Origin of the sequence: Streptomyces sp. NPDC051677 (genome assembly GCF_044453465.1) — a bacterium.
Taxonomy (GTDB): domain Bacteria; phylum Actinomycetota; class Actinomycetes; order Streptomycetales; family Streptomycetaceae; genus Streptomyces.
The window spans coordinates 110790-167910 of record NZ_JBITCT010000010.1; the positions used below are offsets into that span (position 1 = coordinate 110790).

Sequence of the window (57121 nt, forward strand, 5' to 3'; positions counted from 1 at the left end):
CGCGGTCCACCAGGCCGGCCTTGACGGTCGTGCGCAGGCCGGTGAGGCCGATGTTGCGCTCGATGGACATGTCCATCACCAGGCCCTGGGCGCGCCGGTCCTCGGGGACCAGGGCGAGGCCCGCGGCCATCGCGGTGGAGGGGGCTCCGTTGGTGAGCGGACGGCCGTCCACGGAGACCTCGCCGCCGTCCCAGCGGTCGATGCCGAACACCGCCCGGGCGACCTCCGTGCGCCCGGCGCCGACGAGTCCGGCCAGGCCGACGATCTCGCCGCGCCGGACCTCGAAGGAGACGTCGGTGAAGACGCCCTCGCGGGTGAGGCGGCGGACGCTGAGGGCGATGTCGCCCGGCGTGACGTCCTGCTTCGGGTAGAGCTCGTCGAGGTCGCGGCCGACCATGCGGCGGACCAGGTCGTCCTCGGTCATGCCCTCGATCGGCTCGCTGGCGATCCAGGCGCCGTCGCGCAGGGTGGTCACCCGCTGGCAGATCTCGAAGATCTCCTCGAGGCGGTGGGAGATGAAGAGGACGGCCGCGCCCTGTTCGCGCAGGGTGCGCACGACTCCGAAGAGGCGGGCGACCTCGCTGCCGGTGAGGGCGGCGGTCGGCTCGTCCATGATCAGGACGCGCGCGTCGAACGAGAGCGCCTTGGCGATCTCGACGATCTGCTGGTCCGCGATGGACAGGCCGCGCGCCGGGCGGTCCGGGTCGAGGTCGACGCCGAGGCGCTTCATCAGCGCGGCGGTGGCCGCTTGGGTGGCCTTGTGGTCGATCCGGCCCAGGGCCCGCCGAGGCTGGCGGCCCATGAAGATGTTCTCGGCGATCGACAGGTCGGGGAAGAGCGTGGGCTCCTGGTAGATCACGGCGATGCCGGCGTCGCGGGCGTCGCCGGGACCGTGGAAGACGACGGGCTCACCGTCGAGCAGCACCCGACCGGCGTCGGGTCGGTGCACCCCCGCGAGGGTCTTGATGAGGGTCGACTTGCCCGCGCCGTTCTCGCCGGCGAGTGCGTGTACCTCGCCGGGGAACAGCTCCAGGGAGACGCCCCGCAGGGCGCGTACGGCGCCGAAGGACTTGGCTACGTCCCTCAGCGCGAGCACCGGGGCCGGTCCCGTGTCGGACGGGTGGGTCATGGGTGGCTCCTCGACGACGTCCGCGAACCGTTCCCACCGAGAGCCGGGGGGCCGTCACGACGTCGTGAAAGGTTTCAACTGGATGGCCGGGACGTTAGGCATGACGGGCATGTCACGTCAATGGGTACGTCTCGAAAAGTTTTCGATAGTCGAAGGTCACGCGGCGGTCACGGACAACAGGCCTGGACGGAGGGGTTGACACTCCACCCGCTGGCTCATAGCTTCCCGTTCTGAATCGTTTCATCCGGGAGTCGTTCCGGACCGATGTCACAGGAGCCCGAAGTGACCGACCTCGCCGCGGTGAAGGCCGCGTTGAAGACCCAGGCCGTCGAGACGCCGTCGTGGGCGTACGGGAACTCGGGGACCCGCTTCAAGGTGTTCGCCCAGCAGGGCGTTCCGCGCACCCCGCAGGAGAAGCTGGACGACGCGGCGCAGGTGCACGCGTTCACCGGCGTCGCCCCGACCGTCGCGCTGCACATTCCGTGGGACAAGGTGGAGGACTACTCCGCACTTGCGAAACATGCCGAGAACCGGGGCGTGAAGCTCGGGGCGATCAACTCCAACACCTTCCAGGACGACGCCTACAAGCTCGGCAGCATCTGCCACCCGGACGCGGCCGTGCGGCGCAAGGCGCTCGATCACCTGCTGGAGTGCGTCGACATCATGGACGCGACGGGCTCCGCCGATCTGAAGCTGTGGTTCGCCGACGGGACCAACTATCCCGGGCAGGACGACCTCCGCGGCCGGCAGGACCGGCTGGCCGAGGGCCTGGCCGAGGTCTACGCGCGGCTGGGGGACGGGCAGCGGATGCTGCTCGAGTACAAGTTCTTCGAGCCCGCGTTCTACTCGACGGACGTGCCGGACTGGGGGACGGCGTACGCACACTGTCTGAAGCTCGGCCCGAAGGCCCAGGTCGTCGTCGACACCGGGCACCACGCGCCCGGGACCAACATCGAGTTCATCGTCGCCACGCTGCTGCGGGAGGGGAAGCTCGGCGGGTTCGACTTCAACTCGCGGTTCTACGCCGACGACGACCTGATGGTCGGCGCCGCCGACCCGTTCCAGCTGTTCCGGATCATGTACGAGGTGGTGCGCGGGGGCGGCTTCACGGCCGACGTGGCGTTCATGCTCGACCAGTGCCACAACATCGAGGCGAAGATCCCGGCGATCATCCGTTCCGTGATGAACGTGCAGGAAGCGACGGCGAAGGCACTGCTCGTCGACCGGTCGGCGTTGGCTGCGGCGCAGGCCTCCGGGGATGTGCTGGAGGCGAACGCGGTGGTGATGGACGCGTACAACACCGACGTGCGGCCGCTTCTTCGCGAGGTGCGGGAGGAAATGGGGCTGGACCCCGAGCCGATGACGGCCTACCGGCGGTCGGGATGGGCCGAGAAGATCGTTGCCGAGCGGGTCGGCGGGGAGCAGGCGGGGTGGGGCGCGTAAGCGTCCGCCGCCGTCCGTCCGTCGCCGGCCGCGGGCCCGTTCGTGGCTGGCCGCGCCCACGCGGCGGAGCCGCAAATCGATAACAGCCCCGCGCCCCTCTGGGGCGCTCCCCTCACTCGTGTTCAAGAAGTTAGGAAAAGACAGTCATGGCACCGCACCCCGAAGCCGCTGCTCTCCTCGCCCGGTCGCATCGACTGGGCGCTGATCCTCGTAACACCAACTACGCCGGCGGGAACGCGTCCGCCAAGGGCGCCGAGACCGATCCTGTGACCGGTGGGGATGTCGAGCTGATGTGGGTGAAGGGGTCCGGTGGGGACCTCGGGACGCTCACCGAGGCCGGGCTGGCCGTGCTGCGGCTGGACCGGCTGCGGGGGCTCGTCGACGTCTACCCCGGTGTCGAGCGCGAGGACGAGATGGTCGCCGCGTTCGACTACTGCCTGCACGGCAAGGGCGGTGCGGCGCCGTCGATCGACACCGCCATGCACGGGCTCGTCGACGCCGCCCACGTGGACCATCTGCACCCCGACTCCGGGATCGCGCTCGCCTGCGCGGCCGACGGGGAGAAGCTCACCGCCGAGTGCTTCGGCGACACGGTGGCCTGGGTGCCGTGGCGGCGGCCCGGGTTCCAGCTGGGGCTGGACATCGCCGCGATCAAGGAAGCCAATCCGCAGGCGATCGGCGTGGTCCTCGGCGGACACGGGATCACCGCCTGGGGGGCTGCCTCCGAGGAGTGCGAGCGCAACTCGCTGCACATCATCCGCACCGCCGAGGCCTTCCTCGCGGAGAAGGGGAAGGCCGAGCCCTTCGGTCCCCTCATCGACGGCTACGAGGCCCTGCCCGAGGACGAGCGGCGGGAGCGGGCCGCCGCCCTCGCGCCGTACGTGCGGGCCATCGCCTCCCAGGACAAGCCGCAGGTCGGGCACTTCACCGACTCCGACGCCGTCCTGGACTTCACGGCGCGGGCCGAGCACCCGCGGCTCGCCGCGCTCGGCACCTCCTGCCCGGACCACTTCCTGCGCACCAAGGTGCGGCCGCTGGTCCTCGACCTGCCGCCGAGCGCTCCGCTGGAGGAGGCGATCGCGCGGCTGAAGGAGCTGCACGCCGGCTACCGCGAGGAGTACGCCGCCTACTACCAGCGGCACGCCGAGCCCGACTCCCCCGCCATGCGCGGCGCCGACCCCGCGATCGTGCTCGTGCCGGGTGTGGGCATGTTCTCCTTCGGCAAGGACAAGCAGACGGCCCGGGTGGCCGGCGAGTTCTACGTCAACGCGATCAACGTGATGCGCGGGGCCGAGGCGGTGTCCTCCTACGCGCCGATCGAGGAGTCGGAGAAGTTCCGCATCGAGTACTGGGCGCTGGAGGAGGCCAAGCTCCAGCGGATGCCGAAGCCGAAGCCGCTCGCCACCCGGGTGGCGCTGGTGACGGGCGCCGGAAGCGGGATCGGCAAGGCGATCGCGCACCGGCTGGTCGCCGAGGGCGCGTGCGTCGTCGTCGCCGATCTCAACGCCGAGAACGCCGCCGCGGTCGCTCAGGAGCTGGGCGGGCCGGACAAGGCCGTCGCCGTCACCGTCGACGTGACGTCCGAGGAGCAGATCGCCGGCGCCTTCAAGGCCGCCGCACTCGCCTTCGGCGGGGTCGACCTCGTCGTCAACAACGCCGGGACCTCCATCTCCAAGCCGCTGCTGGAGACCTCCGCGAAGGACTGGGACCTCCAGCACGACATCATGGCCCGCGGTTCGTTCCTCGTCTCGCGTGAGGCGGCCCGGGTGATGATCGCGCAGGGACTGGGCGGCGACATCGTCTACATCGCGTCGAAGAACGCCGTGTTCGCCGGGCCCAACAACATCGCCTACTCCGCCACCAAGGCCGACCAGGCCCACCAGGTGCGGCTGCTGGCCGCCGAGCTGGGCGAGCACGGCATCCGCGTCAACGGCGTCAACCCGGACGGCGTGGTGCGCGGCTCCGGCATCTTCGCCGGCGGCTGGGGCGCCCAGCGCGCGGCCGTGTACGGGGTCCAGGAGGAGAAGCTGGGCGAGTTCTACGCGCAGCGGACCATCCTCAAGCGTGAGGTGCTGCCCGAGCATGTCGCGAACGCCGTGTTCGCGTTGACGGGCGGGGAACTCACCCACACCACCGGACTGCACGTCCCCGTCGACGCGGGTGTGGCGGCCGCGTTCCTCCGGTGACGGCCGTGAAGTCGTACGCCGCGGTCGACCTCGGCGCGTCCAGCGGGCGGGTCATGGTCGGCCGGGTGAGCCCGGACTCGCTTCAGCTGGCGGAGGCGCACCGCTTCCCCAACCGGCCGGTCCGGGTTCCGGAGGGGCTGCGCTGGGACGTGCTGTCCCTGTACGCGGGGGTGCTGGACGGGCTGCGGGCGGCCGGTCAGGTGGACTCAGTCGGCATCGACAGCTGGGCCGTGGACTACGGCCTGCTCGACGCCGACGGGGCGCTGCTCGGCAACCCCGTGCACTACCGCGACGCCCGGACCGAGGGCGTCGCGGAGAAGGTGTGGGCAACCGTCCCGGCCGCCGAGCTGTATGCGGCGACCGGCCTGCAGTACGCGCCGTTCAACACCCTCTACCAGCTGACGGCCGCCGCCTCGTCGGCCCAACTGGCGCAAGCCCGGCGGCTGTTGCTCATTCCCGATCTGCTGACGTACTGGCTGACCGACGAGCAGGGCACGGAGCTCACCAACGCCTCCACCACCCAGCTCATCGATCCCCGCACGGGCGACTGGTCCTACGACGTGGCCGCCCGGCTGGGCATCGACCTGGAGCTGTTCGCGCCGCTGCGCCGGCCCGGCGATCCGGCCGGGCTGCTGCGGGCCGAGGTGCTTCAGGAGACCGGGCTGACCGGGCCGGTGCCGGTGACGGCCGTCGGCTCGCACGACACGGCCTCGGCCGTGGCCGCCGTCCCCGCGGTCGGCGAACGGTTCGCCTACATCTGCACCGGCACCTGGTCCCTGGTCGGGCTGGAGCTGGACGCGCCCGTGCTCACCGAGGCGAGCCGGGCCGCCAACTTCACCAACGAGCTGGGTCTCGACGGCACGGTCCGCTACCTGCGCAACATCATGGGTCTGTGGCTGCTCCAGGAGTGCGTACGGGCCTGGGGCGACCCGGAGTTGGGCGGGCTGCTGCGGGAGGCGGCGGCCGTGCCGGCGCTGCGGTCGGTCGTGGACGCGGGGGACGCGGCGTTCCTGGCCCCCGGGCGGATGCCGGAGCGGATCGCCGAGGCGTGCCGTGCCTCCGGGCAGCCGGCGCCCGTCTCTCCCGCCGAGATCACGCGCTGCATCCTCGACTCGCTCGCCCTCGCCCACCGGCGGGCCGTCGCCGAGGCCCAGCGGCTCGCCGACCACCCGGTCGACGTCGTCCACATCGTCGGGGGCGGCACCCGTAACGCGCTGCTGTGCCAGCTCACCGCCGATGCCTGCGGGCTGCCGGTGGTGGCCGGTCCGACGGAGGCGGCCGCGCTCGGCAACGTGCTCGTCCAGGCCCGGGCGCACGGGCTGGTCGGCGATCGCGCCGAGATGCGCCGGCTGCTCTCCCGTACCCAGCCCCTGACCCGTTACGAGCCGCAGGGCGGCGCCGAGCGGTGGCGCGAGGCGGAGGCCCGGCTCGCCACTCGGTGAGCCCGGGTCTCGCCCACGCCGCTGTGCCGGGCTACCCTGCACTCATCCGATGACTAACCCCTAGGAGCCGCGATGCGTGTCGCACTGTTCCTGACCTGTGTCAACGACACGCTCTATCCGGAAACCGGCCGCGCCGTGGTGAAACTGCTGACCAGGCTGGGTGTCGAGGTCGACTTCCCGATGGCCCAGACCTGCTGCGGCCAGGCCCACTACAACACCGGCTACCGTCATGAGGCCGAGCCGCTCGCCCGGCATTTCTCCGATGTCTTCGGGGAGTACGAGGCGATCGTCACGCCGTCGGGGTCCTGCGGGGCGATGGTGCGGGAGCTGTATCCGCGGATGGGCGAGCGGGCCCGGGCCGAGGGGCGCGGGGACACCCTCGCGGCCACGCTGGCGCCGGTGGTCCCGAAGACGTACGAGCTCACCGAGTTCCTGGTGGACGTGCTCGGGGTGACGGACGTCGGCGCGTACTACCCGCACACGGTGACCTACCATCCGACGTGTCACGGGCTGCGCGGTCTCGGCCTCGGGGAGCGGCCCCGACGGCTGCTCCAGGCGGTCAAGGGGCTGGAGCTGGTGGAGCTGCCCGGCGCCGACGAGTGCTGCGGTTTCGGCGGGACGTTCGCGCTGAAGAACGCGGACGTCTCGGCGGCGATGGGCGCCGACAAGGTGCGCAACGCCGAGTCGACGGGCGCCGAGGTGCTGTGCGCGGCCGACAACTCCTGTCTGATGCACATCGGGGGGACCATGACCCGGCTGAAGACGGGCATGCGGCCGGTGCACATCGCGGAGATCCTGGCGAGCACGGAAGGAGAACCGGCCCTGTGAGCGGGACGTTCGTCGGGATGCCGGCGTTTCCGAAGGCCGCGCGCGAGGCGGTCGGCAACCCGACCCTGCGCGGCAACCTGCGGCATGCCACGCACACCATCCGCGCCAAGCGCGCGAAGGCGGTCGCCGAGGTGTCCGACTGGGCGGAGCTGCGAGAGGCCGGCAAGCGGATCAAGGACCACACCCTGCGTCATCTCGACCGGTATCTGGTCCAGTTGGAGGAGTCGGTCACGGCGGCCGGCGGCACGGTCCACTGGGCCGCCGACGCGGACGAGGCGAACCGGATCGTGGCCGAACTGGTCAGGGAGACCGGCGAGCCGGAGGTCGTCAAGGTCAAGTCCATGGCCACGCAGGAGATCGGGCTCAACGAGGCGCTCGAGGCCGAGGGCATCCGTGCCTACGAGACCGATCTCGCCGAGTTGATCGTGCAGTTGGGCAAGGACCGTCCCTCGCACATCCTCGTCCCCGCGATCCACCGCAACCGGGGTGAGATCCGGGACATCTTCCGCGCGGAGATGAGCGAGTGGGGGCGCCCGGCTCCCGAGGGCCTCACCGACACGCCCGCCGAGCTCGCCGAGGCCGCCCGCCTCCACCTGCGTGAGAAGTTCCTGCGGGCCAAGGTCGGGATCTCCGGCGCGAACTTCATGGTCGCGGAGACCGGCACCCTGGTCGTCGTCGAGTCGGAGGGCAACGGGCGGATGTGCCTGACGCTCCCCGAGACGCTGATCTCCGTCGTCGGCATCGAGAAGATCGTGCCGACCTGGCGGGACCTGGAGGTGTTCCTGCAGACACTGCCCCGCTCCTCCACGGCCGAGCGCATGAACCCGTACACGACGACCTGGACCGGCACGACGGACGGCGACGGGCCGCAGACCTTCCACCTCGTGCTGCTCGACAACGGCCGCACCGACACCCTCGCCGACGAGGTCGGCCGCCAGGCCCTGCGCTGCATCCGCTGCTCGGCCTGTCTCAACGTCTGCCCGGTGTACGAGCGGGCCGGCGGCCACGCCTACGGCTCCGTCTACCCGGGCCCGATCGGCGCGATCCTCAGCCCCCAGCTCCGGGGCACGCAGAGCGAGATCGACGCCTCGCTGCCGTACGCGTCGTCGTTGTGCGGCGCCTGCTACGAGGTGTGCCCGGTCGCCATCGACATCCCGGAGGTGCTGGTGCATCTGCGGGAGCGGGTCGTCCAGGGCGGGCCGGTGATCCGCGAGGGCAACAAGGTGGTCCTGAAACCGGCCAAGGGGCATGCCGCCGAACGCGCCGCGATGCGGGCGGCCCGCTGGGCGTTCGGCCGCCCCGGCGCCCTGCGCACCGGACAGCGGCTCGCCTCCCGCACGCGCCGTCTGCACCCGCGTGCCCTGCCCGGACCGGGCAAGGCGTGGAGCGGTACGCGGGATCTGCCGGCCGTGCCCGCGGAGCCGTTCCGCGACTGGTGGCAGCGTACGAACGGCGGCACCACCGGCAAGGGAGCGGCGAAGTGAACAGCAGGGAGCGGATCCTGGGCCGGGTGCGGCGCGCGCTCGCCGACGTGCCACAGGACGACACGCCGTACGAGCAGGCCGTCGCGCGCGACTATCTGCGGGAGCACGGCGGCCTGGGCGTCGAGGAGACGGTGGAGCTGCTGGCGGAGAACCTGGCGGACTACCGGGCGCTCGTGCACCGGTGCGGGGCGGGTGAACTGCCGTCCGTGATCGCCCGGTTGCTCGCGGAGCGGAAGTCGGCGACCGTCCTCGTGCCGCCCGGGCTGGATCAGTCCTGGCTGGCCGGGACGGACGTCGTGCGCGTGGCGGACCGGGGTGAGAGCACCGCCCAGGAGCTCGACGGGGTCGCCAGCGTGATCACGGCGTGCGCGGTGGCAGTCGCCGAGACCGGCACGATCGTGCTGGATGGCTCCCCCGACCAGGGCCGCCGCCGGATCACCCTCGTCCCCGACCACCACATCTGTGTCGTACGGGTCCCGGAGCAGGTGGTCTCCTCAGTGCCCCAAGCCCTCGAACGCCTCGATCCGGCCCGCCCGTTGACCTGGATCTCGGGCCCCTCCGCGACCAGCGACATCGAGCTGGACCGGGTGGAGGGGGTGCACGGCCCCCGCACGCTCGAGGTGATCCTGGTGGACTGACGGGGCCTGCTCAGGAGTAGGTCAGCGCGCATCCGTGCCGCAGGGAGTACTGGGCGGCCCGTAGGTACACCGCCGTGTAGAACGCGGCGGCCAGGTCGTCGGCCCACGGGCCAGGCCGGTGCGCCGCGGTCTGCTCCGCCTCGCCCTCCAGGAACCACAGGGTCAGTTCGAGGTTGCCGAAGGTCGCCGGTATCAGGTCCAGCGGCAGACCGAGGGCCGCGGCGAGCCGCTCGGCGAGGGCGAGGACGTACGGCGCTCCGACGACCAGCGTCTCGTCGGCGTACGCGGAGCCGACGGGCAGCTCGATGCCCTCCTCCAGCGCGAACGGCACCAGGAGCGACCAATCGAGGAGGGTGTGCCCCTCCTCCGGGGACAGCTGCGCCCGGCACAGCTCGACGAAGCCGTCCATCGACGGACTCATCTTCTCCTCGAACCAGCCCTGGGCGCCGGGGACCTCCGGTGCGTACGGCGGCAGTCCGCGCCGCTCCAGCTCGGCGTCGAGGGCCGAGGCGACGTCTCCGTAGCCGTCCTCGCCCGGAACCGACCAGTCCTGTGGACTCACACTCACGAGATAGACACCCATGCTCGCAACGTACCTGCCGCCACTGACAACATCGACAAGCGAGGTGAACAAGCGCTTAGATATGTGACCGGACCTGTTCCGCCGCGATCGACTCCAGGAGGCCCCGTTGTTCACGTCCGTCGACGATGTCTCGGCCCGGCTCGCCGAGACCGGCTATCTCGCCTCCCCCGCCGTCGCCACGACCGTCTTCCTCGCCGACCGGCTCGGCAAGCCGCTGCTCGTGGAGGGCCCGGCCGGGGTCGGCAAGACGGAACTCGCCAAGGCGGTGGCCCAGGCCGCGGGGGCCCGGCTGGTGCGGCTGCAGTGCTACGAGGGCGTGGACGAGTCCCGGGCGCTGTACGAGTGGAACCACGCCAAGCAGTTGCTGCGCATCAGCGCGGGCCGCGACGAGGCCTGGGACGAGACCCGCACCGATGTCTTCAGCGAGGAGTTCCTCCTCCCGCGCCCGCTGCTGACCGCCATCCGGGGCGAGGAACCGACGGTCCTGCTGATCGACGAGACCGACAAGGCCGACGTCGAGATGGAGGGGCTGCTCCTCGAAGTGCTCAGCGACTTCCAGGTCACCGTCCCGGAGCTGGGCACGATCACCGCGACCCGCCGCCCCTTCGTCGTCCTCACCTCGAACGCCGGCCGTGAGCTGTCGGAGGCGTTGCGCCGCCGTTGTCTGTTCCTCCACATCGGCTTCCCCGAGGAGGAGCTGGAGCGGCGGATCGTCCGGCTGAAGGTCCCCGGCATCGACGCGGCGCTCACCGAGTCGGTGGTCCGGGTGGTCGGTGCGCTGCGCGCGATGGACCTGCGCAAGGCGCCCTCCGTCGCCGAGACCGTCGACTGGGCGCGCACGCTGCTCGCGCTCGGCGCCACCGCCCTCGACGAGAGCGTCGTACGCGACAGTCTGGGCGTGATCCTCAAGCACCAGGACGACGTCCTCAAGGCCGGTGCGAAGCTCGACCTGGACGCCGTGTGAGCGCCGATGTCGCCGACCGCCTGGTCGGCTTCGTCGCCGCGCTGCGCGCGCACGGCGTCCGCGTCGGCACCGGCGAGACGGTGGACGCCGCCGAGGCGACGGCGGCGCTGGGGTTCGCCGACCGTGCACTGCTGCGCGAGGGACTGGCCGCGACGCTGTTGCACTCCGCGGACCAACGGCGGTTGTTCGACACCGTCTTCGACCTGTACTTCCCGCGCGGCGTCGGCGCGCCCCAGGACGAGCCCGGCGACCGGGACGACCTGCGCGACCGGCTCGCCGCCGCGCTCGCCGCGGACGACGAGGCGATGCTGGCCCGGTTGGCGATCGAGGCGGTCGACGGGCTGGGCGGGTACGGGAGTTCACCGGGCGCGGACGGCTGGTCGTCGCACCAGACCCTGGAACGGCTGCGCCCGCAGACGCTGTTGGCGCGGGTGCGGGACGACATCCGGGCCCGGGCCGGCGGTTCCGGCTTCGCCGACCGGCTGTTGGAGGACGAGATCCGGCGGCGCATCGACGCCTTCCGTGCTCTGGTGGCCGGGGAGGCACGGCGACGCGTGGCGGAGCGGCGCGGGCGGGACGAGATCGCCCGGCGGGCGGTCGCGCCGACCGCCGACCGGGTCGACTTCCTGTACGCCGGCAAGGACCGGCTGGCCGAACTGCGGCGGACGGTACAGCCGTTGGCCCGCCGGCTGGCCACCCGTATGGCGGCGCGCCGCCGCCGCGCGTCCCGGGGCACGATCGACCTGCGGCGCACCCTGCGCGGCTCCCTGTCGACGGGCGGGGTACCGATGCGGCCCGTGCTGCGCCGTCGGCGTCCGGCCCGTCCCGAACTGGTGTTGTTGTGCGATGTGTCGGGCTCGGTGTCCGGCTTCTCCGACTTCACGATGCTGCTGGTGCAGGCGCTGCACGACCAGTTCAGCAAGGTACGCGTGTTCGCCTTCGTCAACCGGATCGACGAGGTGACGGGGTTGCTCCAGCACGGCGCCGCCGACCCGGAGGGCCTCGGCGCCCGGATCCAGGGCGAGGCGCGGGTCACCGGGTACCACGGCAGCAGCGACTACGGCGTCGCCCTGGGCGAGTTCGTGCAGCGTTACGACGCCGCGGTCGGCCCGCGCACCACGGTCTTCGTGCTCGGCGACGCCCGCACGAACATGAGCGACTCCAACCTGGCCGCGCTGCGGCAGATCGCCGAACAGGCCCGGCACGTGCACTGGTTGAACCCCGAGCCGCGCACACAGTGGGGCACGGGCGACTCGGCAGCACCCGAGTACGCCGAGCTGGTCGCGATGCACGAGTGCCGCAACGCCCACCAACTCGGCGTCCTGGTGGGCCGGTTGCTCCCGGTCTAGCCGTACCTCACTGCCCTCCGGGCAGCCGGCGCTCCTTTGCGACCTAGCCCTCCTTGGCCTTCGCGAACTCCTTGGCCGTCTGGCCCTCGAAGTCGTACACGACGGCCTGCTCGTCGCCCACGACCCATGCGTCGTGTCCAGGCGTGCACACGAACACGTCTCCGGGGCCTACTTCCTGCTCACCGCCGTCGTCCATCTGGATGTGCATGCGGCCTTGGACCACGTAGCCGTTGTGGTTCATCTGGCACGTCTTCGTGCCCGCGATCGGCGCCACGGACTCTGTCCAGCGCCAGCCCGGTTCGAAGGTCCCCACGGCGAAGTCGCACCCGGACAGGTGGACGGCTTCGAGGTGACCGCGGGGGAAGTCGCGCCGCTCATCCGGCTTGTCGAGCGTCTTGATCTCCAGCATGACGCTCCTCCCTTCCGGCCGCTCTGCACTGCGGCCGGGGCCCGTCTCCCCGGTGGCACGGGCGTCACCAGTGGGTTCGAGCCCCACACCTTCATGGTCCGCCTGTCCATCGGGGGCCGCCAATCGGAGCAGCCGCCCCCTCAGACGGGGCCGCCGCACAGCTCGGCGAAGCGACCGGCGTCGATGTTGCCGCCGGAGACGATCACGCCGACGCGCCGGGGCAGGCCGTCGACCCGTCCGGCGAGCAGGGCGGCGAGCGGGGTGGCGCCGCTGGGCTCCACGACGATCTTCAGGCGTTCGAAGGCGAACCGCATGGCCGCGCGGATCTCGTCGTCGGAGACCAGCACGATCGCGTCCACGAGCCGCTGGTTCACCGAGAACGTGAGCTCCCCGGGCGTGTGCAGGGCCTGGCCGTCGGCGATGGTGCGCGGTACCGGGATCTCGACCCGCCGGCCAGCCTCCAGCGACCGCTTGGTGTCGTCGCCGGCCTCCGGTTCGACGCCGACGACGCGGATGCCGGGCCGCAGCCCCTTGAGTGCGGTCGCGCTGCCGGCGATGAGTCCGCCGCCCCCGACCGGCGCCAGGAGGGCATCCAACTCCCCGGCCTCCTCCAGGAGTTCGAGCGCGGCGGTGCCCTGGCCGGCCATGACGTGCGGGTGCTCGTAGGGCGGGATCAGCGCCAGGCCCCGCTCGGCGGCCAGCGCCTCGCCGATGGCCACCCGATCACCGGCGTAGCGGTCGTACGTCACGATCTCCGCGCCGTAGCCTGCCGTCGCCGCCCGCTTGGAGCGGGGCGCGTCCTCGGGCATGACGATCACGGCGGTGGTCCCCAGTTCCCGCGCGGCGAGGGCGACGGCCTGGGCGTGGTTGCCGGAGGAGTACGCGGCGATGCCTCGCGCGAGCTGTTCGGGGGCCAGCCGGGAGGCCGCGTTGTAGGCGCCGCGGAACTTGAAGGCGCCGACGCGTTGGAAGTTCTCGCACTTCAGGAGGACCTCGGCGCCGACGATCCGGTCGAGGGTGCGCGAGCGCAGCACGGGGGTGCGGTGCGCGACGCCTTTGAGGCGGGCGGCCGCGTCGCGCACGTCGTCGAGGGTGATGGGCGGGGGTGTGGTCGTCACGAGCGGGCTCCCTCGGAGGTGTCGTCGGCGCCCTTCGCCCCGGTTGCGCGGGGGGCTCTGGCCTGGGAGAGGTAGCTGTAGGCGGAGGCCCGGGAGATGCCGAGGCGGGCGGCGACCTGCTCGATCGCGCGGCGCACGGCGAACACACCGCGTTCGTCCAGACTGCGGAAGAGAACCAGGCGGCGCGACCGGTCGAGGCCGGCCCAGGTCTGGTCCTGGCGCGTCAACTGGGCGTCGAGGAGGGCGTCGACGACGGAGTCGATGTCGTCGCCGAAGGTGGTCACGGGCGCGTCGGCCGGCCCTCCGGACGTCCCGGCGAGCGCGGCCAGCAGTCCCTGCACCCGGTCCACCTCGGTGACGTCCACATTGACGCACAGCGCGCCGAACACCGCGCCCGTGGAGTCGCGCAGCACCATCGTGGATGACTTCACGAGCTTTCCGGCGCCGGTGCGGGTGACGTAGTTCAGCTCGTCGACGGCGTCGTCGCCGCGGGCGAGGACCCGCATGCCGATCTCGCTCATCGCGCCGCCGACCGTCCGCCCGGTCACCGCCCCGGCGACGGCGACCACGGACTTCTCCGGCCGCCGGTAGTCGTGCAGCACCACCTCGCACACCGGCCCGAAGGTGGCCGCGATCCCGTCGACGACGGGGGTGAGCGCACGCAGTATCGAGTCCCGCTCGGTTTCCCGGTGATCCATACTTCTATTAGACCACGAGTCCAGACACTGGACCAGCAGTCCAACACTTCTCCCGGATGGACACCTTCAGGGGAAGTGTCGATCAAGGGGTGGTGTCGCCAATTGCCGTTTCCCTAGGATGTGTTGTCGGCCGCGCCGATTCGGGGCACGGCGGGAACTGGGGGAAGAGATGCAGCCTGGCAAACAGCTGTCCACGTCGATCGATGCCACGGTTCCGACGGCCGCGCGCATGTACGACCACTACCTGGGCGGCAAGGACAACTACGCGGCCGACCGCGCCGCCTGCGAGGAACTCGACAAGGTCGTCCCCAGCACCCGCGTCCTCGCACTGAACAACCGGCGCTTCCTGCAGCGGGTCGTGAAGACCCTGACCCAGGAGTACGGGATCCGGCAGTTCCTCGACCACGGCTCAGGCCTGCCCACCCAGGACAACGTCCACCAGGTCGCCCAGCGCATCGACCCGACCGCGCACGTCGTCTACGTCGACAACGACCCCATGGTGCTCGTGCACGGCCGGGCCCTGCTGGAGCAGGACGAGCGGACCACCGTCATCCACGCCGACATGCGGGAGACGGAGGCCATCTTCAACCACGAGGACACCAAGCGCCTGATCGACTTCTCGCAGCCGGTGGCCGTGCTGTTCAACTCGGTCTTCCACTGCATCCCCGACAGCGACACCGACGGACCGCAGGCGGTCGTCCGCCGGGTGGCCGAACGCCTCGCCCCCGGCAGCTATCTGGTGATGTGTCAGCTGGTCAGCGAGGACGCGGCGGTCAGGGAGTTCGTCACCGACTTCATGGACAAGGCCACCCAGGGCCACTGGGGCCGGGTCCGCCAGGAGAAGGACGTGGCCGCACTGTTCGAGGGCCTGGACCTGCTCGACCCGGGACTGGTCGAGGTGTCCACCTGGCGTCCCGACACCGAGGTCGCACCACGTCAACTCACCCAGGAGTGGATCGAGTTCGGCGGCGTGGGCCGCCTGGGCTAGGACTGCGGCTGGCGGCTGGCGGCTGGCGGCTGGCGGCTGGCGGCTGGCGGCTGGCGGCTGGCGGTCAGGAGTAGCGCTGCTTCGCGATCGCCGCCAACAGGGCCTGTGACTCACGGGGGTTGAGTGCTTCGTCGGCCAGCCGGTCCAGCGCGACGCGGTACTCCTCCGTCTCGTCCTGGTCCTCCAGGAAAGTGGCGCTCCTGATCTGCTCGAGGTAGACGACATCGGGCAGATCGGCGCCGCCGAAGCGCAGATAGGTGACCGGTATGGCCGGCGCGGAGGCGTGGGTGACGTCCAACGGCACGACCTGGACGGTGACATGGGGCAGCCGGGCCAGCTCCACGAGATGGGCGAGCTGCTCGCGCATGACCTCGCGGCTGCCCAGCACCCGCAGCAGCACCGACTCGTCGAGGATCGCCCACACCCGCGGGGCGTCCGGTCGCCGCAGCAGTTCGGTACGCTGCGTCCGCAGCTCCACCCGGCGCTCGACCTCCCGAGGCGTCGCCGACGGCAGCCCACGCTCCACGACGGCACGCGCGTACGCGGGAGTCTGCAACAGGCCCGGCACGTACTGGATCTCGAAGGTACGGATCGCGATGGCCGCCTCCTGCAAACCGACCAGACGGTCGAACCACTCGGGCATCAGCCGCTTGTCGTAGCGCTGCCACCAGCCCGGTTCGCCCGCCTGCCGCAGCAACCGCAGCAGCACCGAGGCCTCGTGGTCGTCGGTGTCGTACAGCGACAGGAGCGCACGGACATCCGCCTCAACGGGCGGCCTGCGCCCCTTGCCCGCCTCGATGCGCGACAGCTTCGCCGGGCTGAATCCGATGGCGCGCGCGGCCTGGTCCTGGGACAGGCCGGTGTCCTCCCGGATGCCCGCCAACTGCACACCGACCAGCATTTTCAGCAAGGTCGGGGCGGGCTCGGCACGGTTCAGATACGGTTCGAGACGGGAGACGCGAGACGACTCGGCAGACATCCTGACTCCCCGTGGACCGGCAGACGACAGACCGAAGTATCGCACCCGAAGCCCTCCGGCCGCACGCGGCAAGGGAATTGACTCCGTCGGGTCACCACGAGTCGCCCCATGGAGCCCGCCCGCCGAGTCCGCCCCGGACCCCCACGCGATCCTTACGCGGCCCTCACCCGGCGTTCACACCAGATGGTCGAACTCCCCGTCCTTCGCTCCGGCCACGAACGCGGCCAGCTCGGCCGGCGTGTACACCAGGGCCGGCCCCTCGGGATCACGGGAGTTGCGCATCGCGACGCCTCCCCCGTCCAGGGCCGCGACCTCCACACAGTTGCCCTCGGCATTGCTGTGGCTGCTCTTGATCCAGCGGACGCCCAACGAGCTCGCCCGTACTCCGTTCGGCACTGACGGCACTGCACTCTCCTCGCTCGTACGCGCAATTTCCCGTGAAATTGCACGAGGACATCGTCAGCGTGGATAATAACCATGCCGTCAACCACAGTTCTGGCACCCCGTCCTGACGTCGCTTCAGGGAGATGCACCGTGTCATCACCTGCGCAGATCCGGAGCCATGAGTCCGTCTCCGTGCGTGACTCGCCCAGAACCGCCGCCCTGCACCTCACGGGCAGCCGGGAAGGATTCGCCCAGGCACGGGACTTCACCCACCGCACCCTCGACTGCTGGTCCCTGGGCCACTGCAGAGACGACGCGGTGATGATCGTCACGGAGCTGGCCGCCAACGCGGTCCTGCACGGACTCCCCCACCCCTCGGCCGGCGAGTTCGACGTACGGCTCAGACTCACCCTGCGCCGCTCCCACCTGGTGTGCGCCGTCACCGACCCGAGCGACAGCGTGCCCGTCTACCCGCACGCCGACGACACCCTCCTGGAACACGGGCGCGGACTGCACATCGTCGAGGCCCTCTCGCAGCACTGGGGCTGGACGCGTCGCTCCCCCGTGGGCAAGACCGTCTGGGCGATGCTGCCGACCCGCTTACAGCCCTGATCCCCGACCGACGGCTGACACCTGACATGACTGCCACGAAGAGAACCGCACAGCTGAAGGACCTCGGACACGTCCCCTGGCCCGAGATCAAGGACTCCACCGGGTCCGCCGCGGACATTCCGGACCTGCTCACCACCCTCGCCCGGGGCGACGCCGACAGCGCCGACCACGCACTCGGTCAACTACGCCGCAGAATCTGCCAGTTCGGCTTCGTCGTCGACGAGGCCACGGCGGCGACAGTGCCGTTCCTCTGGGAACTCGTCCGGCTCCCCCAGGTCACCTGCCGCGCGGAGATCCTGCGCCTGCTGAAGAGCATCGCCGACACCCGGCAGTGGGAGACCACGGCCGCCGCGTACCCCAAGCTGCTCCACCACCCCGACGACTACGTGGGCTGGGAACGCGCGGCCCGCCACGCCGTGCACGCCCAGCGAGACGTCCTGCGCCAGCTGCTCACCGAGCCGGACACCGAGATCGTGCGCGCCACCATGGAACTCGCCGAGACCCTGACCGGCTGACGAGCGGACGCACGGCGAATCCAGGGCCTGCCCGGGTCCTTCTGCGGAACTCCACACCCGACCGCTAAGTTGTGCCGCATGAGCAACCTTGACCGCGAGCCCGTACCGAGTGTGTGCGGCGGCCGCGGATTCGTCGTCGCCGAACCAGTCCGCGAGCTGCTGAGCCCCCGGCAGGTGAAGCTCGGCGAGTCGACCGAGGTACGCCGGCTGCTGCCGAACCTCGGTCGGCGCATGATCGGCGCCTGGGCCTTCGTCGACCACTACGGCCCCGACGACATCGCCGACGAGCCGGGCATGCAGGTCCCGCCGCATCCGCACATGGGTCTGCAGACCGTCAGCTGGCTGCACGAGGGCGAGGTGCTGCACCGCGACTCGACCGGCAGCCTGCAGACCATCCGACCCAAGGAACTCGGGCTGATGACCTCGGGGCGCGCGATCAGCCACTCCGAGGAGAGCCCCCGGACGCACGCCCGCTACCTGCACGGCGCCCAGCTCTGGGTCGCGCTGCCGGACGCCCACCGGCACACCGACCCGCGCTTCGAGCACCACGCCGACCTGCCCACCGTCACCGCCCCCGGCCTCACGGCCACCGTGCTCCTCGGCGACCTAGACGGCTCCACCTCACCCGGCACGGCGTACACCCCCATCGTGGGCGCCGATCTCACGCTCGCCCGCGGCGCCGACGTACGCCTGCCGCTCCTGCCCGACTTCGAGTACGGCGTGCTGTCGATGTCGGGCGAGGTACAGGTGGACGGGGTGCCCGTCCTGCCGGGCTCGATGCTCTACCTCGGCTGCGGACGCACCGAACTGCCCCTACGGGCCGAATCCGACGCAGGCCTGATGCTGCTCGGCGGCGAGCCGTTCGAGGAGGAGCTGGTCATGTGGTGGAACTTCGTCGGCCGGTCCCAGGAAGAGATCGTGCAGGCTCGCGAGGACTGGATGCAGGGGTCCCGTTTCGGCGAGGTGAAGGGCTACGACGGAGCCCCGCTACGCGCCCCCACCCTGCCCGACACCCCCCTCAAGCCACGCGGAAGGGTGCGCTGACCTGGGAAAATCCAAGCCTCCGCCCCCTGGTGCCCGGGACCGTCTGTCCGCCTGCTCCGCTACGACGATCCCGGGCAGTGTGACCCCTCGGATGCCGCCGCACGGCAGCCTCCGAGGCGGTCTGCGTTTCCAAGGTGTGGGCATCTGTGGGCTTGATCCGCTTTTGACGGACATCCGAGATCAGGGGTTCTGCCCCGGAAGGATGTCCATCATGGAGAGCATGGGGAAGAAGAAGCCTCGGCCTTGCCGTTCGTTCACGCCGGAGTTCAAGGCCGAGATCGTCGAGCTGTGCCGGCGTGGTGACCGCTCGGTGGGCCAGGTCGCCAAGGACTTTGATCTGACGGAGACGGCGGTGCGGCTGTGGGTCAGCCAGGCCGAGGTCGACGCGGGCGAGCGGGACGGCCTGACCAGCGAGCGCGAGGAACTGGCCGCGCTGCGGCGGGAGAACCGCCGTCTGCGTGAGGACGTGGAGATCCTCAAGCGGGCCACGGCTTTCTTCGTGAAGGAGACCCGGTGACGGTGCACCCGTTCATCGAGCTCGACGGGATCGTACGGGTGGACACCGTGCCGGGCGAGTTCGCCGAACACGCCGTTGACCTATGGTCCACCGGCTACGTCTTCCGCGCCGGCCATCGACTGCGGGTTCATGTCACCTCCAGCAGCTTCCCCCAGTGGGACCGCAACCTGAACACCGGCGAACCGGGCGACCGCGGCACGGACTTCCGGTCGTCAGCGACTGCCCCGATCACCACATACGCGGGAGCGCCCGTCGCCTCCTCGGATCCGTGCCGGGGGTCGGCGGGGGTGATCCGTCCCGGGTCGACCGCGATGCCGCATGGCATGCCCTGGCTCGCCGATTCATCCAGGAGGCAGCGGCGAAAGGCGTCACGTAGAGGTCGGTGACCGCGAGCAAGCTCATGGCCGCTTCAAACCGGCCGGGCTGGGGCAACACGGCTGTCGCCCGCCCGCACACTCTGCGTGCCTACCAGCCGCACCGATGCGGCTGGTGGCACCGGCTACGGCAATCTCCTGGTGACCCAGAACACCTCAGACGTGCCCGTCGTCGGCCAGGACGAGCCCGTCGATGTAGCGCCGCTTGAGGATCCGCAGCCGCCCCTCCGGCCCCGGCCGGCTCGCCGGACGTCGTCCAGAGCGGGATGCCATGGCCCTCGACCGGGCACGGCCGGGCGGCAAGGGCCTCACGCCTCCACGATCTGCCACTCCTGATTCGAACCGCCGTCGGTCGACCATTGGATGATCCGGGTGCCGTCCGCGGTCCCGCCGCTCTCCGCGTCCGCGCACAGACCGCTGTTGACGTTGACGATGCGGTAGTAGCCGGTGCTGGACGGGACGAGCTTCCACCACTGGTGGGCCGCTGAGCCGTCCGTCCACTGATCGAGCGCCTGCCCCTTGGTCGTCGACGCTCCCGGGCACTCCAGGACCTTGCCGCTCTTGACACTCATCAGGCGGAAGGAGCCGTCGTGGTTCGGCTGGAACGTCCACTGCTGGTTGGTGCCGCCGTTCCAGGGCCACAGAATCGCCGTGGCGCCGTTGGCGGTGGAGCCTCCGCTGACGTCCAGCACCTTGCCGCTGCGGCGGTTGACCAACCGGAACGCGCCGGTGAGCAGACCGACGGTGATGGTCGTGCCGGTGCCGGCGGTGAGTGAGACGACTCGGGCGTGGCTGCCGAGGGAGGACGGGGCGACCGTCGCCGTGGTGGTCACCGAGGTCATGCCGCGGCGGGAGATCAGAGTGATGTCCTGGGTGACGGCCGAGGTCAGCACGACGGTGGCGGTGCGGGCCGCTAGGTCCCAGGTCAGGCTCTGGACGGTGATCCGGTTGCGGCCCCGTACGCCCTTGATGGCGCCCTTGGAGAGCTGGTCGGGAAGGGCGGGAAGCAGCTCGAGGATGCCGGGCCGGCTGTAGAGCATCGCTTCGGCGAGCATCGCGGGCATGGCGTTCGCGGCGTCGGCGTTGTAGATGGTCAGGTTGGGATTGTGCGCGGTCATCAGCGACTTGAAGACCATGTTGTTGCCGAGGATCTTCTTGATGTTGGTGTAGACGCCGGCACCGTCCTTGAGGCGGGCGCGGGCCAGGGTGCGGTGGATGGCGCCGTGGGCGGCCTTCGTCTCGTCGCCGCGCAGATCGAGCGCCTTGCGGGCACGCAGCACCAGGTCGGGCTTGTCCTCGGGGTTGAACTCGTGCAGCGGCCACGCGCCGTACATGTGCTGGGCGTGGTTGTTGTTGTAGTGGTCGGTGAGGCTGGGCCAGGCCCATTCGGCGAGCGCTCCGTCGCTGTTGACCCGGTAGTCGGGCAGTTTGGCGAGCAGCGCGGTCCAGCGCGCCACGCCCTGCCCGCTGCCCTGCTCCACGCCCAGGGTGTTCGCGGCGTCGATGGCTGTCTGCAGGGCGTGCCGGCCGGCAGCGATCTCCCCGGTCGCGTTGATGGAGAGGTACTGGCTGGTGTTGCCGGGCTTGTTCTCCACGGAGAAGCACGGCACGAAGACGACCTTGCCGTTCGAGTCGGTACGGGTGAGGAAGTCCTCGTAGAAGAGGGCCAGTTCCATCAGGGCAGGCGCCAGCTTGTTCTTGTAGAAGGCGCTGTCGCCGGTGACCTGGTAGTACTCCAGCAGCGGGTAGAGCAGCCAGTCGGCGCCGCCGATCCACGTCTGGCCGGGGAAGCTGCTGTTGAAGTGGTGCATGTGGCCGTGCTCGCCGTCCGTCTTGATGGGCGCGAGGATGCCGCGGGTGCCGTACAGGTTGGCGGCGTTGGTGCGCCAGTCGTCGAGCTGGCCCAGGATCAGGTCGAAATAGCCCTGCATGGCGTCGGTGAGATCGAGGATGTTGCCACCGGCGACCTGGAAGTTGACGTTGGCGTCCGTGGTGAAGTCGTCGGACCAGGAGCCGTTCCAGGTGCCGGTCCAGATGCCGCTGAGACGGGGCGGCAGGATGCCGCTGGCGCTCACGAAGAAGTAACGGCCGGAGTCGTAGAGCCGCTCCAGCAGGGCGAGGTCGATGACGGAGGTGTTGCTGTTCTGGCGGGTGATCAGCTCGGTGGTGGAGAGCTGCCGGTCGGCTGCGGACACCGCGAGGTCCAGGCTGGAGCGATCGTACATGGCCGCGTGCAGGGTGCTGTGGCGGGAGAGCAGGGTGGCGTAGTCGGCGCCGAGCGCGGCCAGCGCGGTCTGCAGGGGCTTGGCGTCCCAGCCGGTGGAGGTGTCGTAGCGGCCCAGTTTGGTCAGCAGCAGCACCTTGGTCGCCTTGGCGACGACCAGGGTGGACCCGCTGGCGGTGACGGAGGCGCCGGTGCCCGTGACGACGACGCGGGTGACGCCCTCGTAGCCGTAGGCGCCCTGGCCCGACGGGTAGGCGCCGCGCAGGTTGAGGTAGCCATCGCCGTTACTGAGGGTGGCCGTCGTGGCAAAGGCGACGGTCGACGGCGTTCCGTCGAGCGCGGTGTTGACACTCAGGGTGGTGTCGACGGTCCGTCCGGCGGCGGGCAGGAGTTCGTGGACGATCACATCGTCCGCGCGGGAGGCGAACGCGTGTCGCTTCCAGGTGCCGGAGCCGTCGGTCCAGCTGTGGGTGACCTCTCCGCTGCGGAAGTCGGTGACACGGGCGTAGTCGTTGACCGTGGTCATGCCGGGCGTGTTCAGTTGCAGTTCGTAGCCCGGGTGATACGTCTGCGTCCATCGCAGACTCCACCCGTTCGCGAAGGCCGTCTGCGCCCCGGCGTAGTCCCCCGCCAGCGCCTTGTCCCGGGCGGACTCCAGCTGGCCGGAGATCACCGGTGGCTGCAGGTCGCGGGTGCCGTTGGGCAGCACGAACCGGTGGTGGTTGACGATGACCTTCTCGAGCGTGGGCGCTCCGTACAGGATGGCGCCGTACTCGCCGTTGCCGGTGACGAATCCGTCGGTCCACGCGGACGCGGCCGTGGTGTCGTACATGCCGCGGTCGGGGAGGGTGACCTGAGGCGGCACGGCGGCGGACGCCCGGCCGGCCAGCACTCCGGGAAATACCGCCGCGCCGGTCGTCACAGCGGCGGCGGCCAGAAATCGTCTGCGGTCCATCGGGAAGTCGAGGTGGCCCATGGCGCACGCTCCATTCCGGTCGAGGGGAAGGCCGCGCGGCGGCCGGAGGCATGGGAGGCCGAGGGCCGGTGCGGTGCGGCACCGGCCCTCGCGTGCATCGCCTTCTACAAGGCGACGAGCTGCCATTCCTGGCTGGTGCCGCCCGTGTTGGGCGACTGGACGATCGAGGCGCCGTCCGCGGGGGAGGCGTCCTTGACGTCGGCGCACCAGCCGTTGCCGACGTTGACGATCCGGTAGTAGCCGGTGGAGGCGGGTACGAGTTGCCACCACTGGTTGCTGCTGCCGGTGTCGGTCCACTGGTCGAGGGCGGCGCCTTGGGCGGAGCCGCCCGGGCTGTCCATGACCTTGCCGCTCTTGACGTTGGCCAGGCGGTACGAGCCGTCGGTGTTCGGCAGCAGCTTCCACTGCTGGTTGGCGCCGGTGCTCTGCGGCCACTGGATGAGGGACCCGCCGTCGGCGGTGGAGCCTCCGCTGACGTCCAGGACCTTGCCGCTCTTGTGGTTCACCAGCCGGTAGGTGCCGAGGTCGGCGGAGAAGGGGCGGTCGTAGATCTCCAGGTTGCGGATGGAGGCCCAGATACCGGTGGGCAGTCCGGTCACCGTCACCCGTACGTAGCGGATCTGGGCGCTGAACAGGGCGGCCTGTACCTGGCTGGTACTGGTGGTGCCGGTGCGATCGGCCAGCATGGTCCAGGTGGCGTTGTCCGTGGAGCCCTCAATCTTGTACTTGTAGTTCGTCGCGTCGAACTCCCAGGCGATTCGCGCGCCGGTGACCGCCTTGGCCGACCCCAGGTCCACCGTCAGCCAGGCCCCGGTGTTCGAGTTGTTGGCGCACCAGCGCGTCGCGGTGGAGCCGTCGACCGCCTTCGCCGCGGTGTTGCCCTTGGAGGACTCCTGGCTGCTCGCCGTCACAGTGCGCCCCGCTGCGACGTCGGCCGGCTGCACCGTCCGGTCCAGGGTGACGCCGACGACGCTGTCCTCGGGGTTGCGGGTGCGGTTGATCCCGGTGACCGTCACCGTGCCGTCCGCGTTGGCCGTGTACGGCAGGTCGGTGCCGGCCGCGACGTCGAACACGCGGGTGACCTGGGCGTCCCCTAGCTGCTGGGTGGTGAAGCTGGTGCCGCTGTAACCGGGCAGCAGGTGGACGTAGAAGGTGCTGTCCTTGCAGGTGTAGCCGTACTTGCCGTCCACGGGGTTCCACGGGCCGCCGCGGGTGGCGTAGACGGCCTGACCGTAGGTGGTCATGAAGGAGCCGATCTGGCGCAGCAGGCTCGCCTGCCCGGAAGGCACGGCGCCGTGCCGGTCCGGGCCGATGTTCACCATGGCCGTCATGTTCCGGATCCAGCAGTTGACGAGAAGGTTCATGGCGGTGCTGTAGCTCATGACCTTGCCGTCGGAGTTGTAGCCCCAGGTGGTGCCGACGGTGAAGACCTTCTCGGTGACCTTGCCGGTGCGGATGGCCCCGCTGGGCACCGAGGGGCCCTCCTCGCTGGCGTAGTCGCCGATCCAGCCGGAGCGTGAGGTGGCGACGATGTCGGGCTGGTGCGCGCGCACCATGCCCATCAGCCCGAGCGGCTTGCCGCTGCTGTCGGTCTCGCCGTACGTGGAGTCCACCGGCCACTGGTTGGCGGTGTCCCGCAGCTGGCCGGGCTCCCAGAAGAAGGCGGCGTCGGCGTCGCTGCCCTGCTCCGCGATCCAGCCGCCGTCCCACCACAGGTCGTCGATGACGCCGTACTGGGTGACGAGCTCCTTGATGGACTCGTACACCTCGGTCTTCATGATCCGCGCATTCTCCTTGTGCGCGGGGTCGGTGGTGTAACCCCACGGGTTGGTCGCGCAGTTGGTGCCGGTGACGTCGTAGTAGCCGGGGTAGCGCCAGTCGATGGGCGAGTAGTAGAGACCGACCTTCAGCCCTGCCGCCCGGGTGGCGGCGACGTAGTCCTTGACGAAGTCGCGGCTCAGGGGCGCCTGGCCGGAGTTCCAGCTGTTGGGGTGGTTCAGCGGCCACAGAGCGAAGCCGTCGTGGTGACGGGTGGTCAGCACCGTGTACTTGGCGCCGAAGTCCTTGGCCAGTTGCGCCCACGCCGTCGGGTCGTAGGCGTCCGCGGTGAACTGCTGGCTGGTCGCGTCGGTGACGTACTTCTGGTAGTCCGCGGGGGTGACGGGTGCGTTGTGCATGTACCACTCGCCCTTGGCGGGACCCGCGAAGACACCCCAGTGGATGAACATGCCCAGCTTGGCGTCCTGCAGCCACTGGACCTTCGCGTCGGGCTGCTGCTCGAGGCCCATGTCGGACTTGGGGATGCGCAGCGGGACCAGGGGCAGGGGCTGGGAGGAGGAGGTGGCGGCCTGGGCGGTACCCGCCGCGAGGGTCGGCGTGACGACGGCGGCGACCGTCATGGCCGCCATGCCCATCAGCACTCTTCGTCGAGTGAGCGGTTCTGACAAGGGGGTTCTCTCCTGACTGTCCACAGGACAGTACGGCCGTGCTGCGGCTCAGCGATCGGCCCGAAATGATCGAAGGTCATCCGATGAATGACGGGTACACCGGGGGACCACACGGGAGATGCACACCGCACTGGATGACGTTGAATGTATTAAGGACTAGAGGTCAACGTTCGTCCAGGGGTTAGACGAAGGTTGAGCGGAACCGACAGGTCCGCCCGAGTAGCCAGGAAGCCAGGAAGCCAGCGATTGGCAAACATCGGACTTCTCGCTCTTGACGCGGCCATGCCTCGCTTCTACCGTCCTTCAACGGGACCGCACACAATCAAACATCCACTTCAGGACCGTCGTTGAGGAACCCGATGCTCCGACGTACCCTCACGCTCGTACTGGCCGCCACGATGAGCGTGTTCGCCTTGCTGGTCACCGGATCGCCCGCTCAGGCCGCTCCGGTCACCGTGACCAACGCCACCCAGTTCACCGACACCGCCGGCGCCGTAGTGCACGCCCACGGCGGTGGAGTGATCAAGGTCGGCTCCTCCTACTACTGGTTCGGTGAGAACCGCAATCCCGACAACACCTTCAAAGCCGTCTCGGTCTACCGCTCGACCGACCTGAAGACCTGGGAGTTCCGCAACAACGTCCTGACGCAGAGCAGTGATCCCGAGCTGGCGGTCGCCAACATCGAGCGCCCGAAGGTCATCTACAACAGCACGACCGGCAAGTACGTGATGTGGATGCACAAGGAGAACGGCAGCGACTACACCCAGTCCCGCGCCGCTGTCGCCGTGTCCGACACCGTCGACGGCGACTACACCTACAAGGGCAGCTTCCGCCCGCCCACCGGCACCACGTCCCGCGACATGACGCTGTTCAGGACGACGACGGCACCGCCTACCAGATCACCTCCGCCAACAACAACGCCGACCTGCAGATCTTCAAGCTGAGCGCCGACTACACCTCCTACGACAGCCTGGTCGCCAATCCCTGGCCGGGCACGTTCCGCGAGGCTCCCGCGCTGTTCAAGCGGAACGGCGTCTACTTCATGCTCACCTCCGCCAACAGCGGCTGGAAGCCCAACCAGCAGAAGTACGCGACCGCCACGAGCGTCACGGGCCCCTGGACCGCGATGACCGAGGTCGGTGACGACACCGCCTACGGCTCCCAGACCACGTTCGTGCTGCCCGTCCAGGGCTCTCAGGGCACCTCGTACCTGTACATGGGCGACCGCTGGGGGAACTCCATGGGCGGCACGGTCAACGACTCGCAGTACGTCTGGCTCCCCCTGACCTTCCCCACCAAGACCACCATGGACCTGCCGTGGTACCCGCAGGTCGCCATCGACACCGACGCCGGCACGATCACCGGGGTGGGCGGCGGCCCCTACTACAGGCTGATCGCCCGGCACAGCGGCAAGTGTCTCGACGTGTCCGACAACTCGGCCGCCGACAGCGCCATCGGCATCCAGTACACCTGCAGCGGAGGCCTCAACCAGCAGTGGCGGCTGCAGGACGCGGGAGACGGGTACGTGCGCGTCCTCGCCCAGCACAGCGGCAAGTGCCTGGACGTCTCGGGCGCCTCCACGGCGGACGGCGCCTATGTGAACCAGTACCACTGCGGCGCCGGCACCAACCAGCAGTGGAAGTTCCAGGACCAGGGCAACGGCTACTACCAGCTGGTGGCCCGGCACAGCGGCAAGTGCCTGGACGTGGCGAACGCGTCCACCGCCAACGGCGCCCGGCTCATCCAGTGGACCTGCGGGACCGGCACCAACCAGCAGTTCCAGCGTGTGACCGCCTGACCTGAGACAAGCCCGGCGGGTGGCGGCCGACCGCCGCCACCCGCCGGGCTTCGTGCCGTCCTCTCCACCGGGCCGCTACACGTCGGCCATCACGATGATGTCCAGGACGCGCGGCCCGTGCACGCCCTCCACCCGGTCCAGCTCGATGTCACTGGTGGCCGAGGGCCCGGACACGAGCGTCAGCGGCCGGCAGGGGTCCAGGCGGCGCAGCGCCTCGGGCACGTCGGGAGCGATCTGGCTCGCCCGGACCACGCAGATGTGCTGGTCCGGCAGCAGCGTCAGGACCCTGCGTCCCTGGCCAGGACCGTGGTCGAGGATCACGGTCCCAGTGACGGCGATGGCAGAGGCGACGACGGTGATCACGGCGTCCGCCGCGTCGAGTTCACCCAGCGTGAGCGGTGGGACGTCCTTGAGCAGCGACCACGGCCCCTCGGGGACCAGGTCCTCGTCCAGGTGCGGCGGCACGACCACGGACCGCGCTCCCGTGCGTGCCAGCGCACGCCGGACGGCGGCCGCGGTGTCGCCCATCGGTACCCGGACCACCGTGGCTCGGTACTCCGCGGCGCGTTCGGCGAACAGCCCGACGATGTCCGGCCCCACGTGGTCGGCACGACGAGCCGGCGGGATCGCGTCGTGGGGGCTCTCGGTGCCGGGCACGTCTCTCAGTGCCTCCAGCACCGCGCTCAGGACACTCTCACGGCCGCTCATCCCGTTTCCTTCTTTCTCTTGTCGTATGGCCGTCGTCTCGTGTCGGTTCTCGTACGGCGCCACCAGGCTCGCAGCGTTTCCCGCGCCGGTAGGCGTGTCACGGGTGGCGGACCAGCGTGTAAGGGGACCTGGCAGGAAGCCGATCCGGCCGTCGCGGGCCACCAGCCGGGCGCCGAGGGCTGCGAGCCGCTGGGCGGCTGCCAGACGCTTCGGGGAGGACAGCACGGCTCCCGCGGCCTTCATCGCCAGCGCCTCGGGGGTGGGCAGCAGCCGGGCCGCACGCTTCGCCTCCACTGCTTCGGCGCGCAGATGGACCAGCACCTCGGGGATGTTGATCTTTATGGGGCATGCGTCGTAGCAGGCGCCGCACAGGGTCGAGGCGAAGGGCAGCGAGGCGGCGTTCTCGACTCCGACGAGCTGCGGGGTCAGGACGGCGCCGATCGGGCCGGGGTACACGGAGCCGTAGGCGTGGCCGCCGGTGCGCTCGTACACCGGGCAGACGTTCAGGCAGGCCGAGCAGCGGATGCAGGACAGCGCCTGGCGGCCCACCTCGTCGGCGAGGGTGGCGGTGCGACCGTTGTCGAGCAGCACCAGGTGGAACTCCCGGGGGCCGTCGCCCTCGGTGACGCCGGTCCACAGGGAGGTGTTGTACGGGTTCATGCGCTCGCCGGTCGACGAGCGGGGCAACAGCTGGAGGAAGACGTCCAGGTCGGCGAAGGACGGAAGCACCTTCTCGATGCCCATGACGGTGATCAGGGTTTCCGGCAGGGTCAGGCACATCCGCCCGTTGCCCTCCGACTCCACGACCGCGATCGTGCCGGTGTCGGCGGCGGCGAAGTTGGCGCCGGAGACGGCCACCTTGGCCCGCAGGAACTTCTCCCGCAGATGAAGCCGGGCCGCTTCGGCGAGGTCGCTCGGATCGTCGGTGAGCGTGTCGGGGGCGGGTCTGCCCCACTCCCCCCTCTCCCGCCGGAAAATCTCCGTGATCTCGGAGCGGCCCCGGTGGATGGCCGACACGAGGATATGGGACGGGCGGTCGCCGTCCAACTGCACGATGAGCTCGGCGAGATCGGTCTCATACGCTCGGATGCCCGCCTCGGCGAGCGCCTCGTTGAGGCCGATCTCCTGCGTGGCCATCGACTTGACCTTGACGACCTCGCGCTCACCGGTCGCCCGCACCAGGTCGGTGACGATGCGGTTGGCCTCGGCGGCGTCCGCAGCCCAGTGGACTGTTCCCCCGGCGGCGGTCACCGCCTTCTCCAGCCGCAGGAGATGGCGGTCGAGGTGCCGTAGGGTGTGGCGCTTGATCACGGCGGCTCTCTCGCGCAGTTCCTCCCAGTCGTCCAGCTCAGCGGCGACCGCCAGCCGCTTGTCGCGGATGGTGCCGGTCGCCCGGCGCAGGTTCGCCCGCAACCGGGTGTCGGCGAGCGCGGTGCGCGCCGCCTCGGGGAAGGCCGGGGTGCCCAGCCACACGACGTTGTCGGCGCCGCTCACCGTGCGTCTCCTTCCGTGGCGGCCAGGATCTCGGCCAGGTGCCTGGTCCCGACACCGGTGCGCAGACGGGACAGGCCACCGCCGATGTGGGTGAGCCCATGGACACCGCCCGACAGCAGGAACGGCTGCTGCCGCTGCGCGAGCGGCGTAGGGACGCCACCCAGCGGGAGATCGCGCAGTGTGCGGCCGCCCTCTTCGAGAGCCACGGGTTCCAGGCGACCACCGTCGAGGAGATCGCCGACGCGGCCGGCCTGTCCCTGCGCACCTTCTACCGCTACTGCGACTCCAAGGAGACCGCGCTCAGCCCCCTGCTGACCGACTGCGTCAGCGCGTTGGAACATGCCCTGACGAGTCGGCCGGCAGGACAGCCCTTCCCCGAAGTCGCACGCGACGCGCTGTTGCACGCCTGCACCGCCATGGACGACGCCTCACGCCGCCGGCTGATCCGCGTCATGCTGGCCGAACCGGCGCTCACGGCATGCCTTCTGGCCACCAACCGCCGGGCTCAGGACCAACTCACCCCTGTCATCGCCGCCCGCACCGGAGCCGACGAGAACGCGCTGCGTCCCCGCCTCCTCGCGGGGCTGCTGGTCAACACCTCCGCCACCGCCATCGAGTACTGGGCGCTTCACGACGACGCCGGCGCCCTCGACCGTGTCGCGGCCGACGCCTTCGACGCCGCGGCCGGGGCATTCTCCGAGTGTGAGGCAGTGAGGGCGTCACGGGCATGCGGCGCCGGGACGGCGGGTGTGGGCAAGCCCACCCGCCCTGCTGCGCTGTCCGTCAGCCCTGGCATCGGGATTGCTCCAGTCTCGGCCGGTGATGATCGAACTTCGTGACCTCAATGACGACGACACACCCGCCCGGCACCTGGCGACCCACCTCAACAGAGGAATGGCCCGCGCAGGGTGGAGGATCGCGCGCCTGGGCACCCGTCGCACACACCGAGGACGTGGGCTCGCGGCAACGCTCTTGCTTCGTACTTCGCACGCGTGCGCCGCGGACGGCCTGACAGCGGTCGGGCTCGAAGTGGCCCCCGAGAACCACACCGACCCCTTGACGATCTATCTGCGCACCGTTTTTCGCGGTGACGGCGCGACTCACCGAGTACCGGCTCGCCGAAGGCTGAGGCGGGATCCGGGCCCAGTCACGATGACTCGCGGTTTGAGGAATGCCCCGGCGCCCTACTGATCGAGGGCCCGCGCCACAGTGCGCTCCCCCGGCGCGCCGTCGGCGAACCCGGATCTCATGTCGTGCCGGGTGAACCGAACTCCTGTCCCCAGTATCCGGCGTGCACGGCCGCCGCGTCCTCGTACAGGTACGGCCCGGACACCTCCACCGTGCTCCCCCCTGCCTCGAAGACCCGGCGACACGGCAAGTCGAGCAGTGGTTCGCTGGGGTCCGCCCCCGCGAGAACGTTCAGCTCGGCGGCCGCGAGCGCGTACACGACTCGGCGGACACCGCTCCAGTAGACGGCGCCGGAGCACATCGCACACGGTTCGGTACTGGTGTACAGAGTGGCATCGACGAGCTGACTCGGTTCCAGCGTCCGCGAGGCCAACCGCACCAGGTTGGTCTCCGCATGTCCGGTGAGGTCCCGTTCCGTCAACACCGTGTTCTCGGCCGTGAGCAGGACGTTTCCTGTCGAGTCTGTCAGCAGCGCGCCGAACGGATGGTTCCCGTTCCCGCGTGCCCGGGCCGCGAGCGCGATGGCCGAGAGCAGGTGAGTTCGGTCCAGATCGGTCAGCTTGTTCGGCGATGGCGGCATGACGCCCTCCTCATGGTTGAACCTGAAGGGAGGTTATACGTATGACTTCGTCAGCGCCAGGGTCTTGACCTTCACCGAAAGCCTGCGGAAGCCACAGGCCCACGACCGCGAAGACTCACGAAGCTGTCAGTTTTTCACCATGTCATGTCGTCCTTGTACTCAAGGAGACCCACATTCTGACCATAGCTTTGAGCCTGTCAGCCCGGCCAAGACAGGGAGCCGGGTGACGGAATCCGGAAAGGACGACACGCGATGGACTCCGTGGAGCGCATACCACTGACCTACGCCTTCGATGCCTACTGCGGCTGGTGCTACGGCTTCGGCCCGGCCCTGCACGAGTTCGCCGCCGTCAACGCGGACCGGATCGAGCTGCGGGTGCTGTCCGGCGGCCTGTTCACCGGTTCGCGCGCGCTGCCGGTGTCGGCCTACCCGCACATCCCGGGCGCCAATGACCGCATCGCCGAGTTGACCGGCGTCTCGTTCGGCGACGGCTACCGTGCCGCGCTCGCGGACGGCACTGTCGTGATGGACTCCGCCGATGCCGCCACGGGGCTGGTCGCGCTGCGGAGCCAGCCGGGCGCGAACGCCCTGGATGCCGCTGCCGCGATGCAGCGTGCCTGGTACGTCGACGGCCGCAGCCTCTCCGACGTCGAGGTCTACCGGGACCTTGCCGTCGAGCTGGGTCTGGACGCCGACGCGGTGGCGGCGGCGTATGACTCGCCCCCCGCCCGTGCCGAGGCGGCGGCCGATGTCCTCAAGGTGCGCCGCCTGGGCGTCGACGGCTACCCGACGCTGCTGCTGCACACCGCACACGGCACCGACCGTCTGGGCGGCCCCGTCTCCTCGGCGGACGCCCTCACCCGCGCCCTGGACCAGCACCTGGCCGCCGCCACGGGCGCCTGAATCCACCCCATCCCCCTGCAACACCTTGAAAGCCCCCGCAACGCCCTGAAAGGCCATACCACCATGTCGACCACCCTGACCTACACCGTCCACACCGCCGGCGACACCGGCCTGCACAAGTCGTCCGTCCTGATCACCGGCGAGCGCGAAGCCCTGCTGGTCGACGGCCAGTTCACCCTGGCCGAGCAGCACCGGGTGCTGGCGGACATCATCGACAGCGGCAAGGAGCTGACCACCGTTGTGGTCACCACCTCCGACCCCGACTACTACTTCGGCCTCGAAGTGATCCGCCAGGCGTTCCCCGACGCCCGGATCGTCGCCACCGCCACCACCGTTCAGCGGATCAAGGCCAGCTGGGAAAAGAAGCTCAAGACCTGGGCACACCTGGGCCGGAACCTGCCCACCGAAGTGATCATCCCCGAGGTGCTGGACGGGGACCGCGTCAGCATCGAGGGCCATGACTTCGAGCTCCGCGGCGGCCACCCGGACCTGGTGTGGCGCACCGAGTACCTGTGGCAGCCCGAGGACCGCGCGGTGGTGGGCGGGGTGCTGCTCTTCGCCGGCCTGCACGTGTGGACCGCCGATACCCCCACCACGCGTGAGCGGGCCGCCTGGGCCGAGACGCTGGAGGAGATGGAAGGGCTCGCCCCGCGCTTCGTGGTGGCCGGCCACCGGTCCGCCGACTCCGCCACCGACGACTCGGTGATCGCCTGCACTCGCGCCTACCTCGCCGAGTTCGAGAAGGAACTGGCCGCGAGCGGCAACGACGCCGAGGCGCTGAAGGCCGCGCTCCTCGAGCGTCACCCGGACCTGGGCCTGCTGGTGGCCCTGGATCTTGGTACCAAGGTCGCCACCGGCGAGATGACCTGGGGCTGACCGATGGTCACCTCCACCCGTGTGTCCGCGCGGCGGGCCACCGGGACGGCATCCGGCGACGACGCCCGCGGAGCCGGGAACGCGGAGAGGCCCGCGGCCCAGGGCGGCACGACCGCCCGGGCCGCGGCCGCCGCGGAGTTCGCACTCACCGGCGGCGTGCTGTTCGTCCTGGTCACCGCCGTCCGATGGGTGATGGCCTCCCCGCTCAGCCAGACCCTGCCAGAGCCCCACCTCCAGCTCACCGTCGTGGCCGTGATCATCGGGACGGCGCTCGCGTGGGCGCTGTCCTCCCCGTGGGGCCGTTATTCCGGGGGCCACCTCAACCCGGCCGTCACCCTTGCCCTGTGGGTGGCCGGTGTCGTCCCCGGCCGCCGGGTGCTTCCGTACGTCGCCGCCCAGCTCGCAGGTTCCCTGGCCGGCACCGGCCTGGCCCGCCTCGTATGGGGCCCGGTCGTCGGCGATCGTATGGACTACGCCGCGGTCCGGCCCGCCCCCGCCTTGTCGGCCGCAGCCTTGTTCACCGCCGAAGCAGCGGCCACCGCAGCGATCCTCGCCATCGCCCTGCTGCTGATGTCCCGCCCCGCGTGGACGCGCTGGATCCCGCTCGCCCTGCCTCTCGCCACCGCCGTGGTCATCGTCACCCTCGGCACCCTCACCGGCGGGTCCGCCAACCCAGCCCGGCAGTTCGGACCCGCTCTCTGGACCCACCAGCCCGTCTACTGGTCACATCTGTGGATCTATCTGACGGCACCGCTCGCAGGGGCGGCCCTCTCCGCCCTGGTCACCCGGTACCGGGCACATCGCTCCCGCCGCTCTCCGCGGAGCGGCCCCGCACGGTGGCACGGAAGGCGATCGGAGACTGACCGGTGCGCTGCTGGAAGTACTTGCTGAAGTTGGTGGCGCTGGTGAAGCCCAGCTGCGCCGCGATCCGGGACGCCGGCAGGTCGCCGTGCGCCAGCAGGCGCTTGGCCTCCAGGATCACCCGTCGGTCGATGAACTCCTTCGCTCCCACCCCGGCGCCGGCCAGCGCGGCCCGGGAGAGAGTACGGGGCGAGTAGCCCAGCGCCTGAGCGTAGTCCTCCAGGCGGCGTGTGCGGGTGAAGTCGCGTTCGACCGCGTCACGGAAGTGGACGAAGGTCTCCCCCGGCTCCGGGGCCGGGCTGCCGACCGCCGCGGTGCGCTGCGAAAGGCGCAGCACCAGGACCGCCAGCAGGTGGCGCAGCACCGCCACGTGGGCTTCCAGCGGAATGCCGCGCAGCGCCTGGAACTCGAGTGCCAGATGATCCACCGCCACGTTCAGCGCGTGGGCGTCCTCGGGGTCGGGAACCTGCAGCACGGGTGCGTGCTGATCGTCCACACGCCCTGCGGCCACGGTGCCGGGATCAAGGAATTCGCGCTCGAAGAGGACAAGCGTGCCCTCGGCCTCGTGCAGCTCGCCCCACTGCTGCACCTGGCCGGGCCGGACCCACAGCCACGACCCCGGTTTGAGGGCGTAGCCGGTGAAGTCCACCGTGTGCCACAAGGAGCCGCTGGAGAGAGTGATCAGGTGGTGGAACGTCGGCCGCTGAGGTGTCCGCAGTCCCACCCTGACCATGCGGACGGCGGCCCGCTCCCGCAGTTCGGCCAGAGACATGACCTCGACGCCGGTCGGAATGCCGACCGGCGGAGCAAAGCCGACGTCCGCGATCTCACGCGGCCCGTCCTGTCGTTTTCTCGCCGTCACCAGTAGTCACCCGTGTATGGAAACGAAGCCTGTCCACCTCTCATTGTGAAGGGTGGCCGGACTGCGGGGGCACCGCACCGGGGGCAGCGGTGCGCATGCGAGGCGCGAGATCCAGCAGGGCGGCCGGAGCGTCATGGAGCAGCAGACGGAGCCGGAACCCGTCCGGATACACGTCGGCGTCCTCGTCGTCGCTCTGGACCGTAGCGGCATCGGAGAGGACCTGGAGCAACATCTTCAGTTCCCGGGGAGACGCGTCGACGAGCAGTTGCGCGGCCTCTTCGACCAGGATCGTGTAGGGAAGGGCGGGTGGTGGCCCATCGGGGTCGGAATGCCACAGCGCCCTTTCGGAGACGCAGTCGTGGAAGGCGTCCCAGTTGCGGCCGAAGTGGGCGGGGAACTCCAAGGCTCTGGCCCACTCGGTGAACAGCCCGGCTTTGGTGCGGCAGCGGTTGCCGCGGACCACCGCTGCGACGCCCTCCCCAGGGAGGTCGTGCGAGGTCAGATCTGCCCAGTTCATGGCGCGATTCTCGGTGAGGGTGGCGGGGGGTGCCAAGTCGGCGGGTGGGTCACGTGTGTCTGGCCCACCCCGCGGCAAGGGACACCGCGGGGTGCCTGTTTCGTCGGGTGCTCGGCCCGACATGACCCTTGTGATGCGAGGCTGGTCCTGTGATCAGCTCTTGAGCGCGGCGATCAGAGTCAGCGCTCCGAGCAGGAAGGCCCCGAGCTGGGTGAAGATCGAGTCGCCGGTTTCGTCGGCCTGGCCCAACGCCTCGTTGTTGTTGGTCTCGAAGTCCGGATCCTCTATGGGCGGGAAGACGGTCGGGTCCGGTGTTCCGCCGTGGTCGCCGCCCGCGGGCGGATCGCCGGCGGTCTCTTCCGCGACCGGGGCGAGGGAGTTGTCGACGGTGAAGGTGTTGTCCGGAACGGACGGCTGGGCGTCGTCCACGTCGGGGAGGTTCTGGTAGGCGTAGAGGTGGAAGTTCGCGTAGTGGTCGTCGGTGAAGAAGATGAAGCCGTTGGTCGAGTCCCTGACCACACGGCGGGCGTTGCGCGGCGTTCTCCGGGTCGCGCGGAAATCGACGTCGTACTCGTTGAAGGTCGGCGACATCGCGCTGGGGAAGTTGGCCTGGATGAACGCCGTGAGCTGGCCGTCGCGGTCCCCGTAGTTGCCGCCGCGGTAGATGAACCCGACGTTGCCGTTCTGGTCCTGTTCCGAGGAGGTGGCCTTGTTCGTGGGCCACGCCTTGGTGTCCCAGAACGCGACCATCTTCTCAAGGTCCGAGGGGAAGGTGAAGCTGTCGCCCTTGTCCGTGGCGGCGCTTGCTCTGTCCTGCGACTGAGGGGCAAGCAGGGCGACTCCGCCGAGAATCGTCGCCAGCGCCAGGAAGAACGCCAGGAATTTTCCGCTGAGCCAGCGTGAACGGCGTTTGTGGCGACGGCCATTGGCCGGCTCGGAGGTCGATGCACTTTCTGGGGTCATGCAGACAACTCCTCTGTGGCAGCCCCTCTGCGGGGGCGTAGGAGCGTCACGGACGGTCGGTGTCCGACATGACACCACCCTCCGGACGAGGTACCTCCGGTGGTGTCCCCCCTGTGATCCACCGTGGCCTTGAGTCTGCTCAGGAACCGCGGACCCGCACCAGAGGCAAACATCCCTACCTGTAGGTAGGAGCGCGGCCCGGTCATCGGTGAGTGCGGGCGGGCTGGTCATCGCCGGTGAAGTGGGCCGTCCACCGGGCCGGGCCGGCCCCGTGGACGGGCTAGGATCCGCGGCGGCGCGCTCCGCCATCCGGCGGGCAGCACCCGCTTGGCGCCCGACTGGCCGACCAGCCGGGGGGCTGCATACCCGACGGGTACGGACGCGCGACCGGCGAGGTCATCCCTCCCGCAGCGCTGCTGTGGCGCTGAATCGACCCCGGGTCGTCCTCTGCGCCTCGCCGCACGACCGGCAGTGGTGGTGGGATCGATCGACCTGCCGGGTGCGACGTGACCGTGGGACACCGCCTCCCGGCGGCCGGCTGGTCGTGGATGCCCCGGGGCACTCCCGAACCTTCCCGCTCATGGCATCCCTCGGGGTACGCCGTCACCTGCTCGGCTGGCGGCGCAGCCCCAAGCCGGTCACTCTCGGACGCGTCCTTCAGGCACTTGACGGCGATGCCCTGGACCAGGCTGTGGGCGCCTGCCTGGCCGACCGGCACCGCCTCACCGCGTCCGCGGACATGCCCGAGACCCGATCGCGGCAGATCATCGCCGTGGACGGCAAGGCCCTCACGGGCTCAGCCCGCCTGGCCGCGCCGCGGCGCCACCTGCTCTCGGCGGTCACCCACGACCGCGTCGCCACGATTGCCCAGGTCGAAGTCGGTGCGAAGACCAACGAAGTGCGCCACTTCAAACCCCTGCCGGCACCGCTCGACCTCGCCGACACCGTCGTCACCTTCGATGCCCTCCACTAGGTGAAGGCCGACATCACCTGGCTGGTCGAGACGAAGAAGGCCCACTGCATCGCCGTCATCAAGACCAACCAGCCCACCGCCTACGCCCAACTCGCCGCCCTGCCCTGGACCTCGATCAAGGTCCAGCACACCGCCTCCGCCACCGCCCACGGCCGCCGCGAGTCCCGCTCGATCAAAACCTGCGCTATCGCCGACAACCTCGGCGGCATCGCTTTCCCCCACGCCCATCCTCGGAGCCGACAACATCGCCAAGACCACCCGCGCCATTCGCCACGAACCCGAACGAGCACTCGCCATCCTGGGCATCACCAACAACCCAGACACTCACGGAACTTGATCAGCCCTGGCGGGGCTGGGATGGCACACGGAATGCTAACGAGTTACCATTCGATGCGGACGTAGACAATATTATTGGAGCCGGGGTCGCCACTGATCGTAATCTTGTAGTGCAGATCAACGGCGGCGGGCACGGCAAACGACAAGCCCACATCATCGGTACCGTTCGTATCCGTTTCTTGCCTATCAGCGTAGGTTGCGCCCTGGTCATCCTCAGACCATATTTCGACGCTGATATGTGTTACGTATGCGCTAGAGAATGAGAACGATACAGAGATCGAGCTTTGATTGACAATCTTACCGTCAACAGGAGTGAAGCTCGACATTTGAAATGACGAAGTAGACATGATCTCCTCGCTAACTCCGGACGGGACCGCCATTTACCCCAGGCCCACCGTCTCGGGAACTCCACAGTACGGGAAGCCAGGGGATTAGGTGCTTATCGCCAACCATGATCATAGTGCTGCGAGTGCCGACATCCAGGATCGGCGCAGTTATGACCAGTCAGAGTCAAATATGGAGAATCGGACTCCTGCGATTCCTTCTGGATTTTCACCGGTTCCGCCTGAGCAGGCTCCGCCCCCTTCCGCTGAAAGGAAATAGCGGGCGCGCGTCGGAAATGGGGTATGTCCCTCATCGTCTTGCTCCAAATCCCAATTGATAAGCTGCGTCTCTTGTCCCCCTGGCGCGATCGAGCCGAAAGTCCCCTCAGCGAAATTTCCGGTCCCAAAGGGAGCTGCCGTAAGTCGTACTGTGCCGCCCGTGGCGATAGTACGACTTGATTTGTTGAATATCGTTGCCAGGATCGTAGCGCTGGACGCGTTCGAGTCCACTACAGCCGCGTCGATCTCTGTCATTGCGCATCTCCAATCTCGCGTTTCTCAGCTGGTAGAAACCCATGCCCTTGTTGGCGCGTAGCGTCCGGCCCATCGATCGCCGTCGAGACCTCCAGGCAGTCGCCCACCGGTCATCTCGCCGATCGTGCCGCGGTCGGTCAACCGTGGAGAAACTGGTATCCGATCCACACTTGGATCCGGGTGAGTCCGTTCAGGTTCAGTCCTGTGTCGAACTGCTGTTGCGGGATTGTCACCTGCCAGCTTCCGCCGACGCCTCGTCCCCAGAAGGCCAGCGATGTGGGGGGGGCGGTAAGGGGTGGGTCATCGCCGAATCCTTCCTCGGGCGGCAGCAGCGGCGTCGTCTTAGCGTCGCGGGTGCTGACCTTGGGCAGCAACCACTGGGTCGTCACGCTCTTGTCGGGCCGCCGCTGTTGATATTCGCCGTCGTGGCGTATCTCGCAGGAGACCACATTGTCGGGATGCGCCGCTCCGACGAGCGCCAAACGGATGATTTTGGTCTTGGCGTCGAAATGGTCGTCCGGTACGTCGGCGACCGGATCGGCCGTAAAAGTGAACCGGTGCAATGACTTATTTCCAGGATGAGCCATATGGCCGGTTCCGCAACTTCGCGCAACCATGCCACTCGGTTTTTGTCAACCTGGTTGAGAACGGCGCGAGTTGGCGTTGGTGCTGTGAACCGCAGGTAGTGGTGTGGGTGATGCGCCGGTGCGGGAAGTACGTGGGGGACATCCCGTATCTCCCCGTCGGCGACGGTCAGTTCCCTTGTCCGGCGACGCTGCTGGACCTGCACTCCAAGCGACTGGTGGGCTGGTAGATCACCGACCCATATGCGCACCGAACTGGTCATCGACGCCCTCAGGACGGGAGCCACGGCCCCAGCTTCTCCAGCCCGGCAGGGATAGAGGAAGCTGCAACAGCAGGCACCGGACGTCCTCGTGATCATCTGGCTTCGACACCACAATGATCACGAACCCCCGTGCCTGCTCTGCCATCCGCCCCTACCGGCCTGATCGTCAACCCTCCACGCAAGCACGGAACTTGACGGAGCCCTGCGAACGTTCGCCGTCGTCGGAATCCTCAGATTGCAGGAGCCGAGAAATACCTGTCCAGCAAATGACACCTCCGACACCAAGATCAACGGCGGTGCTTGAAGCCCGCCGACCTGGCCCGGGGGTACATCCGGGTCTTCGTCAAGTGTTCCGGAGACTGAGTCCTGGTCACCTCACCGACCCAACTGCCCTCCGCCTGAGTGTGACGTCCGTCGGCCGGACCACGTCCGAGACGGCCACCCCCGTGCGCCGCTCATGTTCTCACCCGCTACCGCACCGAGGGAACGCACCCGGAGGATCCAGCGCCGGGAGCAGCTGCTGGAGGGTCACTCGTCGTTCACCCACCGCATGAGCCTCTGCAGGGGATAGAAGCCGTCGTGGGAGAGGCCCGGCGGCATGCCTCCCGCCCTGCCGAGGGACACCACGCGCTGGACCCCGGCGCAGGCGAGAGCGTCGCGCAGTTCCGCCTTGCGCGGGTCGGGGTACACACCCACCGTCTGCGTGGCGACACCGGCGTGTGCGACGGCGTCGGTCAGCGCGGCGACCGGGACGACGTTGACGATCTTTCCGTCGGGGTGGAAGTCCACCGGCTCCGGGGAGCGGATGACCAAACCCCGGCCGTCGTACCCGCCCCACACCCGGTAGTCGGGCGCGAGGGAGCGCAGTACGTCGATCTCCTCGCGGAGTTCCGAGGCCACCCGCGGGCCACCCGCCGAACTGAACTCCCTTGCCACGCCCAGGTGTTCGCACAGCAGAGCCGCATAGCGGTCGACATCCTCCCGCGAGCCCTCGACGAACTGGAAGCGACTGGCCACGCAGGCCTGCTGGTTGAAGAACGAGGCGTCGGCGGCGCCCGCCTCGGCAGCCCGGGCCAGGGCCTCCGGGGACGCGAAGGCCTCGCGGCCGACCAGTGAGATGGACGTCTTGGGGTCGAAGGACACGAGCTCGAATCCCGGGCCGACGTACTTCAACGCGCCGCGGATGGTGGCTTCCCCGCCCCAGGCGACCAGCTTGTCGAAGAACTGGGGGCGGAACAGCACGCTCTCCACCGCCTCGTCGCCGCCGCGCCAGTACACGGCGGAGAACGAGCGCACCACGGGGTGGCCGGGAGCCACCGCGGCCATGGTGCGCAGGATCGCGGTCGCGGTGAACAGGTCGTTCGAGGGCAGCTTGAGGAGGTGGACGCCCTTGGTCAGGGCGCCGCGCACGACGGACATCGCGGCGACACCGGGTGCGTTGCCGGCGATGATGTGCACCAGACGTGGCGGGAAGGCGCGCGTGGCCGCGATCCGGTTCTCGGGCAACCGCACCTCGCGCCAGCCGTCGAGCACGTCCGCTCCGCCGAGTTCGTGGTCGATCTGGGCGTACAGGCCGGGGCGTTGAAAGCTGCGCCACAGCACGGCGTAGGCGCGTTCGAGCACCTCGGCGGGGAGCGGGCTGACGCGGACCACGCGGTCCAGGGCCTCGGCGAGAAGGCCGTCCCGGTCCGCCTTCAGTGCCTCGCCCGTCTCCACCAGAAGGTCCACGACCTCCGCTGTGGGTACGTGGAAGGCGGGCCCTGGTTCGGTGCGGGGCCACACGAGGCGGTCCAGGTCGAGGGCCGGTGCGGTGAAGGCGGCGCCGGGGCGGCCGTGGCCGACGCGGGGGCCCTCGTCGGCCTCGCCGCGGATCATGTGGACGACGGCCACCGGGCCTGCCGCGGTGCTGTCGAGGGTCGTACCGCTCATCCGTGGATCATCCCCCGCACATAGGAGTCGAGTGTCGCGGCGCAGGTGATCTTGTCGTCGCCGCCGAGGTCGCCGTAGCGCTGGATGTCCGGCAGGACGGCCGGTCCCGATCTGCCGCAGTCGCACGGCGAGAAGTCGACGAAGACCCGGTCGCCGCTGATCAGTCCGCCCCAGCGGCCTTCCAGGGAGATGTCCAGGAAGGCGAACCGGCCCTCGACAACGCCGTGTTCGGGGTTGAGCAGCGTCTCGCCCTCCTGGTCGAGGACCAGCGGGATCACCCACGGCGGCACGTGGTAATTGCCCTTTTCGCAGGCGAGGCAGGAGCCCTGCAACTCCGTCATGCCGTAGCTGCGCACTCGCCTTACACCGTCGTAGAAGGCGGCGAACTGTTGCTGGTAGTCGCCGGGCAGCGCGCGGCCCTTGTTGCCGCCGCCGCTGAGCACCAGTGTGTCCGGATGCAGGCTGCCGTCGGGGACGCCGCGGGCGCGCAGTGCCTGGATCAGAGCGAACTGCTGGTTGTTCATGCCGGCGATCAGCAGCGGTTCGTCGCGGTGTGCGGCGATGTCGTCGACGATCCGGGTCACGGCCGAGTCGAGGTCCTTCTCGCGGGCCTCGGACGTGCTCTCGAAGGAGCTGATCTCCTGCGGGGTCGCGGTGCCCTCGGCCATCCGGCGGCGCAGCAGGGCGCTGCTCATCAGCTCGGACACCCGCAGCGGGTCCTCGGTCAGCAGTTGTGTCTCTCCGGGGCGGGCGAAGACCTCGGCGTGCCATCGGAAGCCGTCGATGGATCGCATCGGGCCGCTCGCCGGGGCGAGGAGGTAGCCGCGTCGGGTGGGTTTCGGCGGGAGGGGATCGGGCCAGCAGGTGAGGTGTTCCAGGACGTCGTGCAGGAAACTCAGGTCGTTCGCATCGCAGTTGAGGAAGGAGACCTTTCCGGAAGTGCCGCTGGTGATGTACGGGCGGTGGCCGGCGGCCGTGATGCGTTCGGTCCACTCGTCGATGTCACGTACGCCGTCGACGTCGACGTCTCCCGGTTCGACCGCCGAGACGGTCGTGTACCAGCGCAGGAGCCGGTCCCAGCGGCCGGCGGTGATGAGGGAGACGGGGTACGACTTGTAGCTGGTGTGCGAGAAGAGGAGGGGGACCAGGTCACCGAGGCCCGTGACCTCGCGGATGCCGGTCTCCTCCGCGCGGGTGCGCAGCAGCGGGATGCGCTCACGGTGGGCGGCGAAGGTTTCCCGTGCTGCGTCGAGCTGCAGCTCCACCATGTCTTCGGCGGGTTGGTCGAACGTGTCGCCGGACAGGACCAGGGATCGGATCTGCTCACGTGCGCTTGCCACAGCACCCACCTCAATCAGTTGCATAAGTTGTCTTTTCCGCAGTTGCCTTTGCGGCGAGGTACGACGACTCGATCGCGTCCAGGTTTCCGCGCAGATCCTTCGGGGTGCCGGCCATGGTGATGCGGCCGCGTTGCAGCACGTACACGCGGTCCGCGATGTCGAGCACCTTGCGCACGTGCTGTTCCACCAGCAGCGCGCCCAGGCCGCGGTCGGCCGCTTCGCGTACCGCGCGCAGCAGGCGGTCGACCACCAGCGGGGCGAGACCGAGGGACAGTTCGTCCGCGAGGAGCAGCTTGGGGGCACGGCACAACGCGCGTGCCAGTGACAGCATCTGCTGCTCGCCGCCCGAGAGCATGCCCGCGCCGGTCTTCAGGCGCTTCTCCAGTTCCGGGAAGAGGTGCAGGGCCTGCTCGGTCGCCACCCGGCCGACGCGCAGGTTGTCCTCGGTGTGCAGGCGGGTGAACACCGTCCGCTCACCGACGTACGCCAGGCCCTGGCGGGCGCGGCGGTGCAGCGGTGCGCGGGCGGCCTCGCCCAGCCAGCGCACCTCGCCGTCCATCGGGGTCAGGTCGCCCGACAGCGCCCGGAGGGTGGTGGTCTTGCCCGCGCCGTTGGCCCCGAGGAGGGCGACGACCTCTCCGGGCCGGACCTCGAGGTCGAGGTCGTGGACGACGGGTTGGGCGCCGTAGCCGACGGCCAGGGCGCGGGCCTCGATCAGGGGTTGCCCGGTGTCGTGCACGGACGTTCTCCTTCGGTCAGCCGGCCGGGACGGCCGTCAGCACCTTGCGGACGTCCACGAAGGTCGATCCGGACTTCGCCCACTCGATCTTCCCGTCGCGGATGGTCAGTTCGGTGGCGGTGGTGTTGTGGATGCGGTTGAGGCCCTTGATCGGCAGGGCCGTCGACGCCTTCCAGGTCAGCGGCGGAGTCAGGCCGCCGGTGTTGATGCCCTGCGTGGTGTTCAGCTCCTGCACCAGGGATTTCGCCGAGATCGCCGACAGGTTCTCGACGGCCTCGGTGAAGACCTTGAACGCCACCCAGGTCGTCTCGTCGGCGCCGTTGGAGGTGTCGAGGTCCTTGGTGCCCGAGGCGGCCTCGGTGAAGTCCTTCCAGGCCTTGTCGGAGACCGGCGGGAAGTAGCCGGTGATCGCGGCGCCCTCCAGCGGACTGCCGCTTCCCCCGGTGCTCGCGGCCAGTTGCGGCGTGAGGTTGCCGACGACGCTGCCGAGCTTGGTCTTCGCGCCGGACTGGACGTACGACTTCACGAACAGGCCCGAGGCGGTGCCCAGGATGACGCTCACGCAGTCGCTGCCCTTCGTGGCGGCGGCGACCTGAGGGGCGAGGTCGGTGGCGCTGAGCGGCACCTTGATGTCCTTGGCCGGCGGCCCCCCGGCGGAGGTCGCGCCGAGGGTGAGGAACTGCGAGACGATGGCGGCGGCCGCCAGGTCGTACCGAACGCCGGAGATCTTCTTGCAGCCCTGCTCGACCAGCTGTCGGCCGTGGGCGGCGAACACCACCGGGGTGCCGCCGTTGACCGGGAACGACAGCGGGTTGGAGAACTCCGCCGCCGAGACGCCGGTGCCGCCGAGGTAGGGGATGCCGGCCTTCTGCAGGATGGGCATGTAGCGGTCGCCGGCGAGGCTGTACGACCCCACGACCGCGACCACCTTGTCGGCGACGGCCTGCTGGGCGCACTTCTCTGCCTCGTCGGGGTCGTTCTTCTCGTTGCAGGTGAGCACCTTCAGCGGACTGCCCTTGATCCCGCCATGGGCGTTGATCCACTTCTCGTACGCCTGGGCGGTGAGCCGGACCCCGGGCTGGGCGCTGCCCTGGGTGTTCTCCGGCGCCCAGACCATCACCTTGACCGGCGTGCCCTTCAGCGACGAGGTCTCGGCCGAGCTGTCGGAGGCCTGTCCTCCACAGCCGGCAGCGAGCAGGGTTCCGGTGACCGCGAGACAGGCCGCTGCGGCCTGTCTGCGTCGGCGTGAGTCGTTCATGGTTCCTCCGCGGGGCTCGTCATCGAGATGGCGAACAGCATGGGGTGCGTTTTTGGGTTAGTGAAGTACTCTTGGCACAATTATTTAAATAAATGTGCTGTCTGGCTGACCTCTGGAAGGTTCCCCCGATGGACGACATCCTGCGTTTCGCCCTGCTCGGCCTGGGGCTCGGCGCCCTCTACGCCCTCACCGCGCACGGCATCGTGCTGGTCTACCGGGGCTCCGGCGTCCTGAATCTCGCGCACGGCGCGATCGGAATGGCGGGCGCCTACGCGCAGTGGGAGCTCGCCACCAACCACGGCATGCCGTATTGGCCGGCCGCCGCGTGCGGAGTGCTGACCTCCGCGCTGCTGGGCGTGCTCACCCACCTGCTGGTGCTCCGACCGCTGCGCCGGGCGTCCACGCTGGCCAGGCTGGTCGGCACACTCGCGGTGTTCCTCGTGCTGACCGCCGTCGCCGTCAAACGCTACGGCGACAGCCTGCAGTTGGTGCCGGGCAAGCTGCCCACCCGGCTGCTCACGTTCGCCGGGGCCACGGTCTCCGAGGACCGCGTCTGGCTGCTGGCCATCGCGCTCGCCGTGACCACCCTCCTGCATCTCCTCTACAAGCGCACCCTGTTCGGCCTGGGCACCACGGCGGTCGCCGAGAACGAGCACGCCGCCGCCTCGCTCGGCTGGTCCCCGGACGTGATCGCCACGGGCAACTGGGCCCTGGGCTCGGCACTCGCCGGCCTGACCGGCATCCTGATCGTCCCGGTGATCGGCCTGTCGGTGACCGGGCTGACCACTCTCCTGCTCAGCGCGCTGGCCGCCGCCCTGGTCGGCAGGTTCTCGTCGTTCCCGGTCACCCTGGCGGGCGGCCTGGTCATCGGTGTCGTGCAGTCCGAACTCACCCGCTTCGGCAGCGGCGTCACGGGGCTCGCCTCCTCGGTGCCCTTCCTCTTCATCGCCCTGGTACTGGTCGCGCGCGGCCGGGCGCTGCCGCTGCGCGGCACGTTCCTGGACCGGTTGCCGGCGCTGGGCACCGGACGGGTGCGCCCCGTGCCGTTGGCTGTCGCCGTCGTGGTCGGGCTGTTGCTGGTGAGCCGGTCCACACCCCTGTGGGCCGACGCGATCACCAGCACCCTGGTGCTCTCTCTGATCATCCTGTCGATCATCGTGGTAACCGGGTACGCGGGACAGGTCTCCCTCGCGGCGTACGCCCTCGCCGGCACCGGAGCCTTCATCGCCGGACATGCGGCGGCCGACTGGGGCTGGACGTTTGCACTCGCCCTGCCGGCAGGCGTGCTGGGCACGGTGCCGATCGGCCTGCTGTTCGCGCTCCCCGCGGTCCGCACCCGGGGCGTCAACCTCGCGATCATCACCCTCGGCCTCGCCACCACGCTGGAGGCGATGGTGTTCCAGAACACCGACCTGTCGACGACCGCCGGCAGTGACGGCATCGCGGTGGGCAAGCAGACCCTCTTCGGGATCAGCATCTCCGGAGTCGATCATCCGCAGCGGTACGCCGCCGTGGTGCTCGTGTTGTTCGTCGCCGCCACACTCGTGGTCGCCAACGTACGGCGCAGCAGAACCGGCCGCCGGCTCGTCGCCGTACGGGCCAACGAGCGGGCCGCGGCAGCCCTCGGCATCGACGTCCGCGCGACCAAGCTGTACGCCTTCGGCCTCTCCGCGGCCATCGCCGCGCTCGCCGGCGTGCTCACCGGCTTCCGCTCGACCTCGGTGGTCTTCTCCGACTTCGCCGGCTTCGACTCGATCACCGCGCTCGGTCTGGCCGTCATCGGCGGTGTCGGCTTCCTCGTGGGCCCGCTGTTCGGAGCGACGTTCGCCGCGGGCACGGTCGGGGCCCGGTTGGGGGACTGGGTGCTGCCCGGACTGAGCGAGTGGATGCCGCTGATCGGCGGGGTCATCCTGGTACTGACGCTGGTGGGCAATCAGGACGGAATCGGCAAGGAGGTCGGCAGGCAGGCGGCGGGCGTCCGACGCAGGGTTTTCCAGCAGCGCGCTGGGAGCGTGCGGGAGCAGGAAACAGCAGCCGTACCGAACGTCCCCCGCACCGCTCCGCTCCCCCTCCACGTCCGGGACCTGACCGTGCGCTACGGCGGTGTCGTCGCCGTCGACGGGCTCTCGCTGGACGTCGAGCCGGGGCGGGTCGTGGGTCTCATCGGTCCCAACGGCGCCGGCAAGACCTCCGCCATCGACGCCGTCACCGGCTTCACCCGGGCCGCGTCCGGCAGTGTGCGCCTGGGCGAGCGGGACGTGACCCGGGCGCCGGTGCACCGGCGGGCCTCGGCCGGCCTGAGCCGGTCCTTCCAGTCGCTGGAGCTGTTCGAGGACATGACGGTGCAGGACAACCTGTATGCGGCCTGCGACCGGCCCGGCCGATGGGCGTACCTCACGGACCTGATCCGTCCCGGAAGCCGCCCACTGCCCGCCCATGTGCTCGTCGCCGTAAGGGAGTTCGGCCTCCGGGACAGTCTGGACCGGTCGGTGGGCGACCTGTCGTACGGGGAGCGGCGGCTGCTGGCCATCGCCCGCGCGGTGGCGTCCTCGCCGTCCGTGCTGCTCCTGGACGAACCGGCCGCCGGGCTGTCGGACGACGAGACGCGCGAACTGGCCTACCTGGTACGGCGGTTGGCCGAAGACTGGGGCATGGGCGTCCTGCTCGTCGAGCACGACGTCGACATGGTCATGAGCGTCTGCGACCAGGTCGTCGTCCTGGACTTCGGACGGCGGATCTGCGCGGGTACGCCGGAGGAGGTGCGCCGCGATCCGGCGGTGCGGGCGGCCTATCTGGGCGACCTGGAGCCGGAGGCGCTGGCCTGAGCGCGGCCATGGCCTTGAGCCGGAGTCGCTCCAGAGCGCCTCCGGCTCCCGCCGGGCAGCCCCTTTCAGGCGTCCCGCAGATCCGCGACGTACGGCTGGTGGGAGAGCAGTCCGCCGTCCACGCGCAGGGTGTGGCCGGTGATGAAGGCCGACTCGTCGGAGGCGAGGAAGACGACCGCCGAGGCGACGTCCTCCGGGCGGCCCAGGCGCGGGGTGAGGTGATGGCGCAGCATCGCCTCACGGATCGCGCCATGGGCCGAGCCGGCGCTGGCGGGGGTGACGATGAACCCCGGCGCGATGGCGTTGCAGCGCACACCCTGCTTGCCGTACTGGGTGGCGACGTACTGCGTGAGGTTGATGAGGGCGGCCTTCGAGGCGCCGTAGGCCGGATTGCGCAGGTCGCCCGCGAGACCGGACCCGGACGAGGTGTTGATGACGGAACCGCCGCCCCCGGCGATCATGTGCGGGACGGCTGCCTGGACGGCGACCATGGTTCCGCGCAGATTGATGCGCATCGTGTCGTCCCAGACCGCCGGGTCGGCCTCCGCCACGGCCAGGTCCTGGCGGGCGGCCAGATGGGTGGCCGCCGCGTTGTTGTGCAGGACGTCGAGGCCGCCGTAGGCGTCGACCGCCGCGGCCACCATGGCCCGTACGCTCTCCACGTCACCGAGGTCGACCGGGACCGCGGTCGCGGATCCTCCGGCGGCGCGGATCTCCTCCGTCACCGCCCTGGCGCCGTCGAAGTTCAGATCGGCGACCACCGTGTGCGCACCCTCGGCCGCCACCCGACGTGCCGAGGCGGCTCCGATGCCGGACGCCGCCCCGGTCACGACGGCGATCTTGCCGTCGAGTCGTCCCATGCCCCAACCGCCCTTCCGGCTAGGTGAGTTCACTACCGACGACAGAAACGAAGGACACACATTCGCCGGGCCCACCGCCGAGGTTGTGAGTGAGGGCGAGCGAACGTCCCTCGGCCACGGACTTCACCCTCCGCTCGGGCGGCGCCTCGCCCCGCAACTGCAGCCACGCCTCGAACATCATGCGCAGTCCCGAGGCGCCGATGGGGTGGCCGAAAGCCTTGAGGCCACCGTCCGGGTTGACCGGCAATGAGCCGTCCAGGTCGAACGCCCCGCTCGTCACGTCCTTCCAGGCCTGTCCGCGCTCGGAGAAGCCGAGATCCTCCATCAGCACCAACTCCGTGGGCGTGAAGCAGTCGTGGACCTCGGCGAGGCCGAGCTCGGCGCGCGGGTCGGTGATCCCTGCCTGCCGGTAGGCCTCCTGGGCGGAGGCGACGACCTCGGGGAAGGTGGTGAAGTCGTACTCCGGGTCGAGGAGACCGTCCGCCGGGCCGGCGACCAGGGACAGCGCCTTCACGAAGATCGGCCTGTCCGTGTACTTGTAGGCGTCCTCGGCGCGTACGACGATCGCCGCCGCCGAACCGTCCGAGACGCCCGAGCAGTCGAACACACCGAGCATCCCCGCGACGATCGGGGCCGAGCGGATGCGTTCCAGCGGCACCTCCTTGCGGAACTGGGCACGGGGGTTGCGGGCGCCGTTGACGTGGTTCTTCCAGGCGATGCGGGTGATGACGTCCTTCAACTCCTCTTCCGCCAGGCCGTACTTGGCGGCGTAGGCGGGGGCGAGGAGGGAGAAGTTGGCCGGGGCGGTGATCTCGCCGCGGCTGTCGTCGCCCGCGCCCGGGACGGCGGTACCGGACAGCCCGGACATGCCCGAGTCCTTGAGCTTCTCCACGCCGACCGCCATCGCCACGTCGTAGGCGCCGGAGGCGACGGCGTAGCAGGCGTTGCGCAGGGCCTCGGAGCCGGTGGCGCACATGTTCTCGACGCGGGTGACCGGCTTGTCGGGCAGGCGGAGCGTCCGGCTCAGGGTCAGTCCGGACACACCGGACGCCTGGGTGCCGAACCAGAACGCGTCGATGCCGTCGAGGGTGACGCCGGCCGAGGTCACCGCCTCGCCCACGGCGTCCACCAGCAGATCGTCGGCCGAGCGGGTCCAGTGCTCGCCGAAGGGCGTGCAGCCCATGCCGACGATCGCGACCCGGTCCCGGATTCCGTGCGAGCTCATCCGTGTGTCTCCTCGGTCTCGCCCGTGCGCACCGGCCGGGCCTTCCAGAAGTAGTTGTGGATGCCGGCCGCCGTGACCGTGCGCCGGAAGGTCATCTCCACCCGCGCGCCGATGACGGCGTCGGCCTCGGTCGCGTCGGTGAGCTGGCAGCGGAACCTGCCGCCGCCGTCGTAGTCGACCACCACGACGAGCATCGGCGGGCTCGGCGTGTGGGCCAGCCGGTCGACGGTGAACGTGGCGACCGTGCCGCGCACATGCTCCATCGGCTCGTCGGTCATGGCGTCGACGCTCCGGCAGGAGGTGCACACCCGGTCCGGCGGCAGATGCCGGGTGCCGCACTTCTCGCAGCGCGAGGCGACGAACCCGTACTTCCAGCCGGTGCGGCGATGGGCGGGCGGGGCGTAGGGCGGCTCGGGGTCCGGGCGGCGGGGCGGTTCACGGTCGAGCAGACCCCGCCAGGAGAGGTACGTGGCGTAGGGCATCGGGGTGCTGCCCGCGGCGATCTGCGCGGCGACCGGGCGGGTGCTGCGGTGTGCCGGGAGCGCTTCGGTGGTGCGCAGCAGGAGGACTCCGGCGCCGTCGCCGAGCACCACGAGGGCGATGATCTCGCCGGGCGCGGCGCGGTCGAGGACGTCGGCGAGGAGCAGCCCGGGTTGCGCGGTGCCGGCGTTGCCGATCGCGCCGGTGAGGTCCGGGGTCACCGCCTCGGGACGGGCGCCCGCCGCCCGCCGTACCGTCGCGCACGCGCGCGTGTGCAGGCCGGAGACGATGAGGTGGTCGATGGCGCCGCGCTCCAACCCCGCCTGGTCGAGGGCAGCGGTGAGTGCCTTGTCCGCGAGGGACACGTAGATCTCCTCGGCGAAACGCTCCTCCCACGCGCGGGAGGCCGGTGCGCCCGGCAGGCGCCAGCGGTCGAGGATCTCGTCGCTGACGGTGTCGTGGGCGAGCAGCTCCGCGAGGACGGGTGCGCCGTTGCGGTGGCCGCCGAAGACGAACGCGGCCGCGCCGTCACCGCCCGCGACCTCGTCGCTGCCGCCGGGCAGGCCGGTGCGCAGGTCCGAGAGGACAGCGAGGGTCGGGACCGAGGAGCGGGCGGCGGTGACCAGCGCGCCGAGGCCGGAGCGGACCGAGCCGGCCATGTCGACGGCGAGGACGTGCTGGTCGAGGCCGAGGGCCGCGTGGGCGGCGGTCGCGTTCGTCTTGTCGAGGTAGGCGGGCGCCGCGGTGGCGAGGAAGAGCTGGCCGACGCGGGGGCGCAGGCCGTCGCGGGCCAGGGCGACGCGGGCCGCCTCGACGGCCATGGACGTGGTGTCCTCGTCGTAGCCCGCGACCGCACGCGTGCCGCGCCCCGCCACCGTCCCCAGGGTGGCGGCGACGTCGGCGCGGGCGAGGCGGTGGTACGGCACATGGGCGCCGTACGCGATCAGTCCGGCCATCAGCGTCCTCCATTGGCGTTGATTGTGTCCGTCGGCCGTTCGAAGACCGCGGCCAGGCCCTGTCCGCCGCCGAGGCACATGGTCTCCAGGCCGTAGCGGGCCTGACGGCGGTCGAGTTCGCGCAGCAGGGTGGCGAGGATGCGGCCGCCCGTGGCTCCGACGGGGTGGCCCAGCGAGATGCCGGAGCCGTTGACGTTGAACCGTTCGAAGTCGGCCTCGGTGAAGGCCCATTCGCGGGTGCAGGCCAGCACCTGAGCGGCGAAGGCCTCGTTGAGTTCGATCAGGTCGATGTCGGCGAGCTTGAGTCCGGCTCGTTCCAGGGCCCTGGCGGTGGCGGGCACGGGGCCGATGCCCATCGTCTCCGGCGGGACGCCGACGACGGCCCAGGAGACCAGACGGGCCAGCGGGCGAAGCCCGAGTTCGGCGGCGCGTTCGGGGTGGGTCACGACGCAGAGGGCGGCGCCGTCGTTCTGTCCGCTGGCGTTGCCCGCCGTGACGGTGGCCTCCGCGTCCTGGCGGCCGAGCACCGCACGTAGCGTCGCGAGCTTCTCCAACGAGGAGTCGGGGCGCGGGTGTTCGTCGGTGTCGACGACCGTCTCGCCCTTCCGGGTCCGTACGGTGACGGGCACGATCTCGTCGGCGAACCGGCCCTCCCGCTGGGCTGCGACGGCCTTCTCGTGCGAGCGCAGGGCGAGTTGGTCCTGTTCCTCGCGGGGGATGGCGTACTCGCGGCGCAGGTTCTCGGCGGTCTCCAACATGCCGCCGGGAACGGGGTGATTGACGCCGCCGGACGTGACCCGGCCGCGGGCCAGCCGGTCGTGCAATGTGGTGCCCGCGCCACGTACGCCCCAGCGCACGTCGGTCGTGTAGAACTCCGCCCGGCTCATGGACTCGACGCCGCCGGCCAGGACGAGGTCGCTCGCGCCGGTCTGCACCTGCATCGCCGCGGTGATGATCGCCTGGAGTCCGGAGCCGCAGCGGCGGTCGATCTGCAGTCCGGGCACCTCGACCGGGAGCCCGGCGTCCAGGGCGGCCACGCGGCCGATGGCGGGGGCCTCGCCGTTGGGGTAGCACTGGCCCAACAGGACGTCGTCCACGGCGGCGGGCGGAACGCCGGTGCGGTCCAGCACGGCGCGGACGACCGTGGCGGCGAGTTCGGCTGCCGTCACGTCGCGCAGGACGCCGCCGTAGCCGCCGACGGGGGTACGCAGGGGTTCGCAGATCACCGCGTCACGCAGAGGGGCGGGCATCGGGTGGGCCTTTCGTCTCATGACCGGTACGGGCGTCGGAAGGGGGCTCACATGTACCGGCCGCCGGTCACCTCGACCACGGAGCCGGTGATGTAGCTCGCCATGTCGGAGGCGAGGAAGAGGACGACCTGGGCGACCTCGACGGGCTCGCCCGCGCGGCCCAGGGGGATCTCGGCGAGCTTGGCGTCCCAGGCGGCCGGGGGCATCGCCTCGGTCATGGCGGTGCGGATCAGGCCGGGCTGTACGGCGTTGACGCGGATGCCCGCCTTGGCGAGCTCCTTGGCGGAGGCCTTGGTGAGGCCGACGAGTCCGGCCTTGGCGGCGCTGTAGTTCGTCTGGCCGAAGTTGCCCACCTTGCCCGCGATCGAGGAGATGTTGACGATGCTGCCGCCCTGTCCGTGCGCGCGCATCGCCTCGGCGGCGTACCGGGTGCCGTTCCAGGCGCCGGTGAGGTGGACGTCGACGACGGCGCGGAAGTCGGCGAGGGGCATCTTGCGCAGGGTCGCGTCCCGGGTGAAGCCGGCGTTGTTGACCATGACGCCGACCGGGCCGAAGGCGTCGGTGCAGTGGGCCACGAGGGCGGCGACCTCGTCCTCGTCGGTGACGTCGCAGCGCACCGAGGTGGCCGCCACGCCGTTCTCGGCGAGGCGTTCGGCGGCCTCGGCCGCGGCGGTCTCGTTGATGTCGCCCAGGACGACGCGGGCGCCTGCGCCGCCGAGGACGCCGGCGATCTCGTAGCCGATGCCCTGTGCGCCGCCGGTGATCACCGCGTTGCGGCCGTTCAGCAGTCCCATGTCAGCCCGCCTCCGACTCGACACTATTCCCGCTAAATAGATAACCTATTATGCTGAAACAATCAATACAGCGATCAGCTGTACGGGTGGGGCCGGACGAGGAGCGAACACAGGTGGACATCAGCTACCCCCCGGAGACCGAGACGTTCCGCGCCGAGGTCAGGGCGTTCCTCGCCGAGACGCTGCCGCCGGACTGGCAGGGCATCGGCGCCCTGGACGAGGACGCCGCCTGGGCCTTCGCCCGGGACTGGCGCCACCGGCTCGTCGAGCGCGGCTACCTCTCCCTCGCCTGGCCCGAGCAGTACGGCGGCCGAGGCATGTCCAAGCTCCACCAGGTCGTGCTGATGGAGGAACTCGCCCTGGCCGGTGTGCCGTTCGGGCTGCCGCAGGACACCTTCGGCGTGAAGATGCTGGCGAACACGCTGCTGCGCTGGGGCACGGAGGAGCAGAAGAGCCGTTTCCTCCCGCGCATCCTCAGTGGGGAGGACACCTGGTGCCAGGGGTACTCGGAGCCGGACGCGGGTTCCGACCTGGCTTCCCTCAAGACCCGCGCGGTACTGGACGGCGACGGGTGGGTGCTGGACGGCCAGAAGGTGTGGACCTCCGGCGCCCACCACAGCGACTGGATCTTCGTCCTGGCCCGCACGAACCGGGACGCGCCCAGGCACCGCGGCATCTCGTTCCTCCTCGTGCCGCTCGACCAACCCGGCGTCGAGGTAAGGCCGTTCCGCATGATGAGCGGCCAGCTGCACTTCAACGAGGTCTTCTTCACCGGCGCCCGTACTCGCGCCGACCTCGTCGTCGGCGGCGTGGACAACGGCTGGGCGGTCGCCCAGAGCCTGCTGGGCGTGGAACGCGGAGAGGAGGCGGCCACCAACCCCATCCTCTTCCGGGCCGAGGTGGAGCGCCTCGTGGAGCTGGCACGGCTGCACGGCAAGGACCAGGACCCGGTCATCCGGCAGCGGATCGCCTGGTGCTGGTCCAAGGTCGAGATCATGCGCTGCCTCGGCTACCGGATTCTCACCGGCTGGCTCAAGGGCGCCGAGCCGGGTCCCGAGTCGTCGATCGCCAAGCTGTACTGGAGCGAATACCACACCGAGGTCACCGACCTGGCGATGGACATCATGGGCCTGCACGGCCAGGTGCCGGTAGGCCGACCGCCGCTGCGCACCTACCGTACGGACGACCCCGGCGCCGCCAACACCTCGGGGTCCTGGTCGACGACGTACCTGATCGCCCGCTCCGGAACGATCTACGCGGGGACGTCCCAGGTGCAGCGCAACATCCTCGCCGAGAAGGTACTGGGCCTGCCGCGCGAGCCCCGGCTCACGAGTCCGTAGGCCGCTGGAAGTGACTGAGTCCCGGGACCGGCCGTCGGCCGGGGCCCGGGGTCCAGCCCGCGTCGATCTTGCGCAGGCCCACGCCGTCAGGCGCCCAGATGTGGCAGCTGTTCAGCACCCAGGCGGTGGAGCGCGGGTCGTGGGAGGAGGGGCCGCCCGCGCGGTTGCGTGCCGAGATGGCCGACTGGACGACGGCCGGGCCGAGCGCGCGGGTCAGTTCGTACAGGTGGGTGCACCCGGACACGCCACGGAACCGTTCCTGGATGGCCCGGTTGTAGCCGGCGGCGACGCCTAGCCCCACCAGCCCGTCGAAGACCGGCGCGATCAGCGGGCACTCGGCGTGCGGGAAGTCCTTCATGCCCGCCTCGGCCGCCACGATCACCATGTCCGCGAGGCGTACCCGCACGGCCAGCACCATGCGGTGGACGACACCGCCCGGCGGCTCCTCCCAGGGACGCTCGTCGCGCAGTTCCGCCTCGACGGAGATCTCCCCGCCGCCCTCGTCGTGGGCGGTGACGGTGATGGTACGGCGGTGCAGCGGGAGTTCGGCGCGTGTCATGAGGAGGTCTCCTCCAGCTTCGACGCGTCCTCCCCCAGCGCCGGGAAGACCGGCGGGCGGCGCTCGATGAAGCTGAGCACGCCCTCGCGGTAGTCCGGGGCGCGCTTCGCCGTGGCCAGCAGGCCGGCCGCGTGGTCGCGGCTCTCGGTGAAGGTTCTCGCCTGGTCGTCGGCGAGCTGCCGCTTGATGAGGGACATCGCGTACGGGCTGGCCGAGCGGGCCAGTTCGGTCGCGTAGGCGAGGGCCTGCGGGAGGAGTTCGTCCGGCTCGGCCAGGCGGTTGACGAGACCCATCGACAGGGCCTCGGTCCCGGTGACGCGGCGCGAGGACAGCATCAGGTCGGCCGCGTTGCCGTAGCCGACGAGCCGGGGCAGGATCCAGGACACACCGTCCTCGGCCACCAACCCCCGCGCACTGAAGGCTGCGGCGAACTTGGCGTGCGGCACGGCGAACCGGACGTCGCACATCAACGCCTGGTTGAACCCGATGCCCGCGCAGGCGCCGTTGACGGCCGCCACGACGGGCTTCGGGAAGGACATGGGGCGGGTACGCGGGGGCAGTTGGCCGGTGGGCCACGGGCGGGCGCCGGACGACGCCCCGTCCAGCACGCTCATGTCCATCCCGGGGCAGAAGCTGCGTCCGGCGCCGGTGAGCACCACCGCCCGCACCCTCGGGTCCGCCTCCGCCCGGTCGAACAACTCGTTGTAGAGCAGCTCCATCTCCAGCGTCCAGGCGTTGTGCCGCTCCGGTCGGTTCAGGGTGAGGAGCATGACCCCGTCGTCGGTGAGCTGGGTGAGGATCACCGGGGCCGCGTTCTCGGTCATCGAGGTCACTGAGGTCACTGAGGTCACTCCCACAGGCCTGCTGGCTTTATAGATAGATGAATCATCTATATACCAAGCCATGCCCGGACGCCAGACCAGGTCTCGCCAAGGCAAGATCAAGCATCCCTTGACCTGGTACCCTCGATGCACTAAGACGATTCATTTTGCTATATGAGGAGCCCACCGTGGCCGAGGCAGCCCGCGCAAGCGAAACGGCGACCGTGCCCGCCCCCTCCCGCAGCCGCGTCGGACGCCAGGTGCGGGTGCCGAAGACCGCCGAACTGGTCGCGGGACACCTGCGCCGCCAGATCGTGCGGGGCGAGCTGCAGCCGGGCGACGCGCTGCCGCCGGAGTCCGGGCTGATGGAGCAGTTCGGCATCTCGCGGCCGACCCTGCGCGAGGCCTTCCGCGTCCTGGAGTCGGAGTCCCTGATCACGGTGCGCCGCGGCGCGCACGGCGGCGCCCGGGTCAGCGCACCCGACGCGGACGTCGCCGCCCGCTTCGCCGGCCTGATCCTCGAGTACCGCGGCGCCACCCTGGGCGACCTCTACCGCGCGGCGGCCCTCATCGAGCCGCCCTGCGCCCGCCAAGTCGCCACCAAGCCCACCGCGGCCGACATCAAGCGGCTGCGCGACGCGGTGGCCGCCGAGAAGGCCGTTCTGGAAGACCCCCTGGCCCTGGTCGAGGCACAGGACGCCTTCCACGCCCTGCTGGTCGAGCTCACCGGCAACCAGACCCTGATCCTGCTGTGCAGCATGGTGCGCAACATCATCGACCGGGCCAACGCCTCGTACACCGCGGCCGCCACGGACGCCGAGACCCAGAAGGCACAGGCCCTCAAGGGGCACCGGGCGCACGTCCGGCTGGTCGGCCTGATCGAGTCCGGCAAGGCGGACGAGGCCGAGAAGCTCTGGCAGCGGCACATCTCCAGCGCGGACGACGTGGTGAACGCCGCCGGACCCAAGACCGTGCTCGAGCTCCTCGACTGACCCGCGCAACGCGCGAGCGAGTCTCCCTCCAGGAACCCCTTGCCTCCGAGAAACAGTTAGATAATTATAGAAGGCGTACTGAATAGCTCCTGGGGTCCGGAGGCGACGGCCATGGCCGAACAGCGCAAGCGAATCTTCGACTGCGACCAGCACATGTACGAGGAGCGGGACTCCTTCACCCGCTACCTCCCGAAGGAGTTCCTCGGCGCGGCGGTCGCACCGGTGACGCTGCCGGACGGGCGGGAGGTGATACTCGCCGGGGACCGCGTCGTCGTATGCCTTGAACCCGAGTTCGGGCAGGTCTACCGTCCCGGCTCACTGAAGGAGATGCTCAAGGCCATGGCCTCGGGCAATCCGGAGGAGACGTACCAGTTCGAGCCGATGCACGAGTCGTACCAGAACCGCGAGGCCCGGCTGCGGGTCATGGACGAGCAGGGCCTGGACCAGAGCATCATGTATCCGGGCGGCTGGGCTCTGGTCGCGGAGGAGTACGTGAAGGGCGTCGAGCCGCTCTACGCCAACTACCACTCGTTCAACCGGTACATGAACGAGGTATGGGGCTTCAACCACCAGGGCCGCATCTACGCCCCCGCCCTGCTGTCCCTGCGCGATCTGCCCAGCGCGGTCAAGGAGTTGGAGTACGTCCTGGAGCAGGGCGC

The 57121-nt window shown here is 70.0% G+C and carries 50 protein-coding genes and 2 pseudogenes (2 of these 52 only partly in view); 25 read left to right on the top strand and 27 right to left on the bottom strand.

The genetic code is table 11. The annotated features are described in order from the left end of the window. Window positions 1-1129: the 5' portion of a sugar ABC transporter ATP-binding protein gene (locus ACIBAF_RS14265; RefSeq protein ID WP_399463477.1), read on the bottom strand. The gene continues 389 nt to the left of window position 1, outside the view; the window shows 1129 of its 1518 coding nt (coding positions 1-1129); the start codon lies at window positions 1127-1129; the stop codon falls past the left edge of the window. Between the two features lie 282 nt (window positions 1130-1411). Here ACIBAF_RS14265 and rhaI point away from each other — a divergent pair, with 282 nt between their 5' ends. The 6 genes from rhaI to ACIBAF_RS14295 all read left to right on the top strand — a co-directional run bounded on the left by rhaI (window position 1412) and on the right by ACIBAF_RS14295 (window position 9150). Further along, window positions 1412-2572 carry an L-rhamnose isomerase gene (rhaI, locus tag ACIBAF_RS14270; protein ID WP_399463478.1) on the top strand — a complete coding sequence of 387 codons (1161 nt, stop codon included), beginning with the start codon at window positions 1412-1414 and terminating at the stop codon, window positions 2570-2572. 146 nt (window positions 2573-2718) lie between these two features. After that, window positions 2719-4758 (top strand): bifunctional aldolase/short-chain dehydrogenase, encoded by a 2040-nt coding sequence (locus ACIBAF_RS14275; RefSeq protein WP_399463480.1) that lies wholly within the window; start codon window positions 2719-2721, stop codon window positions 4756-4758. Between the two features lie 5 nt (window positions 4759-4763). Continuing rightward, entirely contained in the window at window positions 4764-6200 is a 1437-nt protein-coding gene (locus ACIBAF_RS14280; protein ID WP_399463481.1) for a rhamnulokinase family protein, read from the top strand. A gap of 72 nt (window positions 6201-6272) precedes the next feature. Beyond that, window positions 6273-7028, top strand: coding sequence for a (Fe-S)-binding protein (locus ACIBAF_RS14285; protein ID WP_399463482.1), 756 nt, complete (start codon window positions 6273-6275; stop codon window positions 7026-7028). Next, complete coding sequence (locus tag ACIBAF_RS14290; RefSeq protein WP_399463483.1) at window positions 7025-8512, top strand: LutB/LldF family L-lactate oxidation iron-sulfur protein; 1488 nt, start codon at window positions 7025-7027, stop codon at window positions 8510-8512. The genes ACIBAF_RS14285 and ACIBAF_RS14290 overlap by 4 nt, the downstream gene beginning before the upstream one ends. Continuing rightward, a complete protein-coding gene (locus ACIBAF_RS14295; protein WP_399463484.1) occupies window positions 8509-9150 on the top strand; it encodes a lactate utilization protein C in 642 nt (213 codons plus the stop codon). The genes ACIBAF_RS14290 and ACIBAF_RS14295 overlap by 4 nt, the downstream gene beginning before the upstream one ends. Window positions 9151-9160: 10 nt before the next feature. Here ACIBAF_RS14295 and ACIBAF_RS14300 read toward each other — a convergent pair whose 3' ends face one another. Continuing rightward, window positions 9161-9733 (bottom strand): hypothetical protein, encoded by a 573-nt coding sequence (locus tag ACIBAF_RS14300; protein WP_399463485.1) that lies wholly within the window; start codon window positions 9731-9733, stop codon window positions 9161-9163. A 106-nt stretch (window positions 9734-9839) separates the two neighbouring features. On the opposite strand from ACIBAF_RS14300, the gene ACIBAF_RS14305 reads away from it, so the two are divergent. Beyond that, window positions 9840-10697: an AAA family ATPase gene (locus ACIBAF_RS14305; RefSeq protein ID WP_399463486.1), complete on the top strand. Its 858-nt coding sequence runs from the start codon at window positions 9840-9842 to the stop codon at window positions 10695-10697. Next, window positions 10694-12046, top strand: coding sequence for a VWA domain-containing protein (locus ACIBAF_RS14310; RefSeq protein WP_399463487.1), 1353 nt, complete (start codon window positions 10694-10696; stop codon window positions 12044-12046). The genes ACIBAF_RS14305 and ACIBAF_RS14310 overlap by 4 nt, the downstream gene beginning before the upstream one ends. A 43-nt stretch (window positions 12047-12089) precedes the next feature. On the opposite strand, the gene ACIBAF_RS14315 is transcribed toward ACIBAF_RS14310, so the two are convergent. The 3 genes from ACIBAF_RS14315 to ACIBAF_RS14325 form a co-directional block, all read right to left on the bottom strand. After that, on the bottom strand, window positions 12090-12455 hold the full coding sequence (locus ACIBAF_RS14315; protein ID WP_399463488.1) for a cupin domain-containing protein: 366 nt from the start codon (window positions 12453-12455) through the stop codon (window positions 12090-12092). A gap of 140 nt (window positions 12456-12595) precedes the next feature. Continuing rightward, window positions 12596-13573, bottom strand: a complete 978-nt coding sequence (locus tag ACIBAF_RS14320; RefSeq protein WP_399463489.1) for a threo-3-hydroxy-L-aspartate ammonia-lyase — start codon at window positions 13571-13573, stop codon at window positions 12596-12598. Beyond that, entirely contained in the window at window positions 13570-14271 is a 702-nt protein-coding gene (locus tag ACIBAF_RS14325; RefSeq protein WP_399463490.1) for a transcriptional regulator, read from the bottom strand. The genes ACIBAF_RS14320 and ACIBAF_RS14325 overlap by 4 nt, the downstream gene beginning before the upstream one ends. 169 nt (window positions 14272-14440) lie before the next feature. On the opposite strand from ACIBAF_RS14325, the gene ACIBAF_RS14330 reads away from it, so the two are divergent. Next, window positions 14441-15259: an SAM-dependent methyltransferase gene (locus ACIBAF_RS14330; RefSeq protein ID WP_399463491.1), complete on the top strand. Its 819-nt coding sequence runs from the start codon at window positions 14441-14443 to the stop codon at window positions 15257-15259. A 64-nt stretch (window positions 15260-15323) separates the two neighbouring features. Here the strand turns inward: ACIBAF_RS14330 and ACIBAF_RS14335 are convergent, their stop codons facing one another. Together ACIBAF_RS14335 and ACIBAF_RS14340 are read right to left on the bottom strand one after the other, a co-directional pair. After that, on the bottom strand, window positions 15324-16238 hold the full coding sequence (locus ACIBAF_RS14335) for a helix-turn-helix domain-containing protein (protein ID WP_399463492.1): 915 nt from the start codon (window positions 16236-16238) through the stop codon (window positions 15324-15326). 174 nt (window positions 16239-16412) lie between these two features. Continuing rightward, on the bottom strand, window positions 16413-16643 hold the full coding sequence (locus tag ACIBAF_RS14340) for a DUF397 domain-containing protein (protein ID WP_079657987.1): 231 nt from the start codon (window positions 16641-16643) through the stop codon (window positions 16413-16415). A 129-nt stretch (window positions 16644-16772) separates the two neighbouring features. Between ACIBAF_RS14340 and ACIBAF_RS14345 the strand changes: the two genes are divergently transcribed. The 5 genes from ACIBAF_RS14345 (at window position 16773) to ACIBAF_RS14365 (ending at window position 19696) form a co-directional block, all read left to right on the top strand. Next, entirely contained in the window at window positions 16773-17234 is a 462-nt protein-coding gene (locus ACIBAF_RS14345; RefSeq protein ID WP_399463493.1) for an ATP-binding protein, read from the top strand. 26 nt (window positions 17235-17260) lie between these two features. Further along, window positions 17261-17749: a hypothetical protein gene (locus tag ACIBAF_RS14350; protein WP_399463494.1), complete on the top strand. Its 489-nt coding sequence runs from the start codon at window positions 17261-17263 to the stop codon at window positions 17747-17749. A 78-nt stretch (window positions 17750-17827) separates the two neighbouring features. After that, on the top strand, window positions 17828-18793 hold the full coding sequence (locus ACIBAF_RS14355) for a pirin family protein (RefSeq protein WP_399463495.1): 966 nt from the start codon (window positions 17828-17830) through the stop codon (window positions 18791-18793). A gap of 211 nt (window positions 18794-19004) precedes the next feature. Continuing rightward, the gene (locus ACIBAF_RS14360; RefSeq protein WP_399463496.1) at window positions 19005-19310 is read left to right on the top strand and encodes a transposase; all 306 of its coding nucleotides are present in this window, start codon (window positions 19005-19007) and stop codon (window positions 19308-19310) included. Then, a complete protein-coding gene (locus ACIBAF_RS14365; protein WP_399463497.1) occupies window positions 19307-19696 on the top strand; it encodes a CocE/NonD family hydrolase C-terminal non-catalytic domain-containing protein in 390 nt (129 codons plus the stop codon). The genes ACIBAF_RS14360 and ACIBAF_RS14365 overlap by 4 nt, the downstream gene beginning before the upstream one ends. 296 nt (window positions 19697-19992) lie before the next feature. Here ACIBAF_RS14365 and ACIBAF_RS14370 read toward each other — a convergent pair whose 3' ends face one another. Both ACIBAF_RS14370 and ACIBAF_RS14375 read right to left on the bottom strand, forming a co-directional pair. Next, window positions 19993-22884: a glycosyl hydrolase family 95 catalytic domain-containing protein gene (locus tag ACIBAF_RS14370; protein WP_399463498.1), complete on the bottom strand. Its 2892-nt coding sequence runs from the start codon at window positions 22882-22884 to the stop codon at window positions 19993-19995. Window positions 22885-22988: 104 nt separating this feature from the next. Next, on the bottom strand, window positions 22989-25331 hold the full coding sequence (locus ACIBAF_RS14375) for an alpha-L-fucosidase (RefSeq protein ID WP_399463499.1): 2343 nt from the start codon (window positions 25329-25331) through the stop codon (window positions 22989-22991). A 359-nt stretch (window positions 25332-25690) separates the two neighbouring features. On the opposite strand from ACIBAF_RS14375, the pseudogene ACIBAF_RS14380 reads away from it, so the two are divergent. Beyond that, a pseudogene (locus ACIBAF_RS14380) lies at window positions 25691-27129 on the top strand (RICIN domain-containing protein). Between the two features lie 75 nt (window positions 27130-27204). On the opposite strand, the gene ACIBAF_RS14385 reads toward ACIBAF_RS14380, so the two are convergent. Beyond that, complete coding sequence (locus tag ACIBAF_RS14385) at window positions 27205-27837, bottom strand: lactate utilization protein C (RefSeq protein ID WP_399463500.1); 633 nt, start codon at window positions 27835-27837, stop codon at window positions 27205-27207. Continuing rightward, window positions 27834-29331: pseudogene (locus tag ACIBAF_RS14390) on the bottom strand (LutB/LldF family L-lactate oxidation iron-sulfur protein). The gene ACIBAF_RS14385 and the pseudogene ACIBAF_RS14390 overlap by 4 nt, the downstream one beginning before the upstream one ends. Before the next feature lie 38 nt (window positions 29332-29369). Here ACIBAF_RS14390 and ACIBAF_RS14395 point away from each other — a divergent pair. Then, window positions 29370-30170 (top strand): TetR/AcrR family transcriptional regulator, encoded by an 801-nt coding sequence (locus ACIBAF_RS14395; RefSeq protein WP_399463501.1) that lies wholly within the window; start codon window positions 29370-29372, stop codon window positions 30168-30170. Further along, window positions 30154-30522 carry a GNAT family N-acetyltransferase gene (locus ACIBAF_RS14400; RefSeq protein WP_399463603.1) on the top strand — a complete coding sequence of 123 codons (369 nt, stop codon included), beginning with the start codon at window positions 30154-30156 and terminating at the stop codon, window positions 30520-30522. Before ACIBAF_RS14395 ends, ACIBAF_RS14400 begins: the two co-directional genes overlap by 17 nt. Before the next feature lie 55 nt (window positions 30523-30577). Here ACIBAF_RS14400 and ACIBAF_RS14405 read toward each other — a convergent pair whose 3' ends face one another. Then, window positions 30578-31099, bottom strand: coding sequence for a nucleoside deaminase (locus ACIBAF_RS14405; protein WP_399463502.1), 522 nt, complete (start codon window positions 31097-31099; stop codon window positions 30578-30580). Between the two features lie 252 nt (window positions 31100-31351). On the opposite strand from ACIBAF_RS14405, the gene ACIBAF_RS14410 reads away from it, so the two are divergent. The 3 genes from ACIBAF_RS14410 (at window position 31352) to ACIBAF_RS14420 (ending at window position 33769) form a co-directional block, all read left to right on the top strand. Next, window positions 31352-32002, top strand: a complete 651-nt coding sequence (locus tag ACIBAF_RS14410; RefSeq protein ID WP_399463503.1) for a DsbA family protein — start codon at window positions 31352-31354, stop codon at window positions 32000-32002. Between the two features lie 63 nt (window positions 32003-32065). After that, the gene (locus ACIBAF_RS14415) at window positions 32066-32878 is read left to right on the top strand and encodes an MBL fold metallo-hydrolase (RefSeq protein ID WP_399463504.1); all 813 of its coding nucleotides are present in this window, start codon (window positions 32066-32068) and stop codon (window positions 32876-32878) included. Window positions 32879-32881: 3 nt separating this feature from the next. Beyond that, window positions 32882-33769: an MIP/aquaporin family protein gene (locus tag ACIBAF_RS14420; RefSeq protein ID WP_399463505.1), complete on the top strand. Its 888-nt coding sequence runs from the start codon at window positions 32882-32884 to the stop codon at window positions 33767-33769. On the opposite strand, the gene ACIBAF_RS14425 is transcribed toward ACIBAF_RS14420, so the two are convergent. From ACIBAF_RS14425 to ACIBAF_RS14435, 3 genes are all read right to left on the bottom strand, one after another. Then, window positions 33660-34601, bottom strand: a complete 942-nt coding sequence (locus tag ACIBAF_RS14425) for a helix-turn-helix domain-containing protein (protein ID WP_399463506.1) — start codon at window positions 34599-34601, stop codon at window positions 33660-33662. The genes ACIBAF_RS14420 and ACIBAF_RS14425 overlap by 110 nt on opposite strands. Window positions 34602-34641: 40 nt before the next feature. Then, window positions 34642-35118 (bottom strand): barstar family protein, encoded by a 477-nt coding sequence (locus ACIBAF_RS14430; RefSeq protein WP_399463507.1) that lies wholly within the window; start codon window positions 35116-35118, stop codon window positions 34642-34644. Window positions 35119-35271: 153 nt separating this feature from the next. Beyond that, window positions 35272-36081, bottom strand: coding sequence for a ribonuclease domain-containing protein (locus ACIBAF_RS14435; protein ID WP_399463508.1), 810 nt, complete (start codon window positions 36079-36081; stop codon window positions 35272-35274). 580 nt (window positions 36082-36661) lie between these two features. Here ACIBAF_RS14435 and ACIBAF_RS14440 point away from each other — a divergent pair. Further along, window positions 36662-37054, top strand: a complete 393-nt coding sequence (locus ACIBAF_RS14440; RefSeq protein ID WP_399463509.1) for a hypothetical protein — start codon at window positions 36662-36664, stop codon at window positions 37052-37054. A gap of 1330 nt (window positions 37055-38384) precedes the next feature. Here the strand turns inward: ACIBAF_RS14440 and ACIBAF_RS14445 are convergent. The 5 genes from ACIBAF_RS14445 to ACIBAF_RS14465 all read right to left on the bottom strand — a co-directional run bounded on the left by ACIBAF_RS14445 (window position 38385) and on the right by ACIBAF_RS14465 (window position 44360). Then, entirely contained in the window at window positions 38385-38834 is a 450-nt protein-coding gene (locus tag ACIBAF_RS14445; RefSeq protein WP_399463510.1) for a hypothetical protein, read from the bottom strand. A gap of 788 nt (window positions 38835-39622) precedes the next feature. Further along, window positions 39623-41023, bottom strand: coding sequence for an acyl-CoA reductase (locus ACIBAF_RS14450; protein WP_399463511.1), 1401 nt, complete (start codon window positions 41021-41023; stop codon window positions 39623-39625). Further along, window positions 41020-42363: a hypothetical protein gene (locus tag ACIBAF_RS14455; RefSeq protein ID WP_399463512.1), complete on the bottom strand. Its 1344-nt coding sequence runs from the start codon at window positions 42361-42363 to the stop codon at window positions 41020-41022. The genes ACIBAF_RS14450 and ACIBAF_RS14455 overlap by 4 nt, the downstream gene beginning before the upstream one ends. A 10-nt stretch (window positions 42364-42373) precedes the next feature. Then, on the bottom strand, window positions 42374-43102 hold the full coding sequence (locus ACIBAF_RS14460) for an ABC transporter ATP-binding protein (RefSeq protein WP_399463513.1): 729 nt from the start codon (window positions 43100-43102) through the stop codon (window positions 42374-42376). 16 nt (window positions 43103-43118) lie between these two features. After that, window positions 43119-44360 (bottom strand): ABC transporter substrate-binding protein, encoded by a 1242-nt coding sequence (locus ACIBAF_RS14465; protein ID WP_399463514.1) that lies wholly within the window; start codon window positions 44358-44360, stop codon window positions 43119-43121. A gap of 128 nt (window positions 44361-44488) precedes the next feature. Here ACIBAF_RS14465 and ACIBAF_RS14470 point away from each other — a divergent pair, with 128 nt between their 5' ends. After that, window positions 44489-47185: an ATP-binding cassette domain-containing protein gene (locus tag ACIBAF_RS14470; protein WP_399463515.1), complete on the top strand. Its 2697-nt coding sequence runs from the start codon at window positions 44489-44491 to the stop codon at window positions 47183-47185. A gap of 65 nt (window positions 47186-47250) precedes the next feature. On the opposite strand, the gene ACIBAF_RS14475 is transcribed toward ACIBAF_RS14470, so the two are convergent. Genes ACIBAF_RS14475 through fabG form a run of 5 tightly spaced genes read right to left on the bottom strand, consistent with a single transcriptional unit; the run spans window position 47251 to window position 52750 of the window. After that, the gene (locus ACIBAF_RS14475; RefSeq protein WP_399463516.1) at window positions 47251-48045 is read right to left on the bottom strand and encodes an SDR family NAD(P)-dependent oxidoreductase; all 795 of its coding nucleotides are present in this window, start codon (window positions 48043-48045) and stop codon (window positions 47251-47253) included. Window positions 48046-48064: 19 nt separating this feature from the next. Then, complete coding sequence (locus ACIBAF_RS14480; protein ID WP_399463517.1) at window positions 48065-49270, bottom strand: acetyl-CoA acetyltransferase; 1206 nt, start codon at window positions 49268-49270, stop codon at window positions 48065-48067. Then, window positions 49267-50706 (bottom strand): OB-fold domain-containing protein, encoded by a 1440-nt coding sequence (locus tag ACIBAF_RS14485; RefSeq protein WP_399463518.1) that lies wholly within the window; start codon window positions 50704-50706, stop codon window positions 49267-49269. The genes ACIBAF_RS14480 and ACIBAF_RS14485 overlap by 4 nt, the downstream gene beginning before the upstream one ends. Beyond that, entirely contained in the window at window positions 50706-51956 is a 1251-nt protein-coding gene (locus ACIBAF_RS14490; RefSeq protein ID WP_399463519.1) for an acetyl-CoA C-acetyltransferase, read from the bottom strand. The genes ACIBAF_RS14485 and ACIBAF_RS14490 overlap by 1 nt, the downstream gene beginning before the upstream one ends. 47 nt (window positions 51957-52003) lie before the next feature. Then, window positions 52004-52750 (bottom strand): 3-oxoacyl-ACP reductase FabG, encoded by a 747-nt coding sequence (gene fabG / locus ACIBAF_RS14495; protein WP_399463520.1) that lies wholly within the window; start codon window positions 52748-52750, stop codon window positions 52004-52006. Between the two features lie 113 nt (window positions 52751-52863). Between fabG and ACIBAF_RS14500 the strand changes: the two genes are divergently transcribed. Continuing rightward, window positions 52864-54090 carry an acyl-CoA dehydrogenase family protein gene (locus ACIBAF_RS14500; protein WP_399463521.1) on the top strand — a complete coding sequence of 409 codons (1227 nt, stop codon included), beginning with the start codon at window positions 52864-52866 and terminating at the stop codon, window positions 54088-54090. Here the strand turns inward: ACIBAF_RS14500 and ACIBAF_RS14505 are convergent. Together ACIBAF_RS14505 and ACIBAF_RS14510 are read right to left on the bottom strand one after the other, a co-directional pair. Beyond that, window positions 54077-54649 (bottom strand): DUF2889 domain-containing protein, encoded by a 573-nt coding sequence (locus ACIBAF_RS14505; protein ID WP_399463522.1) that lies wholly within the window; start codon window positions 54647-54649, stop codon window positions 54077-54079. The genes ACIBAF_RS14500 and ACIBAF_RS14505 overlap by 14 nt on opposite strands. Then, window positions 54646-55473, bottom strand: coding sequence for an enoyl-CoA hydratase-related protein (locus tag ACIBAF_RS14510; protein WP_399463523.1), 828 nt, complete (start codon window positions 55471-55473; stop codon window positions 54646-54648). Before ACIBAF_RS14510 ends, ACIBAF_RS14505 begins: the two co-directional genes overlap by 4 nt. A gap of 185 nt (window positions 55474-55658) precedes the next feature. Between ACIBAF_RS14510 and ACIBAF_RS14515 the strand changes: the two genes are divergently transcribed. After that, window positions 55659-56462: a FadR/GntR family transcriptional regulator gene (locus ACIBAF_RS14515; RefSeq protein WP_399463524.1), complete on the top strand. Its 804-nt coding sequence runs from the start codon at window positions 55659-55661 to the stop codon at window positions 56460-56462. 111 nt (window positions 56463-56573) lie between these two features. Then, window positions 56574-57121: the start of an amidohydrolase family protein gene (locus ACIBAF_RS14520; protein ID WP_399463525.1), read on the top strand. It continues 634 nt past the right edge of the window; 548 of the gene's 1182 nt are visible here — the first part of the coding sequence; the start codon lies at window positions 56574-56576; its stop codon lies beyond the right edge, outside the window.

Bases quoted from the DNA above. Each gene is read 5' to 3' on its own strand.
- ACIBAF_RS14445 (WP_399463510.1), bottom strand. From the start codon at position 38,834: ATGGCTCATCCTGGAAATAAGTCATTGCACCGGTTCACTTTTACGGCC.
- ACIBAF_RS14430 (WP_399463507.1), bottom strand. From the start codon at position 35,118: ATGAACTGGGCAGATCTGACCTCGCACGACCTCCCTGGGGAGGGCGTC.
- ACIBAF_RS14410 (WP_399463503.1), top strand. From the start codon at position 31,352: ATGGACTCCGTGGAGCGCATACCACTGACCTACGCCTTCGATGCCTAC.
- ACIBAF_RS14350 (WP_399463494.1), top strand. From the start codon at position 17,261: ATGACTGCCACGAAGAGAACCGCACAGCTGAAGGACCTCGGACACGTC.
- ACIBAF_RS14370 (WP_399463498.1), bottom strand. From the start codon at position 22,884: ATGGGCCACCTCGACTTCCCGATGGACCGCAGACGATTTCTGGCCGCC.
- ACIBAF_RS14450 (WP_399463511.1), bottom strand. From the start codon at position 41,023: ATGAGCGGTACGACCCTCGACAGCACCGCGGCAGGCCCGGTGGCCGTC.
- ACIBAF_RS14330 (WP_399463491.1), top strand. From the start codon at position 14,441: ATGCAGCCTGGCAAACAGCTGTCCACGTCGATCGATGCCACGGTTCCG.
- ACIBAF_RS14510 (WP_399463523.1), bottom strand. From the start codon at position 55,473: ATGACCGAGAACGCGGCCCCGGTGATCCTCACCCAGCTCACCGACGAC.
- ACIBAF_RS14385 (WP_399463500.1), bottom strand. From the start codon at position 27,837: ATGAGCGGCCGTGAGAGTGTCCTGAGCGCGGTGCTGGAGGCACTGAGA.
- ACIBAF_RS14480 (WP_399463517.1), bottom strand. From the start codon at position 49,270: ATGAGCTCGCACGGAATCCGGGACCGGGTCGCGATCGTCGGCATGGGC.
- ACIBAF_RS14405 (WP_399463502.1), bottom strand. From the start codon at position 31,099: ATGCCGCCATCGCCGAACAAGCTGACCGATCTGGACCGAACTCACCTG.
- ACIBAF_RS14420 (WP_399463505.1), top strand. From the start codon at position 32,882: ATGGTCACCTCCACCCGTGTGTCCGCGCGGCGGGCCACCGGGACGGCA.
- ACIBAF_RS14490 (WP_399463519.1), bottom strand. From the start codon at position 51,956: ATGCCCGCCCCTCTGCGTGACGCGGTGATCTGCGAACCCCTGCGTACC.
- ACIBAF_RS14335 (WP_399463492.1), bottom strand. From the start codon at position 16,238: ATGTCTGCCGAGTCGTCTCGCGTCTCCCGTCTCGAACCGTATCTGAAC.
- ACIBAF_RS14465 (WP_399463514.1), bottom strand. From the start codon at position 44,360: ATGAACGACTCACGCCGACGCAGACAGGCCGCAGCGGCCTGTCTCGCG.
- ACIBAF_RS14400 (WP_399463603.1), top strand. From the start codon at position 30,154: ATGATCGAACTTCGTGACCTCAATGACGACGACACACCCGCCCGGCAC.
- ACIBAF_RS14355 (WP_399463495.1), top strand. From the start codon at position 17,828: ATGAGCAACCTTGACCGCGAGCCCGTACCGAGTGTGTGCGGCGGCCGC.
- ACIBAF_RS14300 (WP_399463485.1), bottom strand. From the start codon at position 9,733: ATGGGTGTCTATCTCGTGAGTGTGAGTCCACAGGACTGGTCGGTTCCG.
- ACIBAF_RS14440 (WP_399463509.1), top strand. From the start codon at position 36,662: ATGGCATCCCTCGGGGTACGCCGTCACCTGCTCGGCTGGCGGCGCAGC.
- ACIBAF_RS14315 (WP_399463488.1), bottom strand. From the start codon at position 12,455: ATGCTGGAGATCAAGACGCTCGACAAGCCGGATGAGCGGCGCGACTTC.
- fabG (WP_399463520.1), bottom strand. From the start codon at position 52,750: ATGGGACTGCTGAACGGCCGCAACGCGGTGATCACCGGCGGCGCACAG.
- ACIBAF_RS14470 (WP_399463515.1), top strand. From the start codon at position 44,489: ATGGACGACATCCTGCGTTTCGCCCTGCTCGGCCTGGGGCTCGGCGCC.
- ACIBAF_RS14485 (WP_399463518.1), bottom strand. From the start codon at position 50,706: ATGGCCGGACTGATCGCGTACGGCGCCCATGTGCCGTACCACCGCCTC.
- ACIBAF_RS14325 (WP_399463490.1), bottom strand. From the start codon at position 14,271: ATGGATCACCGGGAAACCGAGCGGGACTCGATACTGCGTGCGCTCACC.
- ACIBAF_RS14415 (WP_399463504.1), top strand. From the start codon at position 32,066: ATGTCGACCACCCTGACCTACACCGTCCACACCGCCGGCGACACCGGC.
- ACIBAF_RS14285 (WP_399463482.1), top strand. From the start codon at position 6,273: ATGCGTGTCGCACTGTTCCTGACCTGTGTCAACGACACGCTCTATCCG.
- ACIBAF_RS14360 (WP_399463496.1), top strand. From the start codon at position 19,005: ATGGAGAGCATGGGGAAGAAGAAGCCTCGGCCTTGCCGTTCGTTCACG.
- ACIBAF_RS14275 (WP_399463480.1), top strand. From the start codon at position 2,719: ATGGCACCGCACCCCGAAGCCGCTGCTCTCCTCGCCCGGTCGCATCGA.
- ACIBAF_RS14475 (WP_399463516.1), bottom strand. From the start codon at position 48,045: ATGGGACGACTCGACGGCAAGATCGCCGTCGTGACCGGGGCGGCGTCC.
- ACIBAF_RS14435 (WP_399463508.1), bottom strand. From the start codon at position 36,081: ATGACCCCAGAAAGTGCATCGACCTCCGAGCCGGCCAATGGCCGTCGC.
- ACIBAF_RS14505 (WP_399463522.1), bottom strand. From the start codon at position 54,649: ATGACACGCGCCGAACTCCCGCTGCACCGCCGTACCATCACCGTCACC.